The organism is Thioclava arctica, assembly GCF_040892615.1.
Lineage (GTDB): Bacteria > Pseudomonadota > Alphaproteobacteria > Rhodobacterales > Rhodobacteraceae > Thioclava > Thioclava arctica.
In genome coordinates this window covers 1-57,513 of record NZ_JBFRYC010000016.1, presented here as the reverse complement: position 1 = coordinate 57,513, position 57,513 = coordinate 1, and the positions used below count along the sequence as shown (strand labels likewise).

Annotated in this window: 51 protein-coding genes and 7 pseudogenes (1 of these 58 only partly in view); 38 read left to right on the top strand and 20 right to left on the bottom strand. The window is 58.0% G+C overall.

Annotated features, from left to right (window positions below; all coding sequences use genetic code 11):
• The 3 genes in view from AB4874_RS17900 to arcC are tightly spaced (at most 18 nt apart) and all read left to right on the top strand, a layout consistent with a single transcriptional unit that may run on beyond the window.
• A protein-coding gene (locus AB4874_RS17900; RefSeq protein WP_368393003.1) for an arginine deiminase crosses the window boundary here: on the top strand, positions 1–1,004 show its 3' portion. 229 nt of this gene lie to the left of the window's left edge; only the last 1,004 of its 1,233 coding nucleotides appear in the window; the start codon falls outside the window, past its left edge; it ends in the stop codon at positions 1,002–1,004.
• Between the two features lie 18 nt (positions 1,005–1,022).
• The gene (locus AB4874_RS17895; RefSeq protein WP_368393002.1) at positions 1,023–2,024 is read left to right on the top strand and encodes an ornithine carbamoyltransferase; all 1,002 of its coding nucleotides are present in this window, start codon (positions 1,023–1,025) and stop codon (positions 2,022–2,024) included.
• 1 nt (position 2,025) lies between these two features.
• Positions 2,026–2,955, top strand: coding sequence for a carbamate kinase (gene arcC / locus AB4874_RS17890; RefSeq protein WP_438273498.1), 930 nt, complete (start codon positions 2,026–2,028; stop codon positions 2,953–2,955).
• A gap of 156 nt (positions 2,956–3,111) precedes the next feature.
• Here arcC and AB4874_RS17885 read toward each other — a convergent pair whose 3' ends face one another.
• The 3 genes from AB4874_RS17885 to AB4874_RS17875 all read right to left on the bottom strand — a co-directional run bounded on the left by AB4874_RS17885 (position 3,112) and on the right by AB4874_RS17875 (position 4,356).
• A complete protein-coding gene (locus AB4874_RS17885; protein ID WP_368393001.1) occupies positions 3,112–3,426 on the bottom strand; it encodes an HPF/RaiA family ribosome-associated protein in 315 nt (104 codons plus the stop codon).
• Between the two features lie 238 nt (positions 3,427–3,664).
• The gene (locus AB4874_RS17880) at positions 3,665–3,931 is read right to left on the bottom strand and encodes a hypothetical protein (RefSeq protein ID WP_368393000.1); all 267 of its coding nucleotides are present in this window, start codon (positions 3,929–3,931) and stop codon (positions 3,665–3,667) included.
• A 125-nt stretch (positions 3,932–4,056) separates the two neighbouring features.
• A complete protein-coding gene (locus tag AB4874_RS17875) occupies positions 4,057–4,356 on the bottom strand; it encodes a hypothetical protein (RefSeq protein WP_368392999.1) in 300 nt (99 codons plus the stop codon).
• 734 nt (positions 4,357–5,090) lie between these two features.
• On the opposite strand from AB4874_RS17875, the gene AB4874_RS17870 reads away from it, so the two are divergent.
• The 11 genes and pseudogenes from AB4874_RS17870 to AB4874_RS17820 all read left to right on the top strand — a co-directional run bounded on the left by AB4874_RS17870 (position 5,091) and on the right by AB4874_RS17820 (position 14,682).
• Positions 5,091–6,053 (top strand): radical SAM protein, encoded by a 963-nt coding sequence (locus AB4874_RS17870; protein ID WP_368392998.1) that lies wholly within the window; start codon positions 5,091–5,093, stop codon positions 6,051–6,053.
• A 61-nt stretch (positions 6,054–6,114) separates the two neighbouring features.
• Positions 6,115–6,495: a PqqD family protein gene (locus AB4874_RS17865; protein WP_368392997.1), complete on the top strand. Its 381-nt coding sequence runs from the start codon at positions 6,115–6,117 to the stop codon at positions 6,493–6,495.
• The gene (locus tag AB4874_RS17860) at positions 6,455–7,552 is read left to right on the top strand and encodes a hypothetical protein (RefSeq protein ID WP_368392996.1); all 1,098 of its coding nucleotides are present in this window, start codon (positions 6,455–6,457) and stop codon (positions 7,550–7,552) included. The genes AB4874_RS17865 and AB4874_RS17860 overlap by 41 nt, the downstream gene beginning before the upstream one ends.
• A gap of 1 nt (position 7,553) precedes the next feature.
• Entirely contained in the window at positions 7,554–8,300 is a 747-nt protein-coding gene (locus AB4874_RS17855) for a glycosyltransferase family 2 protein (RefSeq protein ID WP_368392995.1), read from the top strand.
• Positions 8,297–8,977: a glycosyltransferase family 2 protein gene (locus AB4874_RS17850; RefSeq protein WP_368392994.1), complete on the top strand. Its 681-nt coding sequence runs from the start codon at positions 8,297–8,299 to the stop codon at positions 8,975–8,977. The genes AB4874_RS17855 and AB4874_RS17850 overlap by 4 nt, the downstream gene beginning before the upstream one ends.
• Positions 8,974–10,431 carry a nucleotidyltransferase family protein gene (locus tag AB4874_RS17845; protein WP_368392993.1) on the top strand — a complete coding sequence of 486 codons (1,458 nt, stop codon included), beginning with the start codon at positions 8,974–8,976 and terminating at the stop codon, positions 10,429–10,431. The genes AB4874_RS17850 and AB4874_RS17845 overlap by 4 nt, the downstream gene beginning before the upstream one ends.
• A 148-nt stretch (positions 10,432–10,579) precedes the next feature.
• Positions 10,580–10,747, top strand: a complete 168-nt coding sequence (locus AB4874_RS17840; protein WP_438273499.1) for an integrase core domain-containing protein — start codon at positions 10,580–10,582, stop codon at positions 10,745–10,747.
• A 318-nt stretch (positions 10,748–11,065) separates the two neighbouring features.
• Positions 11,066–11,272 (top strand): annotated as a pseudogene (locus AB4874_RS17835) (IS3 family transposase); the annotation flags it as partial.
• 229 nt (positions 11,273–11,501) lie between these two features.
• Positions 11,502–12,320, top strand: a complete 819-nt coding sequence (locus tag AB4874_RS17830; protein ID WP_368392992.1) for an FkbM family methyltransferase — start codon at positions 11,502–11,504, stop codon at positions 12,318–12,320.
• Between the two features lie 445 nt (positions 12,321–12,765).
• Positions 12,766–13,383, top strand: coding sequence for a hypothetical protein (locus AB4874_RS17825; RefSeq protein WP_368392991.1), 618 nt, complete (start codon positions 12,766–12,768; stop codon positions 13,381–13,383).
• 33 nt (positions 13,384–13,416) lie between these two features.
• Positions 13,417–14,682: a glycosyltransferase family 4 protein gene (locus AB4874_RS17820; protein ID WP_368392990.1), complete on the top strand. Its 1,266-nt coding sequence runs from the start codon at positions 13,417–13,419 to the stop codon at positions 14,680–14,682.
• 570 nt (positions 14,683–15,252) lie between these two features.
• Here the strand turns inward: AB4874_RS17820 and AB4874_RS17815 are convergent.
• The 3 genes from AB4874_RS17815 to AB4874_RS17805 all read right to left on the bottom strand — a co-directional run bounded on the left by AB4874_RS17815 (position 15,253) and on the right by AB4874_RS17805 (position 17,726).
• Positions 15,253–15,960, bottom strand: coding sequence for a VIT1/CCC1 transporter family protein (locus AB4874_RS17815; RefSeq protein WP_368392989.1), 708 nt, complete (start codon positions 15,958–15,960; stop codon positions 15,253–15,255).
• A 412-nt stretch (positions 15,961–16,372) separates the two neighbouring features.
• Complete coding sequence (locus AB4874_RS17810; protein ID WP_368392988.1) at positions 16,373–17,308, bottom strand: ferredoxin reductase family protein; 936 nt, start codon at positions 17,306–17,308, stop codon at positions 16,373–16,375.
• 4 nt (positions 17,309–17,312) lie between these two features.
• Positions 17,313–17,726 carry a ferric reductase-like transmembrane domain-containing protein gene (locus tag AB4874_RS17805; protein ID WP_368392987.1) on the bottom strand — a complete coding sequence of 138 codons (414 nt, stop codon included), beginning with the start codon at positions 17,724–17,726 and terminating at the stop codon, positions 17,313–17,315.
• Between the two features lie 225 nt (positions 17,727–17,951).
• Between AB4874_RS17805 and AB4874_RS17800 the strand changes: the two are divergent.
• Positions 17,952–18,263, top strand: a pseudogene (locus tag AB4874_RS17800) (IS110-like element ISMmg1 family transposase); the annotation flags it as partial.
• 190 nt (positions 18,264–18,453) lie between these two features.
• Positions 18,454–19,543: pseudogene (locus tag AB4874_RS17790) on the top strand (IS5 family transposase); the annotation flags it as partial.
• 317 nt (positions 19,544–19,860) lie between these two features.
• Here AB4874_RS17790 and AB4874_RS17785 read toward each other — a convergent pair.
• Positions 19,861–20,400: a YajG family lipoprotein gene (locus AB4874_RS17785; protein ID WP_368392986.1), complete on the bottom strand. Its 540-nt coding sequence runs from the start codon at positions 20,398–20,400 to the stop codon at positions 19,861–19,863.
• 349 nt (positions 20,401–20,749) lie between these two features.
• Complete coding sequence (locus tag AB4874_RS17780; protein ID WP_368392985.1) at positions 20,750–22,525, bottom strand: DUF6538 domain-containing protein; 1,776 nt, start codon at positions 22,523–22,525, stop codon at positions 20,750–20,752.
• A gap of 567 nt (positions 22,526–23,092) precedes the next feature.
• Between AB4874_RS17780 and AB4874_RS17775 the strand changes: the two genes are divergently transcribed.
• The 8 genes from AB4874_RS17775 (at position 23,093) to AB4874_RS17740 (ending at position 30,761) form a co-directional block, all read left to right on the top strand.
• Complete coding sequence (locus tag AB4874_RS17775) at positions 23,093–24,304, top strand: ABC transporter substrate-binding protein (RefSeq protein ID WP_368392984.1); 1,212 nt, start codon at positions 23,093–23,095, stop codon at positions 24,302–24,304.
• 90 nt (positions 24,305–24,394) lie between these two features.
• On the top strand, positions 24,395–25,249 hold the full coding sequence (locus AB4874_RS17770; protein ID WP_368392983.1) for a branched-chain amino acid ABC transporter permease: 855 nt from the start codon (positions 24,395–24,397) through the stop codon (positions 25,247–25,249).
• A gap of 3 nt (positions 25,250–25,252) precedes the next feature.
• Positions 25,253–26,224 carry a branched-chain amino acid ABC transporter permease gene (locus tag AB4874_RS17765; RefSeq protein ID WP_368392982.1) on the top strand — a complete coding sequence of 324 codons (972 nt, stop codon included), beginning with the start codon at positions 25,253–25,255 and terminating at the stop codon, positions 26,222–26,224.
• The gene (locus AB4874_RS17760; RefSeq protein ID WP_368392981.1) at positions 26,217–26,984 is read left to right on the top strand and encodes an ABC transporter ATP-binding protein; all 768 of its coding nucleotides are present in this window, start codon (positions 26,217–26,219) and stop codon (positions 26,982–26,984) included. Before AB4874_RS17765 ends, AB4874_RS17760 begins: the two co-directional genes overlap by 8 nt.
• Complete coding sequence (locus AB4874_RS17755; protein WP_368392980.1) at positions 26,981–27,685, top strand: ABC transporter ATP-binding protein; 705 nt, start codon at positions 26,981–26,983, stop codon at positions 27,683–27,685. Before AB4874_RS17760 ends, AB4874_RS17755 begins: the two co-directional genes overlap by 4 nt.
• Positions 27,686–27,712: 27 nt before the next feature.
• A complete protein-coding gene (locus tag AB4874_RS17750; RefSeq protein ID WP_368392979.1) occupies positions 27,713–28,528 on the top strand; it encodes a FadR/GntR family transcriptional regulator in 816 nt (271 codons plus the stop codon).
• Positions 28,529–28,616: 88 nt separating this feature from the next.
• On the top strand, positions 28,617–30,029 hold the full coding sequence (locus AB4874_RS17745; protein WP_368392978.1) for an amidase family protein: 1,413 nt from the start codon (positions 28,617–28,619) through the stop codon (positions 30,027–30,029).
• 408 nt (positions 30,030–30,437) lie between these two features.
• Positions 30,438–30,761: a hypothetical protein gene (locus AB4874_RS17740; RefSeq protein ID WP_368392977.1), complete on the top strand. Its 324-nt coding sequence runs from the start codon at positions 30,438–30,440 to the stop codon at positions 30,759–30,761.
• 36 nt (positions 30,762–30,797) lie between these two features.
• Here the strand turns inward: AB4874_RS17740 and AB4874_RS17735 are convergent, their stop codons facing one another.
• Positions 30,798–31,805, bottom strand: coding sequence for a nuclear transport factor 2 family protein (locus AB4874_RS17735; RefSeq protein ID WP_368392976.1), 1,008 nt, complete (start codon positions 31,803–31,805; stop codon positions 30,798–30,800).
• 234 nt (positions 31,806–32,039) lie between these two features.
• Here AB4874_RS17735 and AB4874_RS17730 point away from each other — a divergent pair, with 234 nt between their 5' ends.
• From AB4874_RS17730 to AB4874_RS17675, 12 genes are all read left to right on the top strand, one after another.
• Positions 32,040–33,095: an ABC transporter ATP-binding protein gene (locus tag AB4874_RS17730; RefSeq protein ID WP_368392975.1), complete on the top strand. Its 1,056-nt coding sequence runs from the start codon at positions 32,040–32,042 to the stop codon at positions 33,093–33,095.
• A gap of 49 nt (positions 33,096–33,144) precedes the next feature.
• A complete protein-coding gene (locus AB4874_RS17725; RefSeq protein WP_368392974.1) occupies positions 33,145–34,353 on the top strand; it encodes an ABC transporter substrate-binding protein in 1,209 nt (402 codons plus the stop codon).
• A gap of 66 nt (positions 34,354–34,419) precedes the next feature.
• On the top strand, positions 34,420–35,442 hold the full coding sequence (locus tag AB4874_RS17720; RefSeq protein WP_368392973.1) for a carbohydrate ABC transporter permease: 1,023 nt from the start codon (positions 34,420–34,422) through the stop codon (positions 35,440–35,442).
• Positions 35,442–36,599, top strand: coding sequence for a carbohydrate ABC transporter permease (locus AB4874_RS17715; protein ID WP_368392972.1), 1,158 nt, complete (start codon positions 35,442–35,444; stop codon positions 36,597–36,599). Before AB4874_RS17720 ends, AB4874_RS17715 begins: the two co-directional genes overlap by 1 nt.
• A 105-nt stretch (positions 36,600–36,704) precedes the next feature.
• The gene (gene hisD / locus AB4874_RS17710; protein ID WP_368392971.1) at positions 36,705–38,030 is read left to right on the top strand and encodes a histidinol dehydrogenase; all 1,326 of its coding nucleotides are present in this window, start codon (positions 36,705–36,707) and stop codon (positions 38,028–38,030) included.
• On the top strand, positions 38,027–39,079 hold the full coding sequence (locus AB4874_RS17705; RefSeq protein WP_368392970.1) for an ester cyclase: 1,053 nt from the start codon (positions 38,027–38,029) through the stop codon (positions 39,077–39,079). Before hisD ends, AB4874_RS17705 begins: the two co-directional genes overlap by 4 nt.
• The gene (locus AB4874_RS17700) at positions 39,079–39,843 is read left to right on the top strand and encodes an SDR family NAD(P)-dependent oxidoreductase (RefSeq protein WP_368392969.1); all 765 of its coding nucleotides are present in this window, start codon (positions 39,079–39,081) and stop codon (positions 39,841–39,843) included. The genes AB4874_RS17705 and AB4874_RS17700 overlap by 1 nt, the downstream gene beginning before the upstream one ends.
• Positions 39,843–40,865, top strand: a complete 1,023-nt coding sequence (locus AB4874_RS17695) for a LacI family DNA-binding transcriptional regulator (RefSeq protein WP_368392968.1) — start codon at positions 39,843–39,845, stop codon at positions 40,863–40,865. Before AB4874_RS17700 ends, AB4874_RS17695 begins: the two co-directional genes overlap by 1 nt.
• Complete coding sequence (locus tag AB4874_RS17690; RefSeq protein WP_368392967.1) at positions 40,862–41,836, top strand: nuclear transport factor 2 family protein; 975 nt, start codon at positions 40,862–40,864, stop codon at positions 41,834–41,836. The genes AB4874_RS17695 and AB4874_RS17690 overlap by 4 nt, the downstream gene beginning before the upstream one ends.
• Positions 41,833–42,798, top strand: coding sequence for a cupin domain-containing protein (locus AB4874_RS17685; RefSeq protein ID WP_368392966.1), 966 nt, complete (start codon positions 41,833–41,835; stop codon positions 42,796–42,798). The genes AB4874_RS17690 and AB4874_RS17685 overlap by 4 nt, the downstream gene beginning before the upstream one ends.
• A 31-nt stretch (positions 42,799–42,829) precedes the next feature.
• The gene (locus AB4874_RS17680) at positions 42,830–43,492 is read left to right on the top strand and encodes an alpha/beta fold hydrolase (RefSeq protein WP_368393015.1); all 663 of its coding nucleotides are present in this window, start codon (positions 42,830–42,832) and stop codon (positions 43,490–43,492) included.
• Positions 43,492–44,184 (top strand): RraA family protein, encoded by a 693-nt coding sequence (locus AB4874_RS17675; protein WP_368392965.1) that lies wholly within the window; start codon positions 43,492–43,494, stop codon positions 44,182–44,184. The genes AB4874_RS17680 and AB4874_RS17675 overlap by 1 nt, the downstream gene beginning before the upstream one ends.
• Before the next feature lie 94 nt (positions 44,185–44,278).
• On the opposite strand, the pseudogene AB4874_RS17670 reads toward AB4874_RS17675, so the two are convergent.
• The 8 genes and pseudogenes from AB4874_RS17670 to AB4874_RS17635 all read right to left on the bottom strand — a co-directional run.
• A pseudogene (locus tag AB4874_RS17670) lies at positions 44,279–44,464 on the bottom strand (integrase core domain-containing protein); the annotation flags it as partial.
• Positions 44,465–44,783: 319 nt separating this feature from the next.
• A complete protein-coding gene (locus tag AB4874_RS17665; RefSeq protein WP_368392964.1) occupies positions 44,784–46,262 on the bottom strand; it encodes a M81 family metallopeptidase in 1,479 nt (492 codons plus the stop codon).
• A gap of 16 nt (positions 46,263–46,278) precedes the next feature.
• Positions 46,279–47,241: an ABC transporter ATP-binding protein gene (locus AB4874_RS17660; RefSeq protein ID WP_368392963.1), complete on the bottom strand. Its 963-nt coding sequence runs from the start codon at positions 47,239–47,241 to the stop codon at positions 46,279–46,281.
• Complete coding sequence (locus AB4874_RS17655; protein WP_368392962.1) at positions 47,238–48,191, bottom strand: ABC transporter ATP-binding protein; 954 nt, start codon at positions 48,189–48,191, stop codon at positions 47,238–47,240. The genes AB4874_RS17660 and AB4874_RS17655 overlap by 4 nt, the downstream gene beginning before the upstream one ends.
• 2 nt (positions 48,192–48,193) lie before the next feature.
• Positions 48,194–49,072: an ABC transporter permease gene (locus AB4874_RS17650; RefSeq protein WP_368392961.1), complete on the bottom strand. Its 879-nt coding sequence runs from the start codon at positions 49,070–49,072 to the stop codon at positions 48,194–48,196.
• A complete protein-coding gene (locus AB4874_RS17645) occupies positions 49,072–50,001 on the bottom strand; it encodes an ABC transporter permease (RefSeq protein ID WP_368392960.1) in 930 nt (309 codons plus the stop codon). The genes AB4874_RS17650 and AB4874_RS17645 overlap by 1 nt, the downstream gene beginning before the upstream one ends.
• Before the next feature lie 77 nt (positions 50,002–50,078).
• Positions 50,079–51,674: an ABC transporter substrate-binding protein gene (locus AB4874_RS17640; protein WP_368392959.1), complete on the bottom strand. Its 1,596-nt coding sequence runs from the start codon at positions 51,672–51,674 to the stop codon at positions 50,079–50,081.
• Positions 51,675–51,691: 17 nt separating this feature from the next.
• Positions 51,692–52,648 (bottom strand): MurR/RpiR family transcriptional regulator, encoded by a 957-nt coding sequence (locus AB4874_RS17635; protein WP_368392958.1) that lies wholly within the window; start codon positions 52,646–52,648, stop codon positions 51,692–51,694.
• 154 nt (positions 52,649–52,802) lie between these two features.
• Between AB4874_RS17635 and AB4874_RS17630 the strand changes: the two genes are divergently transcribed.
• Positions 52,803–53,933 carry an NAD(P)/FAD-dependent oxidoreductase gene (locus AB4874_RS17630; RefSeq protein ID WP_368392957.1) on the top strand — a complete coding sequence of 377 codons (1,131 nt, stop codon included), beginning with the start codon at positions 52,803–52,805 and terminating at the stop codon, positions 53,931–53,933.
• A gap of 110 nt (positions 53,934–54,043) precedes the next feature.
• On the opposite strand, the pseudogene AB4874_RS17625 reads toward AB4874_RS17630, so the two are convergent.
• Both AB4874_RS17625 and AB4874_RS17620 read right to left on the bottom strand, forming a co-directional pair.
• Positions 54,044–54,277 (bottom strand): annotated as a pseudogene (locus tag AB4874_RS17625) (integrase core domain-containing protein); the annotation flags it as partial.
• Between the two features lie 381 nt (positions 54,278–54,658).
• A pseudogene (locus tag AB4874_RS17620) lies at positions 54,659–54,892 on the bottom strand (transposase); the annotation flags it as partial.
• A 58-nt stretch (positions 54,893–54,950) separates the two neighbouring features.
• On the opposite strand from AB4874_RS17620, the pseudogene AB4874_RS17615 reads away from it, so the two are divergent.
• Positions 54,951–55,946, top strand: a pseudogene (locus AB4874_RS17615) (IS5 family transposase); the annotation flags it as partial.
• 444 nt (positions 55,947–56,390) lie between these two features.
• Here the strand turns inward: AB4874_RS17615 and AB4874_RS17610 are convergent.
• Complete coding sequence (locus AB4874_RS17610; RefSeq protein WP_368393014.1) at positions 56,391–57,425, bottom strand: AAA family ATPase; 1,035 nt, start codon at positions 57,423–57,425, stop codon at positions 56,391–56,393.
• Positions 57,426–57,513 lie beyond the last annotated feature (88 nt).

Below are 57,513 nucleotides of genomic sequence, written 5' to 3'. Positions count from 1 at the left end.
AAACGCTGGAAAGTGCAGAGGGGCGTGCCTTTGTTCTCGATCATCGGGTGACGCCCGATCATGTCGGCGTGGGCATGCAGGAAGAATTGCGCGCGTGGATGGATGACCTTCCGGGCGCTCAATTGGCCGAGTATCTGCTCGGCGGATTGGCGGCAGATGACCTGCCCTTCGCGCCCAAGAACCTGTTTGGTAGCTATCTTGGGCATCGTGGGCTGATCTTGCCGCCTCTGCCCAACGCCCTGTTCACGCGTGACAATTCCGCCTGGATCTATGGCGGGGTGACAGTAAATCCGATGTATTGGGCGGCGCGACGGCCTGAGACGCTGCTGAATACCGCGATTTACAAATACCACCCGAAGTTTGCAGGCAAAGTCACGATCCATTGGGGCGACCCCACCAAAGAACACGGTCTGGCAACGCTGGAAGGGGGCGACGTGATGCCGGTGGGCAACCGCACCGTTCTGGTCGGGATGGGGGAGCGTTCGTCGCCCCAAGGGATCGGTCAGCTGGCCGAGGCGCTTTTTGCCAAGGGCGTCGTGGATCGCGTTTTGGCTTTCCGCATCCCGAAATCGCGCGCGGCGATGCACCTTGATACGATCTTCACCCTCTGTGGCGGCGATGTGGTGACGACCTTCAAGGAAGTCGCGGATGAGCTGGTCTGCTACGATATCCGACCCGGCGAGGGTGACGCTCCGCTGTCGTTCCGCCACGACCCGCGCCCGATCTTTGACATCGTGGCCGAGGTGCTGGGCTACAAGAAGCTGCAAATCGTGCCGACGGGTGGCAACACCGAAGAAGAACGTGCCCGCGAACAGTGGAATGATGGCAACAACGTGCTGGCGCTGCGCCCGGGCGTGGTGGTGGGCTATGACCGCAATGACGATACCAACGCGGCCCTCAAAGCCGTCGGGATCGAGGTTCTGGCGATTCCGGGCGCCGAGCTTGGTCGTGGCCGTGGTGGTGGACATTGCATGAGCTGCCCGACCATCCGTGATGCACTCTGATCTGAAAGGACCGCTCAAATGGCTTTCAATTTGAAAAACCGCAGCCTGTTGACGCTGCGCGATTATACCCCGCGCGAAATCGGCTTCCTGCTGAAGCTGGCCGCTGACCTCAAGACCGCCAAATATGCAGGAACCGAGGTGCCAAGATTGCAGGGCAAGGACATCGCCCTGATTTTCGAAAAAGATTCGACCCGCACCCGTGTCGGTTTTGAGGTGGCTGCCTATGATCAAGGTGCGCGCGTCACCTATCTGGGCCCGACGGGCAACCACATGGGCCACAAGGAATCCGTCAAGGATACCGCGCGCGTTCTGGGCCGGATTTATGACGCGATCGAGTATCGTGGTTTCGGCCAAGAGATCGTTGCTGATCTGGCGAAATATTCAGGCGTTCCGGTCTATAACGGGCTGACCAACGAGTTTCACCCAACCCAGATTTTGGCGGATTTCCTGACCATGCAAGAGCATATTGAAAAGCCACTGCATAAGGTGTCTTACGTGTTTATCGGCGATGCGGCCAACAATATGGGCGACAGCCTGCTGATTGGCGGTGCCAAGATGGGCATGGATGTGCGGCTGTGTGCGCCCAAGGAATGCTGGCCGACGCAGGCGATCCAGGACGAGGCACAGGCCTTGGCCAAGGAGACTGGCGCGCGGATCATGATCAGCGAAGACATCGACGCGGCGGTGAAGGGCGTTGATTTCGTCTATACCGACGTCTGGGTCTCGATGGGCGAGCCGAAAGAGAAATGGGCCGAGCGCATCAAGCTGTTGATGCCCTATCAGGTGAATGCGGAATTGATCGCGAAAACCGGCAACCCGCGGGTGCGCTTCATGCATTGCCTGCCGGCATTCCATAACGCCGAAACGACGGTGGGCGCCGAGATTGAGGCCGAGTTCGACATCTCAGCCATGGAAGTGACCGAGGAGGTGTTCGAAAGCCCCGCCTCGATCGTCTTCGATCAGGCCGAGAACCGCCTGCACACGATCAAGGCGGTGCTTGTCGCCACATTGGGGGCCTGAGATGCTGGGGGGGCCTGAGATGCTGGTGGTGGCGGCTTTGGGCGGCAACGCCCTGTTGAAACGCGGCGAGCCGCTGACGGCGCAGGCGCAGCGCACCAATGTGAAACGCGCGGCCGAGGCTTTGGCCGCCATCGTGCGGGCCGGGCATCGACTGGTCGTCACCCATGGCAACGGGCCGCAGGTCGGGCTTTTGGCCCTGCAAGGCGCGTCTTACAAACCCGATGAGGCCTATCCGCTCGATGTGCTGGGCGCTGAAACCGAAGGCATGATCGGTTACATGATCGAGCAGGAGCTGGAAAACGCCCTCAGCCATGATCAGCCTGTGGCGACGCTTTTGACGCAGGTTGTGGTTGATCGCCGCGATCCGGCTTTTGGCAAACCGACCAAATTTGTCGGCCCCGTATATGGACGCGACGAGGCCGAAGCGCGCGCCAAGGCCGCAGGTTGGGCGATTGCCGCCGATGGGGCCAAATGGCGCCGCGTTGTCGCTTCGCCCCAACCGGTCGACATTCCCGACCTGCGCGTAGTGAAACTGCTGCTTGATCAAGGGGTGATCGTGATTTGCGCAGGCGGTGGGGGCATCCCCGTCATACAGCGCGATGATGGCAGTCTTGTGGGCGTGGAGGCGGTGATCGACAAGGATGCCGCCAGCGCCTTACTGGCGCGGAAACTAGGGGCGGATGCGCTTTTGCTGCTAACCGATGTCGACGCCGTTTATCGCGATTTTGGCACCGAGACAGCGGCGCGTATCACCCACCTGACGCCGTCCGAGGCAGATGCGCTTGGAGCCCCTGCCGGGTCGATGGGACCGAAAGTCAATGCTGGGCGTGACTTCGCCCTGACCGGAGGCTTCACCGGTATTGGTCGCCTTGAAGATGCTTTGCACATTCTCGATGGCCAAGCGGGCACGCGGATAGAGGGCGAGAGGTGAAGGAATCAGGAAGCCTCCACGGCTAAATTCATGCCCTGCGCGTGAAAGGAGCCCATTTTAGCAATGATTTAGTGCGTTTGGTCGGCGGTAATCGGGCCCAGTGCATTCTGGGGCGAAACGAGCGCCTCCCCGACCCACATACCCCATCAGTGCGTTTCAGTGGCGTCCCAGCTTTCCGAATTCGCTGTCCAACAAGGTCCGGAGCTTTTTCGCCGCACCGTGCAGGGCAGCATTGGCATTGGCATCGCTATGGGTGACGGCCTGTGGTTTCATCCCCTCGGGGCGCGCTTCAACGGTGCAACGAATATCGTCGCCCCCGCCTTTTGCGCCGTTCACATCGGCCAAGTGCACCTCAATCCGGGACAGCCGATCGGTCAGGTGCCCTAGCGCCGCAGTGACAATCTTTTCGGCCTCATCAGCCAGATGTTGATCGCCATGAATATTGGAATCTGTGTTCATTTGAAATTGCATGTCATTCCTCCTGTCTGTGTCTTCTTACCATGAATATCCGTCGAGATAACTGATCCAGAGCAAGCCAACTGCGAAAGAAGTGCAAAACTTGTGCCTCGACTGCGAAGCAAGGACCCAATCGTGCCCCTACTTCAGCGCTCCAGTCAGAAAAATATCCCTACCGTCAACGAACGGCAGGAATGCGAAAGCCGCGGCGCGGCGACCGAGCAATCAATCAATGTCGGCAATGGGCGGTGGCCTACTGTTTGAACGGTATGACGTTCGATCCGCCGTTGGCGAACGCCACGGCGCCTTCGCCGCGGATGGTATTGAGCGCCTCGTCGAACGCTGCCCGATCATCGTCGAAGAGATCGTCCCAAACGATAGTTGTGCCGTCTTCGGTCACAACTTCCAGCGTCCATCTCTCCCCACCTTCGAGTTTGTAGATATCCACCTTGAATGGCACCCCATCCTCTACGATGCGCTGCGAGGCGCTGGAAATGACAAGGTTGGGTTCGCGTTCCATCTGACTACCTCGTTGGTCTCCGATAGATAATAGGAGCACTGTTCACGCAAGCCAATGTCCGCAAAGCGGGATGTGGTCGCAGCATCTGAAACAAGCACTGAAGGGCAGCAACGGGCCGAGATCCCTTAGGCCGGAAACCCGTAACCGTATTGCTGAAGCCGAGTCTTAGCCCGCTTTAGTTCATCCAGTGTGAAAAGCTCATGCCAAATCTGGTTTTCTAGGACCAACGCCTCTACGGTCAAGTCTAGCCGCCCCTTCTCATAAAGCGCGGTGTATCCATCACTAGGCTTGGTTGCATTGATCAAAGTTCGTGCAGTCTGGATGCCACCGTTGTCAGTAAGCATTCGAAGAAAAATTGAGGCGTTGTAGCTAGCTTCCCTTTTTGCGCGCTCGTAGATGCTGAACATTGCTTGATCAAAGGTCATTGCTACTAAGTCCTTGCAAACGTCATTTTTGGAAGCGTATTTCGAAACCAAGGTTAGCGTTTAGCGATGAGGTTGCAAGGTCGGCTTTGCGCAAGCTGCGCCGCAGCGCGCAACCACTCCTGCAACGGCAGCTCAGGGCCGTGAGCGCCTTCCTACACCAAGGGCGGTTAGCGGCCGTTCGCCGCTTTGCAGCGAGAATTTTGAGATGCCGCCAAAAGCGGACCTTCAAAGCCGAGCGGTCTGGTCGGTCTGCTTTCGGGATGGTTCTTCAGGCAACCGGACGTTTGCTGCAAAAGCAAAACGAACCCGACCACATCCCGAATGCGGTCATTCAAGACGGCTAGCCCGACGGAACACTTAAAACGTCCGTTGTGGGCTCGTAGTCGCGCGACTAAATGTTTTAGGATATGTAGCGCGACACCTCAACAACCCCTGCGTTACCTTCACGGCAAAGCGGCCAGCCTCAGCTTAAGAACGCCCGTCGGCCCACCACCCAAAGCGAAATTGTGCTGTACTTTCGTCGATACCACCAAGTTCAACAGCGCCGCTTGACAGGCAGTTTCACGATAGCTCTTGAGCAAAATCGCTGAAAATAAGATTGCACGTCTCGACTTTCTCTTGCACTCGCTTTGTGCGCGCGAAGCTGCTTTCATTTTTGCGCGCTGGGATGCATCAAGCGGACATGTCCAAATGCAATGGCTCATACCTCAGTGATCCAAAGGAAGCGCGATCAGATGCTAGAAGTTGATTTAAGACCTCGGACCTTTTCAAGGGTAGAAAATGGTAAGATCATTCCACCAATGAACCTGGAATTGATTGTCACCGACCACTGCAATATCAGCTGTCAGCAATGCAATCACGCGTCACCCGTGATGCGAAAGTGGAATGCCGATCTGCAACAAACCGAGCGCGTCCTGGGGGTGTTGTCAAATGTCTACCATTGCGACCGCTTACGGTTGCTGGGCGGCGAACCTTTATTGCACCCAAACCTGACGAACCTTATCCATATTGGCCGGGCATCGGGCATTGGAAACACAATCAATCTCATCACAAATGGTGTGTTGCTTGATCGGCTGCCAGATGAGGCTTGGCGTGCTTTAGATGTGCTGGAGATATCAGTCTACCAAAACTCGGGCCTCTCCAAAGACTTGATCAAAGCCGCGCGCCGTAAAGGGGACAAGCTCGGCACTGAAGTTCAAATTGCCCACTACCCAAAGTTTCGTCACACTTTTTCATTGCACAAAGCGCAGACACCCAAACTGGTCGATGATATTTGGACGGCTTGCAAAATGGCCAACGTCTGGGGCTGCCATAGCTTGCGTGGGGATCACATGTTCAGGTGCCCGCAGTCGATATATGTCCCACCGCTCACCGGTGGACATCTCACAGATGAAGGTTTCGCAGTCACCTCTGCACCGGACTTGCGCGACCGACTTATTGCATTTTTGAACGGCGCAGGCCCACTGAGGTCCTGCGCCAATTGTGTGGGGTCTTGTGGAAAGCAGTTCAATCAAACAGGCTTGCCACGCAAATCATGGAAAGATGACCTTCAAACACCGATGGAAGATATCGTGGACTACACGTTGCTCGCGCAATCGATGACTAACATGCAGGTCATCGACGATTGCCGTATGCCGGAAAGAAGGAAACGCGGTTTGGGTCCTGCAATTGCGCGCAAATTCAGGCAGTTGCTTTAGGCGGATGGACGCGATACGCAAAGTCGAAATCTTGCGTCTTGATGAAAAATAAGGGTAAAGAATGACGACCTGCTATCAACTTGCCGGACCAGATATTGTTCACGAAAGCTTTGGTGGCGATCTCGTCGTTTTGAATCTCAGGTCAGGCCAGTACTTTGGTCTCAACCCTTCGGCCGCGTTGCTTTGGAGTGCGATTGTCGACGGGCAATCTATCACTGATGATTTAGCCGCAGGCGCCGTTGCGTTTGCACAGCATCTGATTGAGCTCGGGCTTATTGTTCCCGCCACGACAGCTACGTCTAAACCGGCCGTGCCGCTTTCCTTGGTTTCAGCCCCGACAATCGAAGTTTATGATGACCTGTCAGATTTGATCGTGGCCGATCCGATCCACGATGTGGATGATGAAGCTGGCTGGCCAAAGATGCAGAAAACATCATCCTAAGACGATGAGTGTCTTCCGCGTCGAGAAGAACCTGATCATTAGGCCAGAAAACGTCGCAGCTAGTCTTGCGCGGGTGTTTGATCATTTTGAGGCAATGTTTGCAGACGCCCAGTACGAACGCAGCTTTGGTATTGCAGGTCAGCGTTTCAGGGTCCGGTCTTGCAGTGATGCCTACTTATCCCAAGCTGACCTTGCACTAGCGTCGACACCAAATACGGATCAGCCAGCCACGCGTATCGCTGTTGGCATCGCTGGAAAGGGCGGCTTTCCAACTCTCACTTGGGGCAGCCAATACTTTGTCGAACGCGGGGTTGAAGCGGCACTTGCCAAGACGCGTTACCGTTTACATCATTTTCCTGAAAAATCGTTCTGGCAGCTGTTCGACCGCCAGACGGGTTGCGGCATCCAGATCATGCCAACTGAGCACGGCTATCCTGATTGGGATCCAGGATCGCCGTTGCGCAACTTCTTGCAGTGGCAATTGGCAAAAGACGGCGGTGCTTTGATCCATGCAGGCAGCTTGGCTGTTGATGGCCGGGGCGTTCTTCTCGCTGGTGCAGGCGGATCAGGCAAATCTGGCACAGTCCTGTCCGGTATTTTGCAAGGATTACAAACAGTTGGCGATGACTATGTCTTTGTGAACCCGGTATCGCTGACGGCTTATCCGCTTTTTGATACGTTAAAACAGGATCACGTTGGGCTGAAACGCCTACAACTCAATAATCATCCTGCCATACCGAAACGGGTTAACTGGCAGAACAAGTATCAGTTCTATTTGCCCGATCTTGGCCACAAGGGGCCAGATCACATCCAACTTGGCGCGCTGCTTCTGCCGAAAATCACCGGCGCAGCAAAGACGACATTAACAATCACCACAGCCAAGGAAGCATTCCTTGCGCTGGCCCCATCCGGTGTGTCGCAAATCCCCGGCGATCGTCCGCTGTTATACTCTGTTGCTGCAGAGATATCGCGACGTCTACCATGCTACAGGCTTGATCTTGGGCCTGATCCTACCGAGATAACACGCGCCATTCGTCACTACATTGCGGAATTCTAATGTGAAAACCACTGTCATCGTTCCCGTTTACAATCGACCCGATGCTCTACGACTGGCGATTAGGTCATTGCTCGAACGTGCCGGTCAGGTTGATTTGGATATCCTGATTGTCGATGATGGGTCCACCGATCAGACCCCATCTGTGACTGACGATCTCGTGCAATCGACAACAAACGTACGGGTGGTGCCCCGCGAAAACGGCGGCGTTGCAGCAGCACGCAATACGGGGCTTTTAAATCTACTGCCGGAAACCCAAATTGTGACGTTTCTAGATTCTGATGACATCATCGCTGCCAATCGGTTTGGGCCCGACCTTGCGTTATTGCGGGATAATCCAGACATTGAAATCACCTATGGGGACATGGTTGGAACGGATCAGATCAACCCCGAAACGCTTTGCCCCGCCGAAAATGCGATTGCGCGCCGGATGACAAGCATCCACCTGTCATGCGCCCTGATGCGGCGCAATCTGGTAGATCGGATAGGGTTCTTTGACACAGACCTAAAACAGGCAGAAGACACTGACTATCTCTTGCGTATATTTGAATCAGGTACAAAATTTGCGCAAACGGATACGATTTGCCACTACTATCTGCGCCATCCCGGCAACATGACCAAGAAACTGGACGAAGCCAAAAAGAGCTTTGCACTTGCATTGATGAAAAGCATTCAACGTCGCAAATCGGACCCGTCACGTCAGTTGAACAAACCTAGCTTCAACATCGATTTTCCGGCGGAGTTATTATGACCTACAGCGTTGCGATTCCTGCCTATAATGCGGCAAAGACCATTGCAGAGGCGATAAAATCCGTTTTGGCACAGACCGTACCTCCGAGCGATATCGTGGTCGTCGATGACGGTTCAACCGATGACACTGCCGCGATTGCCCGCGCCCAATCAGATACTGTCAAGGTCATTACACAAGACAATGCTGGTTGCGGGCAAGCGACAAGTCGCGCGATTAAAAGAACGATGTGCGATATCGTTGCGACCCTTGATGCGGACGATCTTTGGATGGCCGACAAGATGGAAAAGCAACTCGAAATATTACGCCAAGCGAATAAACAGACTTTAGTTTTTGGAAGTCACAGACATTTCAAGCATGGATCAGATGACTACACCACCGGTCATGAATGTGACGGCAAGACCCGATCAGACCTGGTGTTATATCGCGCTGCGTTTGACCATGTAGGCGATATTTTCGACCCGCCGGGTGGGCGGGGCGACATGGTTGACTGGCTCGGGCGGGCGCGTGAACTGGGGTATCAGTTTCAAGTCTGTAACGCGGTGCTGGTCCTGCGGCGGATCATCCCAGGCAGTCTTTCCTATGGGCGAGACAACGCCAAAGATCAAGGATACCTCATGGTTGCGCATCGGGCTATGATGCGGCGCAAAGCGCGTGAGCAAGCGGAAAGTACATCATGACCAGCTCTCGTTGGTTTCCAAACCTTGCTTGGGCTTGGCCGCATGGCGGTCGCAATCAGCTGGTTATTGCTGCGATCTGCCCTGATGAGGCCCGCGCATTTGCCGCAATCGAAAGCTGGTTGCATGAGACCGACCTTGATGATGCGACCTTTCCCGAACATCGCCTACTTGCCGCTATCACAACCCGATTTGACGACAGGTTAAAAAAACACCCAGAGCATGCGCGCCTTAACGGGTTGCAAAGGCTAAACTGGACACGATCGCTCATGGCAATGAGCGCAGCCAAGCCGGCGTTGCTACAAATGGTTTCGGCGGGTTTGCAGTTGATTTTGCTAAAGGGCGCTTGCCGCGTGGCCTTGGATGTGTCCGAACAAAAATCGCGCACAGCTTATGATCTGGACTTGCTTCTTAGCCCTAGCGATTTTGTGAGCGCATTCGAAATTTTGGCTGCAAATGGCTGGAACAGTACACGGGGCGAAAGTGTGCTTGGATTGCGTGGGCGCATCTCAAGCGTGCGCGCGCGGAATTTCAAGCAGGGACGCTTTGGCGATATCGACCTGCATCAATACGCGTATCACATCGCCAACCAAAGCAGCGACAGCGACCGCGCCTTGTTTGACGACGTCCAACCGGCGCAGTTCTACGGTCTTCCAGTTTTTGTTCCCAGCCCAGAGGAACGATTGGCCATCGCCATTGGCCATGGCGGGTGGGATGGGCACAGCCATAGCGACTGGCTTGTCGACGCCGCGCGGATCGTGAATTTAGACGGCGTTGATTGGGATAAATTCTGCAAGATCACCAAATCGCGCAAACTGAGCGGACCCACCGCAATTGCTTTGTCATATCTGTCAACAGAAGTTGGCCTGAATATCCCGTCCGAAGTGCTACGCGACGTTTGTGGAAGGACCAATCTGGCGTCCCCGGCACAAATCAGTGCAATGTTTCTTGCCAAAGACATCGGGAAATTATCGTCAGCACAAAGGGTTATCCGGCGCGGGTTTGAGAACTTTCACAAGTTAAAACACTCTGGACGGGATAAAATGCAAGATACGCCACTGTTTCGCGCAGTGACAAAACCTGGATCACCTGCCGCAGTTTCGGACGGCGTGCTAGAGCATCAACTTGTACCGGATACACAAGCCAAAGCAGGGCTTTTGGCGTTCAATGTCACACTAAACGTCAAGACGCCGCTCAAACGGCGACGCATTGAATTCGAACTCAACAGCTCAACACGCAACTTATGCCACCTGCAAGCCTTTCACCTACGCAAGAGCGGCGATCATACAGAGGTGCGATTCAAAGGTCAGATCATGCTTACAAAGGAAGATTTCCCGATTGTTCTGTTAGCCTTACCGGGGAAATTGGTTGAAGCGCCGGACGGCAGCCCCGAACACCAGAAGTACGGCGTTGTTTCCTTTTCGGTGTTGGCGGTCGACTTCACCCATCAGCGCTAGGCCACAATCCGTCCGGTTTCAATGGGGGATGTAAGTAAGCCTGGGGACACAAATGATCAGAAAAATATGCAGCGCATCTAAGATGGAATGCCCCCGCTGAAGTGGTCCACCAATTGGGATATGATTACCCCGTTTTTAGGAGGACTACCTGCACGCTTGGGAGACCGGGGCTCAGGCCCGCGCGGGAGTCCGGAAATGGATGGAGTTCTACAATCACCGCCGCCCGCACAAAGCCCTTGGCGGACAACCACCGGCGGTGGTCTACTCGCTAATCGAAGCAACGCAACCCGATCAGCAGGAGCAGATCAGAGCTTAAAAAGCGCGAGATACTGTCCAAGGAATGGGGAGCACCTCACCCGCCGCGCTGGCCACGCTAGCGTGGGTCAAGGAAAGGTCGCAGCGTCGATCCTGCAGGAGGCGGAGTGCAGGCGTGACAAACTATTTTTGCATTTTTGGACAGCGAAATAGAAAGATTTCTTGACCTGTGGCGAAGAGAAGTGACGTCGTCAATTGCTGATCCCGCAGGATCAACGTGAAAAGTTGAGGCGAAACGGGTTCCAGTGGTCAGCTGATATCGAATGGCCGTGTCGGATGCCGCGAGAGGCGGTTTAGCGTCAAACGAAACTAAGACGGCGAGGCGACCGTAAAACGCTTCCACTACGACAATCACGACCAGTTGCGAACACATCTCGCCGACTTTATGGCAGCTTACAACTTCGCCCGCAGTCTCAAGACCCTAAGGGGGCTTACGCCTTACGAATACATCTGCAAGATCTGGACTTCAGAGCCAGATCGCTTCATCATTGATCTGATCCACCAGATGCTGGGACTAAACACCTAGAGTCAGGACCCATTGATCTTCTGCCACAACCGCACGGTTCGGCTTAAATGGATGTAGACATATAACTGGCTCTAAACTTACATTGCGATCGGACGAGCATGGGCCCAAAAACCGAAAGTGGCGGCACGAGTATTGGGATTGCCCCGTGTTAAAAACGAGGGGATTACAAAAGAAATTTAACCACCGTGAAAACAAGAAGCGAAAGGATAAGTGAATTCCTAATATCTTCATGAGACTGCTTGATGAAAAAAACAAAAGTAATTTTGTTCGCCGACATTTGAAAAGAAAGCTCAGTGAGATTAAAGCCTGGATTAAAGAAATTCTCTCGCTCGATAAGTTTTCTTCGAAATACATAATTAGGAACCGTTTAGGACTAAAGTTATTGCTTGACCAGACAAGTCTGGTTGATCAAGCGATGCTGGTCAACGGTACTTGGGAAGCCACACAAATTGAATTGATGGGCCGCGCCTATCGATGGGTAAATACGCAAGATAATCCGATATTTCTTGATGTTGGATCGTATTGGGGCCTTTACTCAATGCTGGCAGTGCGGTCACATGTAGAACATATTCATGCATTTGAAGCTGATCCAAAGAATCACTCTCAACTCAGAAGTCAACTTTTTTTGAATGACTTCGTGCATAAGATCAACGTGCATCATGTTGCCGTTTCCGATCAAACAGGAACGCTCACTTTCCGGCCCAGTGAAAAGATTCAAGACGGCAATCGCGGTAGCACTGGTGTTGTTGCGCCCGAAACCACAGACGCTATAACGTTGAACTGCGTCTCTTTGGATGATATTTTTGATCTCAGGGGCGCAACCATAATCGGAAAACTGGACGTCGAAGGGCATGAGCCCGCAGTATTGCGCGGCATGGCTCGGCTCGTATTGCAAAATAGAGTATTTTTGCAAGTTGAAGAGTTCCCTGAGCACCATGTTGCCACATCTACGGCAGCAGAATCAGTTGGTTTAAGATGTGTCCATGCGATCGCTGTAGATAGATACTATACAAACATCCCAGATGCTGAACTTGAGTGGCTCACGTAGTTGTTCAGTACCGTAGTCGCCTTGCATATTTAAATGTACTTTTACGGACAGCTGCAATTTCGCGCCGATGGTATTGTGTGCGGCGTGATCACGGATATAAGCGCTGCTAGATCACCCTCGGGTTGGCGAATTGTTGAGCGATAATATGTTATAGGAGCAGTGAAAAATAGTGCCTAAAGAAAACCCTACCATCGTAACGCTGAGCTCAATACCCCCACGATTTGATGGGCTCACAACCGCACTCAGATCACTTCTTTCCCAAAGCTTGCCATTTAGCGAGGTCCGACTCTATGTGCCGAAAGCATACAGGCGATTTCCAGAATGGAACGGAAAACTGCCAAATGTTCCCGACGGAGTAAGGATTGTCCGATGCGATTCGGACATCGGGCCAGCAACGAAAATTTTGCCTGCAGCACGAGAACTCCGTGGTCAAGATATAGACATCATGTTCTGTGATGATGACAAAGCGTATGATCGTAATTGGCATCAGAGGTTTAAGAGTGCAGCTCTAAAAAGGCCGAACACCTGTATCGTCGAGGTGGGCGAGACTTTCCCCGATATCGCGGATAGTGACAGGCCCGTTGATCGCCTTCCCCGCAGTAGGCGTGCACCCAAGGACTGGATCTATAGGTTAAAGCGGGTAGCGTCGCTAACCTTACACAAACCCCATACCTACCGAAATAGTGGATATGTCGATCAAATTTCAGGCTACGGCGGCGTTCTCGTCCGGCCAAACTGGTTTGACAACACTGCGTTCGACATACCAGACGTAATGTGGACGGTTGATGATCCATGGTTGTCGGGACATCTCGAATTAGCTGGCATTCCGATATGGTTGAATGGAAATGGGAAGCAGCCGAAATCGGCGAGCGTAGGTCGAATTCACGGATTGCTCAAATTTGAAGAGGCAGGGTATAACCGTGTCGCTGCTGATCTGAGGGTGATCTCCTACTTCCGGACTAAATACGGCATCTGGAAAAAAAGCGACGATATCGAGCCTGAATTTAGTAGAATGACCGGTTCGATGAGGGAACTGGCGAGGAAGTCAACCAAACAAGCGTAGCCATATGATATTTGTTAAGCGAGTATAGTGTCGATGAAGGTGGATTACGTGCACATATTTTATGATATTTCTGACATCGTGTACAGTTTGGCCTCGCAGCGTCATTCCGGAATAGGGCGCGTCGAGCGAGCTTGGCTCTCCCGTGTCGCGAATGGCAAAGTCAAAGCGCATTACGTCTTTGAAAGGCAGGGCCGGACGGTGATCCTTGGTCCCGCGGCTGGCGAAATTCTTGTGCAGTGGGAACGGTTGGGGCGGGCGAGCTCTATGCCCATCCTTAGCCGTGTTGCACTAAAAATCGGTCGGAATCGATTTGCCTTACGACGCGCGCTAATGAAGCAGGCCGTGGCTAGGCCTAGTAAGGATTGGGCGAAGGTCGGAAAGGTGCTGTCGAAAGTCGCAGGACCCGACAGTTGGTTTCTATCTGTCAGCCAACGCGGCGTGAGAGCTGGTCTGCATGCGGCGATCGAGCGGGCGGGTATCCGTAGCGCGCAGCTGATCCATGATACAATTCCGCTTGATTTCCCTGAGTATTGCTTACCCGGCGCCAAGAACCACATGGAAAAATTTGTAGCCTTTCTTGCCCGGGAATGTGACTTGGTCCTATGCAATTCACAGGTCACAGCGGATGATTTCGCGCGCCACGCCCACCGAATTAATGGGTGGCCTCCAAAAGGTGAGGTTATCGTCGCGCACCTTGGGGTCAATTTGACCGAGGCCGTTGAGGGCGGCCGCCTCCCTCCCGCAATTGCGCTAGGTAAGCCGTTCTTCTTGGTTCTTGGGACGATTGAAGGGAGGAAGCAGCATGAATTCCTACTCGATGTCTGGGAGGAAATGGCGCGTCGCCTTCCCCGAGAAGAAATTCCCCAATTGGTGATCGCCGGGAGATGGGGTTGGAAGATCGACAAATTTCGTCAAAGGCTTGCCGCATCCGCGCTGAACGGGTTTGTCATCCATGTCGTGGAGAAGCCGGATGATAGTTCTGTGGCCACAATGATGAGCAAAGCTAATGCTTTGCTTATACCAAGCATGGCTGAAGGCTATGGCCTGCCGGTCATTGAAGCTGTGCAATGGGGCATCCCTGTGATCGCCAATGATCTGCCAGTCTATCGGGAATTTGTAGGGGATTATCCTACCTACATCCCAATTTCAGACATCAATGGCTGGGTGACACACATTCTGTGTTCCAGTGGGGTGCGAACACGCCGAACTGTCCCTGCGGTTACAAGCTGGGAAGAGCATTTTTCAAAGGTGATTGGGCAGATGAACGCGATCGCCAAGGCTTCGCATTTGATGGCTTGAGCCTTGAGGCACCAATGAGGCATTGTTGCAGAACTCGTCGTCGGGACGAGCCTCCTCCTTCCCCCCGAGATCTTAGGCTAGGGCGAGATCAAACGCGTGGCCGAGGGCATTGAAGGTAAACGCTCGATTGCGGCGGTCAGGGTCCGCGCGTAGTCGGCCGGGGTCTCGTAACCTAGCCGACCCCATGACGGGGGCAAATGTATCATCATATCAAGTGCAGGAAGGGCGGTTTACAGACATTCTCCGCAGGTGCGCGATCATTGGTTATCACAGTGAAAAGCCGACATTCGCACCTCTGCCTGCGCGGTAGTTCTTGCCGCGCCCTGCACCAAGGGCAGCAATGCGCAGAAAGCGCCCTTTGCAAAGTCGTGGTCAGCGGGCTACCTTGATGGGGTAAACGGCCCAGAGCCGCCGTTCTCCGGAGCAGGTCGTGCCGCGCCGCAACTTCCCTGGACCGGCCATTCACGCGTGGCGCAGCATTATTGACGTGCCAAGGTTGGCAACGTGGGACAAAGTGAGATCTCGCCGGAAACGAGGCAACGGCCGCGCTCCCGGCAAATCCACCTATGCCTAAACGCTCACGCCAAAGATTTTTCCGACAACGGAAGTGATGGCCATAGCCGCCGCGCCCCAAAATAATACGCGGGCTGTTGCGCGCAGTTTTGGTGCTCCGCCGACTTGGGCACCTAAGGCACCTAGGCCTGCTAGGCATATCAAGGTCGTAATAACGACGGTAGGGATAATCCTATCGCTTGGCGCAAAAATGGCGGCGGCGAGCGGCAGTGCTGCTGCGACCGTAAACGTAAGTCCAGAGGCAAGCGCCGCCTGCAATGGATTTGCGCTATGCACTTCGGACAGTCCAAGCTCGTCACGCACATGAGCGCCGAGTGCATCTTTGACAGTTAACTCCCGTGCAACCAAGGCCGCGGTTTCGAGGGACAGTCCACGTGACTGATAGATCGATGCCAGTTCCGCTTCTTCCGCTTCTGGTGTGTCGATGAGGGCTTGTTTTTCGCGAGCGATGTCAGCGCGTTCGACATCGGACTGCGAACTGACCGAAACATACTCGCCAGCGGCCATCGACATAGCACCTGCAGCAAGCCCGGCAGCACCAGCCACCAAAATAGCCGTTGGGCTGGGGTCTGCAGCTGCAACGCCGACGATCAGCGATGAAACTGAAACGATGCCGTCATTGGCACCTAAAACAGCCGCACGCAGCCAACCTGCGCGATTGATGTAGTGCAATTCTTCATGCGCAGATTTGTAGGGTAAGCTCATCGTGATCTCCGTCAAGAATGGGCAAATGCACATTTCCATATCGGCTGCTTATATATTCGACACACTGTCTTAGCTATCTGCAAAATCGGCATATGAGCACTAGCCAAACACGGTAAACTTGGGCTCGGATCCGTCCTGCGGTAGTGCGGCGTTCAAACTTTCGCTTTGGACCTCTGCCTGCCCATTCTCAGTGCCGCGACAGTTGACCGTAGTCAGCCCGCTCTAGCGATTCATGCGCGGCGCTGCATAAATTTGGTCCTATGAGGCTGCAAAGCGGGACTTAGCCGTGGTCTTTGGGTTGATCATGACGTCCTTTCTCCAGACGGTGTGGAATGCTGAGGTCGCGGTTTCCAAGGGTCGATTAACATGCCGCTGCGACAGGGCCACGTCCCCTTGAAATAGGACTCCGTGTTCAGCGCATCTCGAACAGTTCTTGGTGAAACCGCTCGTCAGTCGGAAACCCCTGCGCGGCGAAATCTGTCCGCAGCGCGGCACCGAACTTGCTGGGACCGCAAAACCAAAGGCTCGCCTCGCGCCAATCCCCGATCTCGTCGCGGATGCGCTGCCCCGTCAACTGGCCATCGCGGGCGTCAATCAGCAGATGCAGCCGAACCTTGGCCGCGCGGGCATCTTCGGCAATTCGTTCCAGCGCCGCCTCGTCCACTTCCCGTGTCGTGTGGAATAGATCAATTTCTGGCCGTGCTTCGTCGGGGCTAACCGTTGCCATTTCCTTCAATCGCGCGAGGAAGGGGGTGATGCCGATACCGGCGCCGACCCAGATCTGGCGCGGCAGGCCATCATCAAAAGTGAAGCGGCCATAGGGGCCTTCCACCGTCACCTTCTGGCCGAGCTTGAGGCGGTCAATAAGACCGGTGGTGTGGTCGCCGAGTTCCTTCGAGACGAAGGTGACTAGCGGCTCTTCCGGAGACCAGGCCGAGGCGATGGTATAGGGATGCGCGCCTTCGACCACATTGGAAGTCACAAAGGCAAATTGACCGGCCTGATGTCCTTGCCAGCCCTTGCCGAGCCGGATCACTGTCTCGAGTGAGCGCACGCCGGGATAGTTGCGCATCTCGGCGATCTCGCCGGAAACACGGCGTCCGGCACCGATCCGTCCGAAGATCGAAACCAACGCGGCGTAGCTACCGGCCAGCATGAGGAGCGCCAGCGCGACGCCGAGCGGGGTCGCCCACATTGCATGGTCGATCAGGATGACGGAATGGAATACCAGGACCAAGTAGACGACTGGCACAAAGCGGTGGCTGTAACGGAAGACCTTGTAGGGAACCAACTTGATCAGCGCGACCAGCAACAAGATGACGATGCCGTAAAACGCCCATTCGCCCAACCCCTCAGCCGTGCCACGAAAGCCGGTAAGAAATTTCTGGATCGGGTCGGTGATCTCGGGTCGCTCCCCCCGCTCCCCGCTCCCCGCGCGCCAGCAGCCCCAGCCCGACGGCCCATTTCGGCGCTTCAGACCAAAGCCAGTGGAACACCGCCAGCACGAGCACTCCGATGCCGAGCCACTTGTGGAGCCGATACATCTTGTCGAGCCCATCCACCTTTGCCTCCAGCCAGCGCGGGCGCAACGAGAGGATCATCGCCACGCTCATCGCAGCGATGGCGAGCACCCCGCTAAACTGCATCATCGGGTTGCGCAGGGCAAAGACGGAGGTCGCGAAGAAGATTTCGGGGTTCAGCACCAGCCACAATGCAGCCGCCACACCCCAGAACCCCCAGAACAAGCGGATGTTGATCTTGGTCATTTGTCAGTCTCACTCAAATTTAGGCCCTATTACGTTAGGACTCTATGGGGCGTTCGCGCTATCTGCAAAAATAGATACGAATCCAATTCTTATTTCCGTCGCAAACGAGATGCGCGCCCTGCGCACATTCCACATTTGCAGAAAGTGACTGAGCTAATGGGATGAACTGCCTTCCCACCAAACCGCGGCTATTATTGCGGGGATAGGTGGAGAGAGGAGCATATGATGGACATCAAGGTTTTGGGAATTGATCTGGGCAAGACCGTTTGTAGTCTTGCGGGATTGGATGAAGCGGGCGCGGTGGTGTTTCGCAAGCGCGTCCAGCGGCACCGGCTTCTGGACTTTCTGGATGGGCTGCCGCCCTGCGTTGTAGCGGTGGAAGCCTGCGACGGCGCGCATCATGTCAGGCGTTTTTGCCTGCAGCATGGCCACGAACCCCGGCTGATTTCGCCGCTCTATGTCCGACCCTAAGTGAAGGTTCACAAGAACGACGACCGCGAGGCGGAGGCAATTGCCGAAGCCGCAACGCGCCCATCCGGCCTCAACGCTTCGTTCGAACAGCACTTGGCTCGAAAGCGGGCTCTGCCCGACCGTTGATTGCCAAACGCGCTCGCCTTTCTTCTAACGCTTTCTGTATTACTGAAAGCCCGCCAGAAGTCTGGCGGGCTTTTGTGATCCATGCGCGCGATCAGCGGCGCTGTGCGTCTGACTAGTGTCGGCGCCACGGGCTCTTATTGATGCGCTGGAGCGGATTGCACAGAAGCACGTCGGCCTCCAAATCCTGCCCGAGCATTACCCGCATGTTGGGAATGCCTTGCTGGGGGCTGTTGCCGAAGTGTTAGGCGAGGCCGCGACCCCCGAGATCCTCAACGCCTGGGGCGAAGCCTACTGGTTTCTTGCCGACACCCTCTGGCATGCCGGAAAAACCGGCAAGCGTGGGCGGCCCGAGACATTCTCTGATGCAGCGGTCCAGGTCTGCCTCACGCTGAAAGTGCTCTTCGGCCTTCTTCTTCGGCAAACGGTCGGGCTGGTCGAGAGCCTGATCCGGATGGCTGGGCTCGATTGGCCGGTTCCGGACTATTCGACGCTGTGCCGACGGCAAGCGCGGCACGTGGTGCAGATCCCCTATCGCCTTTCGGGGAAGCCGTTGAACCTGCTGATCCCCTCTCGGGCCATTGCTGCACATTGCCCTGCCGGACAGTGGACAGCACCGGCATCAAGTTCCGCGGCGATGGCGCCCTCTCGGGCGATTGCTTCGCAATCCCCTGCCGGGTAACAAATGGCTGGCTCGGAAGCATGGCCCTTCCCGCCGGAGGCAACGGCGCAAGGTCCACATCGCCATAGACACGGAGACCGGCGACATACGCGCGGTCGAGTTCACCTCGAGCCGCCAGGGGGACAGCCCTTTGCTGCCGGAGTTGCTGGCGCAAATTCCCGAGGAAGAAGAGATCGCCAACGTCACCGCGGACGACGCCTATGACACGCGACGATGCCATGCCGCGATCATCGAGCACGGCGCCGATGCCGTCATACTGATCCGCCGCAACGGGCGCGCCTGGAAAGAGGACTGCCCTGCAGCCTTGGCGCGAAACGAGATCCTGCGCGCGACGCGACGCCTTGGAAGAGCGCTCTGGAAACGATGGGCGGACTATCACGTCCGAAGTCGGGTCGAAGCTCAGATGAATCGCCTGAAGCTCTTCGGCGAGCGGATCATGTCCCGAGACCCCGACCGCCAGACCGCCGAAATCCAGATCCGCATCGCTATCATGAACCGCTTCTCGGCCCTCGGTAGGGACGAGATCGAGGCTATCACCTGAAAGGCCACGGGAAAGGGGGCCGTCAGCCCCAACGCTGATTTGCGCAACAACGCCCACCGCAACCTTCTGGGCCATACCCCGAAGCACATGCATGACGACCTGACCGAAGATTACCGCGACATGATCTATGCCGACACTGCGGCAGACACCCGATCACACGCTCGCGCCATTCAAAAATCACTTGCACCAACGGTGGCATCCATACAAGCACAAATGGCGAAAAGAAGTTGGGACCGCTCGAGTGACGAGCGGTCCCTTTCAACATTTGCTCCAAGGCGAAGCAGCTATTCCGGTCCGGAGCAAAGGAATGAAGAGGTTTACAGCAAAGATTTAAACCGCGTGTCTTTCACCAGCTTCTGAATCGCATCCGAGAGCGCGCGATTGAAAGCGGTGGCGGTGTTGTTGCACGCTGAGACAGCAGAAAAACTGGTGCTGAAGCCGGTTGTCGATTGGATTGTGTAACCAGAGCTTTTTCTCGAATAGACTTGCAAGCCGATGGTCCAGCTACCGTTAAACGAATCCGGTTTGAGCTCGGTCACCGTGATGTTGATCGGAGTCGCGTTAACCCGGAACATTCCGCCAGCAAGCAATTCGCCTTGAATGGCTTGTTTGATGGTGTTTGCGAGATCGTCGCCGCCACCAAGATCGAGCGGACCTGCCAAGCGGCACGTCGGTCGGGCTTCAATACCCTCCGCCAGACGAACATCCCCCACGGAGGCACGCGCACCGGCCGACGCTAGCTGTTGGATGGCGATCGTGTTTTGCGGAGTCGTTTGGTATTGCTGTGCCGTGTAGGTGTCGCATGCCGCCAAAGAGATCGCAGCGCATGTAATAAGCGCAAAAGCTTTAATTTTCATTCTGTCCTCGTTAATTCGAAAGTCAGGCACGCCGAGAGTTATCTGATTAGATTTGTCAAAGTAAGTGTCTGAATTGTTTGCGTGGTTTCCTGTGACTTTCGGGTCCCAGTAGGCTCTGCGTATCAATTGTAGGGCCAATAAATCTCAATGTCTGTTTGCTTTTCCATAACCTTATTGGTTTGCACTTGCGGCGAATGACGGCTTTCCGCCCATACTGATTTTCTCGGCCTGTTCACTCGACACAAGGAATGTCTCGAGTGAACTGCGTCCAATCCAGACGCATACTTCAGTCGGAGGAGGCTGGACGAAACCCGATCCGCTTTCATATCATTTTCTCATGCTCCGGACCTCAAACCCTCAGCTGCAGAGCTTCGATTGCCGGACGCATAAGGGCAGGCGGGGTGGGTTTGTGATAAACTTTTTCGTGAACATCGCGACCTTCGTGGCCAACGATATCCCGGATGATCTTGTCGTTGACCTCAGCCTGCTCAAGAGCATTTTGAACATAGTGACGGAAGCTTTGGAACGACAGTGCCGCGCTTTCGAGACCAAGCGTGTCATCAATGATCTGGCGCATCCGGCGACCAAGCTTACGACCGTGCTTGCCGGATTTAGGTTCGCGAAGGTCTGGAAACAGGTCGGGATGGCCGTCGCGTTGGATCTTGGCAACGTGATCAAGGAAGCCTAACGCGATCAGGCGGGAATGAATCGGTACGATGCGACGCGAGGAGAGTGTCTTGATCCGACGCTGTTCGGTTTCGACGATGGAGATGCACGCAATTCCATCGACCTCTATGATGTCGTCCGGGGTGAGGCCCGAAATCTCTTCACGTCGCGCCCCGGTTACGGCCGCGATCATCGGGCACCAGTAGAGCCCGTTGCGATATACCCGTTTCCCGGGACGAGTCTGATAATACTCGGATTCAGAGCCAGTCCAAACGGGGTCGCTGAAGAGCTGATCAAGCTGGGCAGGGGTAAAGGCGTCTTTCTTGTCGCTCTCTCGCACCGTTTCCTTGCGGCGCAACTTGCTGGGGTCGAGGCGTGGGTCGAGTGTAAAACCCTCATCTGCGGCCCAAGAGGCGACTTGGCTGAGATGATCGAGATGGCGGTTAATGGTGCCGGTTGAGAGCCCGATCTTGTCGGGCGGCAAAGTTGCCGCACGAGACATAACCTCTGCACGGCTGGCGTCGCGGTCTGAGGGGCTCTTTCCCCAGCTTTTCGGTATCTTCTGAAGCGCCGCGCGAAAGGCGGTTGCATCAGTCTGGCGGATTTCGCGAATGTCCGTGATGCCGCTCAGAAGGGTGAAGAGCTCGCCGAAACTGCGATACTGGCGCAGGGTTTTCTCCTCGATGCCTTCTTCGCGTTTCATCGCGACCAAGCGTTCGATAACAGCGGCAATGGTCGGGTCGAGGCGCGGGGGCGGGGGAGTGGAGAGAACGTGCGGCACCTCGCAAGTTGCACTTGCCGTCGGCGCAGAGGGCGTGTGCCCGAGAAGCGCGGATGGAGCCTGCGAAGACAGCGCATCCGCGAGCGTTTCCATCGGTTCCAACGCAGCCTCGTGACCCACCCAGGCCGCACGCTTGCCCGAGATCAGTAGGTTCATCAGTGTCACGAGTTCGAAGGCAGAGACGGTCTCCCGTCCGGTAAGGTCCTTAAAATCGCGTGCGACGATGCGGCGCCGGCTTTCGCTCGTCAGGTCGCGGCGAAACAATTCGATGTTTGAGAGCACCAGATCTGGCGTGCCTTCAGGTGCGTGGCTGTGCAGCCCGGCCTGCGCCAGATGCGCCCATGCCCTGCGCGCAGCGTCGTCATGGCGCGCGTCATCCTGCGGATCATCTGAATCAAAGCGCCGCAACATCTGGAGCTTTTCGATCTTTCCCCGCTCGCGGCGGATCACATCGGATAACCAGGCGCGCGCCTCCTCCGGAGTGATTTTTGTCCTGATGATGTCATCCATAATGTCGTCACTTTCCGCACTGATCCTGCGTGCAAGAATAATCGCAACACGTCGATCCGTCGTCCCCAGAGAGAGCTTCAGATCAACGATTTTTGTGGAAAACGTCCGGATTCGGCGGCGCCATTGATAGGCGGAACCGCGGCGGAAAAGGTGGAGCTGGCCGTGCATTGTCTCGCGTCGTCCTGTCTTCGGACGGGCCGCACAGAGAGAAGGGGATGGAACACCCCAATGCCACACCTACGAAGCCAAAACGGGCATTTCGTAGCAAAATCAACACCTTGAAGATGAAGATGGCTCCGGCGGTAGGGATCGGAGCCATCTTCGTCTCTATGTAACCCATTGATCTTGTTGAGATCAGGTTCCGCAGAGCCGCCGATGGTGTGACAGTCTGGTGTGACACCTGTCACACCAATTTTCATCTGAATCAAGGCTATTTTCAAACTCGCAAGGATCTTGCGGTTGCAAAGAGATTTCTTTGTTCCGCTTGTTTGAACCGGAGAGGGTGCCAATGGGGCTGATTGTCCGGCAACGTTAGGTGCTGGAGGGCCCTGATGCCGTGGAACATCCAAATGGACTTGGAGATTTATATCTTCATTTCCGGCTTCCTTTGTCCAGGTGTGCTTAAAAATTAGGCGATTTCATGCGATTGCCGCACTATCACGAATAGTTTGTTGAATCTATGCGTATAGTTATGATCAACTTTACAAACGACCAAAAACACAACGGGGAACCATCATGATTACTCGACGCAAGTTTCTGGCTACGTCTGCTCTGACCACCGGGGCGCTCGCTATGCCATTTCTCTCTGGGCAAGTGCTTGCTCAAGGAGCTCCGATCACGCTTGCCGTGCCGGTGCCAATCTCGGGGGCATTTGCCGCCAATGGCAAATACGCTGTGATTGGCGCAAAGCTCGCCGCCGATGAGGTGGCAGCGGCACATGGCGTTGAAATCTCGACGCTCGATCTCGATACAGAGGGTAAGCCTGCGACCGCTGTGCGCAGGGTGCAAGACGCGGCAAGCCAAGACGGCGCCAAGTTGTTTGCGGGCGGCATCCTGTCCTCGGTTTCTCTGGCCATGGGTAAAGAAGCCGGACGCGCTGGTGGGGTCTTGATGACAACCGCAGGTGCCGATGAGATTACTGGCAAGGATTGCAACCAATCGACTTTTCGTTGGTCCGTGCCGACCTACGGCGCCATCAACGAGACCGTGCGGCCGCTGATCGACATGCTTCCTGACGCTAAGAAGTGGTATACGATTACGCCGCAATACGTCTTTGGCGAGGGGCTTTTGAGCGCAGCCAAGGATGTGTTCAAGGAGAAGGGCATCGAGCATGTTGGTAACAGCTATCATTCGCTGAGCGAGCGTGAATTTTCAGGCTACCTGACAAACGCCTTATCCGCGCAACCCGACGTGTTGTTGCTGCTGAACTTCGGCTCGCAATCCTCGGCTACGCTGCGTCAAGCGATCTCGTTTGGCATGAAGCAACGCATGACCATCGTCGTTGCGTGGGCTTCGGGCCTCGAGCAGTTCGAAGAACTGGGTGCCGATACCTGCGAAGGCGTCTATTTCGGAGCGCAATACTGGCACGCTGCCGAAGCGCCTGCGAACCAGGCGCTGGTGAAAGCTGTGCAGGAAAAATTCGGCTACAATCCGAATTACTCGCTGGCAGGATCCTACATCATCTCGAAGTTGCTGCTGGAGGCCGCGCTCATGGCTGGCAGCACGGAAGGGCCTGCGGTCGCCAAAGAGCTTGAAGGTATGACTTATGACGGCCTGACAGGGCCAGAAACGGTGCGCGCTGCCGACCACCAAGTGATCAAGAACTATTACCTGCTCAAGGGAAAGGCCAAGGCCGACATGAAGGACAAGGATGATTACGCCGAGATCATCCACTCTGGGCAATCCTTCCTCGACCCGGAAGCGGCTGGCTGCAAGATGCCCAGCTAAGAGGGCTGATCTCGTTTGATCGATCCGCTGGGGCAGCCTGTCCCGGCGGTGTCCTGACCGCGCAATTTGGCAATTTGGGAGCGTGTCCCCGTGATCTATTTGTTCCAGATCCTCAACGGCATCGGACTTGGGATGCTGTATTTTCTGCTCGCAGCCGGGCTAAGCATCATCTTCGGACTGCTGCAATTCGTGAATTTCGCCCATGGCGCGTTTTATCTTCTGGGTGCCTATCTTACCTATGATCTGGTCGATCGCGGTGTGAGTTTTTGGATTGCGCTGCCAATTGCGACGCTAGTTGTCGCGTTAGTCGCTGGCGCTATCGAGGCGCTGCTGCTGCACCGCATTTATAAATTGCCCCACACGTTCCATATCCTCGTGACGGTCGGGATTGCGCTTGTGTTCCAAGAACTTGCGATCATTATATGGGGGCCAATAGGGGGCTCGGTGCCGACGCCAGATGGGTTGAACGGCGTGGTGATGCTGGGCAATTTCGTCTATCCGCAATACCGCCTCTTCACGATCGCGGTCACGGCGGTTCTGGCTGGTGGGCTGTGGTGGCTGCTTGAGGGCACGCGGTTGGGGGCGATCGTGCGGGCCGGATCGGAATCGGCCTCGAATATGGCGCTTCTGGGCTACAACACCATGCGCATCAATACCGCCGTCTTTGCGTTCGGTGCTGGGCTTGCTGGTCTTGCTGGAGCGCTGGCAGCACCGATCCGCGGGGTAGACCCCTTCATGGGGGCTGAGGCGCTGTCAGTGGCCTTCGTGGTCGTGGTGATCGGTGGTATGGGCAGCTATTCCGGCGCGCTCGTGGCTGGCCTGCTGATCGGCATCACCCAAAGCCTCATGTCGACCATCTGGCCGCAGGGTGCGCAGCTATTCATCTATATCGCTATGGCAGCGGTGATCGCGATCCGTCCGCGTGGCCTTCTGGGGAGGATCTAAGCGGTGCATGTTCTCGACACAGTTAAAGTCCAGATATTCTTGGCGCTCGCGACCGTGGTGATCTTGCCGCTGGTGCTCAGCTCGGGCATCCTCGCCACAGAAATCCTGATTTATGCGATGGTTGTTGCAGCCTGTAATCTCTTGCTGGGCTACACCGGGCTTCTCTCGTTTGGCCAAGGCATATTCTTTGGATTGGGCACCTATGTGGCGGGCGTTCTGACGACCCGCTGGCAGGTGCCGGTGCCGCTTGTGATGCTCTGCGCAGTGGTGTTGGGGGCCGTCGTCGCAACGGCGGTGGGGTGGTTCTCAATTCGCCGTCAGGGCGTTTATTTCGTGATGCTGACGTTGGCATTTTCGCAGATGTTCTATTTCCTCGCGTATACGTTTAGCGACATCACAGGCGGCGATAACGGGCTGCTTGGCGTGCCGCGTCCTCAGCTCATGGGCCATACGTTGGATGGTCCGTGGAGTTATTACACTTATGTTGCGCTGTTCTTTCTGGTGATCTTTTCGTTGCTTTTGGTCGTTACGCGCTCAACCTTTGGGCGGACCTTGCTTGCAATCCGCGAGAACGAGGGGCGCGCCGCTGCAATCGGCTTTCCCGTGCGGCTGTTCAAGATTGAGGCCTTTGCGATCTCGGGAGCGATCACTGCGCTAGGCGGGGCGTTACATGCTATGTTGATCGGCATCGCGCCGCTCGAGAGCATAAACTACCACACCAGCGAAATGATCCTCGTGATGACAATCATTGGCGGCTCTACCAGCCTCTTCGGCTCGGTGGTGGGTGCGGGTTTTTATCTTGTGCTTGCCGATACGCTTTCGGTTATCTGGCCACGTTGGTTGCTGTTGTTGGGCCTTGTTCTGGTCGCTGTAGCGCTGTTTTTCCAACGCGGTCTTTGGGGACTGGTCGAGCGGCTCTGGGACGGCACCATCGCGCGGTTTGCCACCTCGAAAAAGGAGGGTCCCGATGTCTGAGATTGCTTTGCAAACACGGGGCCTGGGTGTGCGTTACGGTTCGTTCGATGCGCTCAGTGAGGTTGACCTCGCCGTTAAACGTAATTCCGTCCATTCGGTGATCGGTCCCAACGGAGCGGGCAAGACAACGCTGTTTCATGCGCTGACGGGCACCGTTTCGGCCAACAGTGGCCGGATTGAGCTAGAGGGGCGTGATATTACCCGCGCCTCGGATGACGACCGAGTCCGATTGGGAATTGCGCGTTCGTTTCAGGTCACGAGCCTGTTTCCCGAGCTAAGCCTGCGCGAAAATCTGCGCCTCGCCGCCCAAGGGCGCACGCCGTGGCAAGCACTGATCCCGTGGCGCCGCGCTGAGGCGAGCACCGAGATCCTAGAAACGGCCGATGCGGTGATCGAGCGATTGTCTTTACAAAACGTAGCAACGCGACCCGCAGGTGAGTTGTCACACGGTCAGCAGCGCCGGCTTGAGGTTGGCATGGCGATCGCGGCCCGCCCGCGGGTAATCCTTCTTGACGAGCCGACCTCTGGAATGGGGATCGACGATATCGACGGTATGAAGACACTGATCCGCGATCTGGGTGGGGATCACACGGTGCTGTTCATCGAGCATAATATGGGCATCGTGATGAACATCTCGGACACGGTGACGGTGATGCGTTTGGGTCGCAAGCTCGTTGAGGGACCGCCTGCACAGGTGCGTGAAGATCCTGAGGTCAAGCGGGCCTATCTCGGCAATATGATCACGGGAGATATCGCATGACAGCGGCACTTCGGATCACTGATCTGCAAAGCTATTACGGCAAGAGCCACATCCTGCAAGGAGTGTCACTTGAACTGGGCGAGGGCGAAATCGTGACGCTGCTTGGGCGCAACGGCGCGGGGAAAAGCACGACGCTCAAATCCGCAGTCGGAGCCCTGACGCCGCGTTCGGGTCGGGTCGAGTTGTCCGGACGCGATGTGACGGGCCAACCTGCACATCGTATTGCCTCGGCGGGGCTGTCATTGGTGCCTGAGGATCGCGGTATCTTCCAGCTACTCACCGTCGAGGAGAACCTGCGCATTGCGGTGCGGCGTGGCTCGCCTTGGGCAATGTCCGACATCTACCGGATATTCCCGCGCCTTGAAGAGCGCAGGCGCAATGGAGGAGGAAAGCTCTCTGGCGGTGAGCAACAGATGCTCTCCATTGCACGCGCGCTTCTAGGGGGGCCGAAGGTGTTGATGCTGGACGAACCGGTCGAGGGGCTCGCGCCGATCATCGTCGAAGAGATCGTGGACCAGATCCGCCTGATACGCGATGCAGGCGTGCCGATCTTGCTGGTCGAGCAGAACCTTGCCGTGTGCCGGGCGCTGGCCGACCGTCATTACATCTTAGAAATGGGCCGCATCGTGCATGTCGCGGATGCGGCCGGATTTGCCCGTGATCCCGCAACGATTGATCGCTATCTAGGGGTGAGCGCCTAAGCGCGCCGAACCAATTAAGGATGAAGAGTGTCGGATCATACCAACAAAGACGGACCGCGCGAGATGGCGCGAATAGGCAAGGATACACCGTCGCGCCCGGCCGGGCGTCTGACCCGGATCAAGCTGTCCGACCAAATCACCGAGGAAATTCGCCGCCGGATCTCGCGCGAGGGGTTGCACCCGGGCGACCGCCTTCCCAACGAGCGCAGCCTCATGGAATATTACGGTTGCTCCAAAGGGACGATCCGCGAGGCGCTCAAAGCGCTCGAGGTCGAGGGGCTTTTGCGCATGGTTTCGGGGCCCAATGGTGGGCCCGAGGTTCAGGCCGCGTCGATCGATATTGTTACTCAGCAGCTGCGCCGCTACTTGCATTTTCAAAAGCTCGATTTCGCACAGGTTTACGAGTTGCGCCAAACGCTCGAAGTTGTTTTGGCGCGCAACGTGACAGGGCGGTTGACCGAAGAGCACCTGACCCGGCTTGCGCAGAATATCGCGCTTTGCGATGCGGCCAATCAAGCGCAGGATCGAGAGCGGGTTCGCACCGCAGAGACCGAGTTCCACGACATTTTGTGCGAGGCCTCAGACAACGTGATGCTGATTTTCATGTGCCGTTTCCTGAATTCAATGTTGCGCGATCTTGTGAGCTATCGTTCCGAAGCGATGGTCGAGCACGATCATTTCGGCGCGCACAACGTCGATGCTCATCGCGATTTGCTGGCGGCATTTCGCGCGCGCGATGCCGATGCAGCGGCAGCAATCATGAGCGAGCATATGGATTGCGCATCGCGTTTCATGCGCAAGCTCGATGCTTCTTTTCACATGGATAGGATCTTGACGCGTTAAGCGTCAAATTTAGCCAAGCCGCTCTTACGGCAAGAACGCGTTTCGACGTGTTCGACTGTTGAATATTGATAATACAGGAGTTCTTTGTATGACCGATCTAGCAGACACCCCGCTTTGGGCGCTTGGCGCGACGCAAATCGCAGCGCTTGTGCGCGCGCGCAAAATCAGCGCACGCGAAGTGGCGCAAGCGGGGCTCGACCGGCTTGAAGCAGTCAATCCGATGATCAACGCGGTCGTTGAATGTCGGCCCGACGAGACGCTCGCCGCCGCCGATGCGATTGATGATCGGATCGCGCGTGGCGTGGATCCGGGGCCATTGGCCGGGGTGCCGGTGACGATCAAGGTGATTGTCGACCAGCGTGGCTATGCGACGACAAACGGGCTTCGGTCACAGAAAAATCTGATTGCAACTGTTAGTAGCCCCGTTGTCGAGAACCTGCTGGGCGCGGGAGCAGTGAGCCTTGGCAGGACAAACACTCCGGCTTTCAGCTATCGCTGGTTTACCAATAACCAGCTACACGGTCACACCTACAATCCACGCCGCAAAGATATAACACCCGGCGGATCTTCAGGTGGGGCAGGGGCCGCAGTCGCGGCCGGGATTGGCGCGATCGCTCACGGAACTGACATTGCGGGCTCTGTGCGCTACCCGGCTTATGCCTGTGGCGTGCATGGGCTGCGACCCAGCTTCGGGCGCATTGCCGCGCATAATGAAAGTGGTGCCGAACGCGACATTGGTGGCCAGATCATGGCGGCCTCGGGCCCGCTAGCCCGCTCGGTCGCAGATCTGTGGTTGGGTTTCACCGCCATGGCGAAACCTGATCCGCGTGACATCTGGTCGGTGCCCGCGCCGTTGATCGGCCCGCCAGTTGATCGGCGCGCAGCACTTTGCCTGCGCCCGGACGGGATGGATACCGATCCGGCGCTTGAGGGTGTCTTGCTTGAAGCTGCCGAAAAGCTGCGCGCCGCCGGTTGGGTCGTCGATGAGGTGGAAACCCTGCCGCCGATTGCTGAGGCGGCGCAACTTCAGATCACTCTTTGGCTCGGACATGATTATTCAGGAAAATATGCCGCCGCACAGGCAGAGGGCGATCCGGGTGCGTTGCGCGCGCTTGAGGGACAAGGAGACTTCGTGCGTTCTCTCGCACCTGATGCCATCCCTCTGGCCCTGATCCGCCGTGCCGAAATCACGCGCGCCTGGAACGTGTTTTTACAGCAATATCCGATTGTTTTGCTGCCACCCAGTGCGGAGCTTCCTTTCCCCGATGATCTTGATCTGGGCACCGACGAGGATTATCGCCGTGTCTGGCGCGCGCAGATGTCTATGGTCGGGCTACCCGTCACCGGATTACCTGCCTTGGCGCTTGCTAGTGGAGAAACCCCGGATGGCGCTCCGCTTGGGATACAGATGGTGGCATCGCGGTTCCGAGAAGACGTGTTATTCGACGCCGCTCGCGAAATTGAAGCTCGCTCTGTCCCGGTCACGATCGCGCAAATCTGAGGTTTTAAGGGCGTTAATGATGCAACCGGGCCTCGCGTGAGAACTACTTGCGGATAGGGTTAGCCAGCGTTGCGGACCAACGCCTTTATTTCGTCTACCGAACTGTTCCACCAATCCAGCAACTCGGAGGAAGCCGTTAACGCTGTCTCAACGGCTGGTAATTGTGTCAATAAAGGGCGCTGTGTATCCATTCGGGGAGTGTCCATCACACACTGGGACTAAACACCTAGCCCGCGGACCTCATGAAAACGTGCTCTTTTCTTTGTCGCTCGGGCGGTGTATTTACTGGGATCAGTAACGCGCCGATTTGAGCATCAGCTTGCGGGCGCGAAATAAATACAGCTAAAGCGAAGAAAACCATCGCGTTTTCTTCCAACTATCCGCGCCGAGGCGCGAAAGGAGGTCGCGATGGGCATTGCCCTGCAAGATACGTGTCTACACCATGCCCCTGTGCCCGCAGCACAGATTAACGAGACACGGCGTGCGTTTCCGGGGGCGCGTTTCCTCTATGAACTGGATTTCGAGGCTGATGATCCGTTGCAGGGTGTTGCGATCTGCGCGACCGGTTTGCGCGGCGCCGGGTTGAAGCTCAATCTGCTGCGCTGCACGGCCGGCGGCGTGATTTCGCTGCGCGTTGAGGATCAGGGCGAGGGCGATCTGCACGCGCTCACGCATTGGCTGGCCGCGCAAGACACGGTCAAGCTGCGCCACTGGGTTACAGTGCTGACGTAACATTTCCGAGCTTGGCGGGCCGCCGGACGCGCCGGATTACTCCGGTGTCAGGCTCGCCATTCGACCCAGCACGTCGAGCCCTTGCATGTTCAGGAAATGTAGCATGTCGATGAAGATCCAGTTCTCTGCGAGCTTGTCGCCCTCTCGCCGATATATGTCCACCACTCGCATGTCGGCCGTGGTTTTCCCGTTCGCGGTGAGGCCCATGTAGCCGCCGGTGGGTGTAAGCGTCAGATTGGGCCAGCCGAAGAAACCGCCAAAATTCCCCTCCGCGAGACGGCAGAGGTGCCCGTTGAAATTGCGATCTGTGATCTGAGCTCGGAACGGCTTCTGGTGCTGCTCGATATAGCGTGGGATCGTATAGGTGGCACCGATCCCGTCAGGGCCCCACCAGATCATATCGTCGTGCCAACACGCCGCGAGCTCGTCCGCCGGACCCTTGTATTGCTGGTGATCATTGATGTCGCCGATCATGCGGTTGATGAGCGCAAGCGTCTTCTCTCCCATCGCCGGGTCTTGCCCGTCGAACAGAAGCCCGTCATGGGTTGCGGGACCTGGCTGCACCAGATGCGCACCGGTTTGAGGAGGCAGGGGGCGCAGGCCCGCTTGATGCATCAAGTGAATCAGGTCGAAGAACAGTGCCGTCTCGACGATCTGACCATCTTCGACCTTGTTGAACTCCGCATAGCGCAACATGGCGATCTTGCCGGTTGGGCGGATCCCAAGAAATGCCCGGTCGAAAAGCGCCATCAGATGTCCCATCGAAACGACCCAGGTCGACCGGAAGCCGTCGATCTGGTTCGGACCGGCCATGAAAACGTCCTGTCGGCGCTGCACACGTGTCATGGAGGTCAGGAAGGGCCCCCAGAACGCCTCTGCCACTGCGCCTGCGCCGGTTTGTTCGTGGAGAGGGTGCATCCCGCGCCAGAGCCAGTCGGGATGTGTTCTGCGACCCAGGGCCTCGGCAATCGTGGCAGGGGTTGCAGCGGCGATCTCTGCGTAATGGTCGAGAACGACCTGCTTGGCGGATTGGATGTCAGTCATCTGTTAGCCTCGGGCTTGAGTGAGAAAAGAAAACGACTCGGGCTTTGGTGCTCGAAACGGCTTCTCAGGTCTCGAAAGAGTGGGGTAGACGGTTGCTTTTTCGTATTTTATCAACCGCCTAACGGATATTTGCATACGTTTGCAAAAAAAATCTTGCCACGTGGTGCGAGGCGAGTCTACTGTTTTTGCAAACGTATGCAAAATACCGCACCAGCGGCTGACAGGGATGACACGATGGCCGAGATCGAACTGCGTAATGTGTGCAAGCGCTGGGGAACCTTCGTCGGTGTCCACAGTGTCGACCTGAAGATTGCAGATCGCGAATTCCTGGTTCTGCTCGGACCGTCGGGATGTGGCAAAACCACTACTATGCGGATGATCGCAGGGCTCGAGGATGTGAGCGAGGGCGAGATCAGAATTGGCGATCGTTTGGTGAACGACCTCGATCCCAAGGATCGCGACGTGGCGATGGTGTTCCAATCCTACGGCCTGTATCCCAACATGACCGTCTACGAGAACATCCGATTTCCCCTGAAAGTGCGGAAGGCGGTTCCCTCAACCCATGACGAACGCGTCAAGCGCGCCGCTGAAATGGTCGAGCTGTCGGATTTCATGCATCGCAAGCCCTCCGAACTTTCGGGAGGCCAACGTCAGCGCGTCGCCCTCGCGCGCGCTATCGTGCGCAAGCCGTCCGTTTTCTTGATGGATGAGCCGCTTTCGAACCTCGATGCCAAGCTGCGTGTCTCGACTCGGGCCCAGATCAAGAACCTCAGCCACGAGCTTCAGGCGACGACCATCTACGTCACCCACGACCAGATCGAAGCGATGACTCTCGCGGATCGCGTCGTGGTGATGAACCGCGGCAAGATCCAGCAGGTCGGTTCGCCCACCGAGATCTATGATCGCCCGTCCAATACGTTCGTTGCCGGCTTCATCGGTTCACCGGCAATGAACCTGGTGGAAGGTGAAATCCGTGGCGGCGTTTTCGAAGCGAAAAACGTGCGGATCGAAGGGCTTTCGATGCCGGATGGACCTGTGATTGTGGGCTTTCGGGCTGAAGACGCCGCCGTTGCTTCAAGTGCTGGTGAAATCTCGGCTCCCGTCTACACGATGGAGCTGCTGGGCGACTCAACGATGATCGCCGTGCGCGCGGGGGGGGGCATGGTCAGCGTGAAGGCTGCTAAGGACTACCGCGCCGAGATCGGCGACCCGGTCAGCCTCTCGGTGCCCGCCGCCATCTGCCACATCTTCGACAAGACCACAGGCGCGCGGATCGAGACCGGGCGCTGAGTAAACCAAGAATAAAAGCCGAAAATAAATCACACAGGGAGACAAGGCAATGTTCGGAAAGAAGCTGATCCTCGCGGGCGCCATGTCCGTTATGGCATCTGGAGCCTGGGCGGAGTGCTCGTTCAAGAATACCGTTCCGGTGAAGCTGCTGGCAGCGGGCTTCGAGGCCTGGAAAGACGTCGCCGGAGCAATGGGCGAATGTGGCAATTTCACCGCAGAGCTCGACCAAGAATTCAAGACGAAGCAACCCGCCGCCTTTGCCGCTAACCCGGCGCTATATCAGCTTGGCGGAGTTGCGAATTCGACGATTGTGCCGCTGATCAATGAAGGCACGATCCGGCCGCTAGACGATCTCGTTGCGAAATACGGCAAAGGCCTGAACGAGAACCAGCTGATCCGCATCAACGGCAAGATCATGGCCGTCGCATTTCAGGTCAACGCGCAGCATCTGATGTATCGCAAGGACGTCTTCGATCAGCTCGGTCTGTCTGCGCCCAAGACCTATGACGATGTGCTCGCGGCGGCCGAGAAGATCCGCGCAGCCGGGATCATGCAATATCCGATTGGCGGAACGTTTCAGACCGGCTGGAACCTGTCGATGGAGTTCGTCAACGATTACCTCGGCGAGGGTGGCACCTTTTTTGGTCCGGGCAACACGCCCGCGATCAACAATGCGACCGGCGTCAAGGTGCTCGAGTTGATGAAGGCCGAGACCAAGTATATGAACCCCGAATTCCTGACATCGGATAGCACTGTCGTCCAGCAGCAGTTCCAGCAGGGCAAGATTGCAATGGCCAATCTCTGGGGGTCGCGCGCCGGGGCGATGGACGATCCGAAGGAAAGCCAGGTCGTTGGCAAGGTGAAGATGGCTTCGGCTCCGATGGGCTCGGTCAGGCCGATGACGACCCTCTGGTGGGATGGCATCGTCGTTGCAAAGAACATCTCCGATGAGCAAGCGGATGCTGCTTTCCGCGTCGCGATGGCTGGCATGAGCCCGGAGATGGTCAAGGCGCATAATGACGACGCGATTTGGCTGATCAAAGGCTTCCAGCCCGGCCCGACCGCCGAAGGTGCGATCGCAAGCGCAAATGGAGGCGCCGCGCCGTTCCCTGCCAGCACCGAGATGGGACTTCTCCAGACGGCACTGGGGAATGGGCTTGCCGATTATCTCCTTGGCAAGAAGGACGCCAAGACCGCGCTGGCCGACATCGAGGCGGCCTATATCACCTCCGCCAAAGAAGCGGGCCTGATGCAATAAGTCCCGCGCCGCGCGACGCCCTGGATCGTCGCGCGGCTCTCACTCACCGGCGCAGCGGAGACCGTTATGAAACGCAAGACATTCCTGGCCTTCATCGCCCCGTCCGTGGTGATGATGCTGGTCTTCATCGCCGCGCCGCTTGCGACGGTGTTCTGGAACAGCTTCCACGTTACGCAGCCGATCTATGACAAGGTTCAGGTCGAGACTTGCACTCCGGGATTCCTCAAGCAGATTTGCACGACCGAAGACAAGCTGCAGCCGCGCATCGGAACTGACGGCAAGGTCGAGACCCAGACTGAATTCGTCGGCTGGAAGAGCTATGGCAACGTGCTTGAGTTGGGGCGCGTCGCCGAGGCTTTCGCGAAACGTAGCTGGTCGGACCTGATGGCGATCGATTTCTGGAAAGCGCTGCGTTTCACCCTGACCTTCACTCTCATCACCTTGCCCTTTGTGATCGGCTTGGGTCTGGCAATCGCCCTTGCCGTGAACAATGCCGCGCGCGAAATCCGGGGCCAGGTGATCTTTATCTCCTTGTTGCCCTTCATCATCACGCCGGTAATCGGAGCGCTTTCCATCCGGTGGCTTTTTGTTGGTGACGGCATTCTGACAGCCGCGCTGAACCACTTGCTGGGGCACCAAGTCTATATGTTCGCTCATGGCTGGACGATCGAGATCCTGATCCTCTTCTTCCGGGTCTGGCACGTTGCACCCTTCGCTTTTGTGGTGTTCTACGCTGGTTTGCAAACGGTCAATCAGGACACGCTTGAGAGCGCCGTCATCGATGGGGCGAGCCGGTTCGAGCGGCTGCGCTATGTAGTGATCCCGCATCTGATGCCACTGATAGTTTTCGTTGCCCTGATCCACCTGATGGATGCTTACCGGGTCTTCGAAGAGATCGTCGGTTTTGCGTCGCAAAGCCATGTGATCTCGCTGCAATGGCTGACCTACCAGTTCCTCGAACCCGATCAGTCCGGCAATCGCTCGATCAGCCGTGCCTCGGCCAGCGCGATGCTGACGATGGTCGGCATTGTGATCCTTCTCATTCCACTCCTGCGCAAGACCTGGCGCGATCATAAGGGGGCGCATTGATGTCCACGCCTAAAGCTTTGCAGCAGTCTTTCGGTCTGCGTGCCGGATCCGCCATCTTCCTGATTTTCTGGTCGTTGCTGGCAGCCTTTCCGATCTTCTGGGTTGCCGTGATGAGCTTCAAGTTGCCCATCGATGCCTTCTCGCAAAATCCCTTCGCGGTCATCTTCGGGCCCGCGACGCTGGCGGCGGGGCATGGGCTGTCGGTGCTTGATATCCTGCTCGGCCTCGTTGTGCTGATCTTCACCGCTTGGTTTGCGATGCGTCGCCTGCCGGTGCTGGTGAGGCGGTATTCGCCCGCGGGCTGGATTGCTTTGGGCTGGATCGCCGGGGCTAGCCTGTTCGGAGCGCTTTTTGTGGTCGTCTTCTTCACTCTTCTGCCGCCGGTCGCTCATGCACTGGACGCGATCGCGGGACCGCTCGGGCACAAGGTTGTCGGTCTGACGACAGAGCAATATCGCGCGGTTTGGGTTGATCGGCAGTTCTATCGCAACTTCGCCAATTCCATGCTTATTACCGGGGGTGTGGTCACCGTCTCGCTCACGGTGGGCACACTCGCTGGCTATGCGCTCGCGCGAGCGGGTGGCTCGTTCGCCTTCTGGATATTGATCATTGCGCTAGTGTTTCGGGCTTTGCCGCATTCGGTGCTGGTCGCCGGCTACCTTCCGGTTTTCATCAACTCCGCTGAATACCTGCGACCGATCCTGGGCGATCATGCGCCCACGCTTTACGGCCAGCCGTGGGCCGTGATCGCGGTCTTGGTGGCAATCAACCAGCCATTCACGATCTGGATGCTGCGCTCGTTCTTCCAGAACATCCCCGCTGATCTTGACGAGGCGGCGCGTGTCGATGGCTGCACCCATTTCCAGGCTTTTCGTTGGGTCATCATGCCCGTCATGTGGCCGGGTGTCATCACGACGGGCCTGTTCAGTTTCCTGCTCGCCTATAACGACTTTCTCGTGTGCTCGCTGCTGCTGGACGCGCAAAACCAGACCATGGTCCCCGCGATCATGAGCTTCTTCAATCGCGAGACGACGACGACTGATCAGGTGCAGGCTGTGGCGGCCGCGGTGTCGATCACGGCGCCGCTCTTGCTGCTGGTCATGGTGTTCCAGCGCCAGATCGTCAGCGGCCTGACCGCCGGCGCTGTGAAGGGGTAGGGCAAACGTTTTCGCAGGGGAGGGCCGGGAGGCTTTCGACTGCGGCGAAAAGACACCGCCGCGCCCGGCCTGATGGCCGCCGGCAACACCAAACGGAGGAATGACATGGCCGACTATCTGAAACGAGGAAAACCCGAGGCAGAGCGCACCGAAGATGACGCCAAGGTGCGCGGCATCGTGCAAACAGCGCTTGCCGATATCGACAAGCGTGGTGATGCCGCAGTGCGCGAGATGTCGGAGAAATTTGACCGCTACAGTCCCCCTGCGTTTCGGCTTAGCGCCTCAGACATCGAGGCGATTGTCTCGAAGGTTTCTACGCGCGAGATGGCTGATATCCGTTTTGCTCACGACCAGGTGGTGAAGTTTGCGCGTGCGCAACGGGCCTCGATGACCGATCTCGAAGTCGAGACTTTGCCTGGTGTAATCCTGGGTCACCGCAATATCCCGGTGCAATCGGTGGGGTGCTATGTGCCGGGCGGGAAATTCCCGATGGTGGCCTCGGCGCATATGTCGGTGGCTACGGCTTCCGTCGCGGGTGTGCCGCGGATCGCGGCTGCGACGCCGCCTTTCAAGGGAGAACCCAATCCGGGAGTGATCGCCGCGATGCACATGGGTGGGGCCCATGAGATCTACGTGCTTGGCGGGATCCAGGCGGTAGGAGCGATGGCGCTTGGCACCGAGACGATCGAACCGGTCCATATGCTCGTGGGTCCGGGCAATGCCTTTGTGGCCGAAGCGAAGCGCCAGCTTTTCGGACGCGTCGGGATCGATCTTTTCGCAGGGCCGACCGAAACAATGGTCATCGCCGACGAGACGGTAGATGCGGAGCTTTGCGCGACCGACCTTTTGGGACAGGCGGAGCATGGGTATAACTCGCCCGCCGTGCTCGTAACAAATTCGCGTAAGCTCGCCGTGGAAACCTTGGCCGAGATCGAGCGGTTGTTAACGGTGCTGCCGACAGCCGAGACCGCTGGCAAGAGCTGGGAGGACTATGGCGAGGTTATTCTCTGCGCAGATCACGCCGAAATGCTGAAGGTCGCCAACGACATCGCGTCCGAGCATGTGCAGGTGATGACGGATCGCGACGACTGGTATCTTGAGAACATGACCAGCTATGGCGCGCTGTTCCTTGGCCCACGCACCAATGTCGCCAATGGTGATAAGGTGATCGGCACAAACCATACACTGCCGACCAAGAAGGCCGGGCGCTACACTGGTGGCCTATGGGTGGGAAAATTCCTCAAAACCCATAGCTATCAGCGTGTCGTCACCGATGCGGCTGCAACGATGGTGGGCGAATACGGCTCGCGTTTGTGCATGCTTGAAGGTTTTGTCGGTCACGCCGAGCAGTGCAATATCCGCGTCCGCCGCTACGGCGGCATCAATGTGCCCTACGGCGCCGGTGCGCCCTACCGGGAGGCCGCGGAATGAGCCTTGACCAGCATAGTCAACACAAGGCGCTGATCGCACCCCTTCGTGCAGCGATGTATGACTTCGAGGCCGGGACTGTGCGCGCGGCTCTCGAGGCGGTCTTTGCGCCTGACGCGACGATCCACCTGTCGCATCCTTTCGGCACCTTCGTGGGGCCTGCGGATTTCTACGACGGGGCCTATGGACCGCTTCTTTCAGCATGGCCCGATCTCGAGCGGCGCGATTATATTGTGATGGCGGGGCAGACGCCGGAGGGCGCTGATTGGGTCGGCTGCGGCGGCTATTATACTGGCAGCTTCGAGCGCCCTTTGCTTGACATTCCTGCAACTGGTCATCAGGTTGCCATGCGCTTTCACGAGTTCTACCGCATCGAGAATGGCCGTGCCGTCGAATTTCAGGCGATATGGGATCTTCCCGAGGTCATGATGCAGGCCGGAGCTTGGCCGATGCAGCGTAGCCTGGGGCGCGAATGGCAGGTGCCCGCACCTGCGACGCAGGACGGTTTCGTGCCGGGGCCTCATGACGAGGCAACCGGACGCCGCACCTGCCAGCACATTATCGATATGCTAGAATGTATGACGCGCCACCCCGCGCAGGGCGGCCCGGAAATCATGGAAATGGAGCGGTTCTGGCATCCGCGCATGAACTGGTATGGTCCCTCGGGGATCGGCACCGGCCGTGGCATCAAGGGCTTTCGCAACTGGCACCAGATCCCGTTTCTCAACGGGATGCCGGACCGTGGGAAATATGTGGACGAGATCGACCATCATTTCTTCGGTGATCACAATTACGCTGCGGTGACCGGCTGGCCCAATATGATCCAGACGATCACCGCCAGCGGCTGGCTGGGCATTGCGCCCAATGACACGCGCATCAAGATGCGCAGCCTCGATTTCTGGCGGCTCGAAAACGGGCTGATCCGCGAGAACTGGGTGCTTGTCGATCTCTTGCACATGTATGACCAGATCGGCGTCGACGTGTTCTCGCGGCTGCGCGAATTCAACAAGGCTCGCACCGGTTTCGACCCCGAGACAGGGAGGGCGCTCTGATGGATCTGCCGTGCACACCCTCTTTCCGACTCGACGGGCGGCGGGCGCTCGTAACGGGCGCGAGTTCGGGGATCGGGCTCGGCTGCGCCGTGGCGCTCGCCGAGGCCGGGGCAGAGGTGACGCTCGCTGCGCGCTCGGTGGATCGGCTCGAAGAGCTTCGCGAGAATTTCACGGCACGGGGATGGGCAGCGCAGGCGTTGCCGCTCGACGTTGCAGACGTTGCAGCGACCCGTGCGTCCGTCACTCAAGCTGGACCCTATGACATTCTCGTCAATGCCGCAGGGCTTGCGCGCCATGCGCCGGCGCTCGAAACGACGGAGGATGACTTCGATGCGGTCACGGCGGTCAATCTGCGCGGGGCCTATTTCCTGACCCAAGCGGTCGCTCGTGGATTGATCGAGGCAGGCCGAGGTGGTTCGCTAATCAATATTTCGAGCCAGATGGGACATGTCGGCGGCATCGATCGAGCCCTTTATTGCGCGAGCAAACATGCGGTCGAGGGCTTCACCAAGGCGATGGCGCTGGAATGGGGAAAGGCCGGCATCCGGGTCAACACTGTGTGCCCGACCTTCATCCGCACGCCGCTGACCGAGCCGTCATTCTGCGATTCCGAGCGGCGAGCGTGGCTTCTCGAGAAAATCAAGTTGGGCCGTGCAGGTGAAGTGCAGGATGTGATGGGAGCGGTTCTTTACCTCGCGACCGATGCGTCAGCGTTGGTCACGGGCACGGCATTGATGGTGGACGGAGGTTGGACGGCGGACTGATGGCAAATGAAAAGATTACATCCCTTGAAGTGGCGCGTCTGGCGGGCGTCAGCCAGTCCGCGGTAAGCCGCGTCTTCACGCCGGGCGCGTCGGTTTCGAAAAAGACCGCCGAGAAGGTTCATGCGGCCGCCGCCAAGCTCAGCTATCGCCCGAATATTCTCGCGCGCTCCCTCATTACCGGACGCAGCCGGATCATCGGCCTCGTGGTCGCCTATCTCGAAAACTACTTCTATCCCGAAGCGGTTGAGCGCCTCTCCAATGCTTTGCAGGCCGAAGGATACCACGTGCTCGTCTTCATGGCCTCTCACACCGCGGGCAATGTCGATCATGTGCTGCAGGAAATCCTCGACTACCAGGTCGACGGGATCATCATGGCCTCTGTCGCGATGTCTTCGGAGCTCGGGGCGCGCTGCGAAGCCGCGGGCGTCCCCGTGGTGCTCTTCAACCGTTACCAAGAAGATCAGGGGGTATCTTCGGTCGCTTCCGACAATTTCGGGGGCGCGAGGGACGCTGCGCGATTCCTTGTCGCCGGCGGCCATCGAAGAATCGCTCATATTGCGGGCTGGGAGGGCGCCTCGACGCAACGAGACCGGGAGTCGGGGTTCCGAGCAGGGCTCGCGGAAGCCGGGCTCGACTTCTGCGGTCGCGAGATCGGCAACTTCAACATCGATAAGGCGCGCGAAGCGACGCGACAGCTCTTTGCGAGCAAGGAGCGTCCTGACGCCGTATTCGTCACCAATGATCACATGGCGTTCGGGGTCATGGACGTGCTGCGGTTCGAACTTGGGCTTTCGATCCCTAACGACGTTTCCGTGGTTGCCTACGATGACGTCCCGCCAGCGGCTTGGCCCGCCTACGACCTCACGACCGTGCGCCAGCGCGCAAGACGAATGGTCGCTGCAACCGTCGAGATCCTGCTCGACAGGATTGCAGAGCAGAAAACGCCGCCGCGACATGTGGCGATCGAGTCACCGCTCATCGTGCGCGGTTCGGCTCGCCTACCGGAAGGATGGAAATCATGAAGGGTTTCGACCCGAAGTTTCGGGACTTTCCCGACTATATCATCGGCATCACGCGTGAGATCTGGGAGGATCGCGGCATCGCGACGCTTCACGACTACTACGCGCCCGATATCATCGTCCGTTCGCCGGCATCTATCGTGGTCGGCAATGAGGGCGTGATCGCTGCGACCATGGCGACCCTGTCGGAATTTCCGGACCGCACTCTGCTGCCGGAGGATGTGATCTGGTCCGGCACCCCGGAGGAGGGGATGCTCTCGTCGCACCGGATCTTCTCGACTGCTACCCATGCGGGGGATGGGGTCTACGGGCCAGCGAGCGGCACGAAGCTCGGCTACCGCATCATCGCCGACTGCCACGCGATCGACAATCAGATCAACGACGAATGGCTGATCCGCGATCAAGGCGCGATCGTGCGCCAGATGGGATGGGAGCCCAAGTCCTACGCGCGCGACCTGATCGCGCGCGAGGATGGACCCGACGCATGCGTGCGTCCTTTCACACCGAGCGTCGACCGGCCCGGTCCCTACAAGGGTAAAGGCAACGATAACGAATGGGGTGCCCGCCACGGCGATCTGCTGACGCGTATCATGAACGCGGACATGCGCGCGATCGGTGCCGAATACGACCGCGGGTGCCACCTTGAATTGCCGGGGGGCGTCACCGAGCACGGGCCCGGGGCCGCCGACCGGTTCTGGATGGGCCTGCGCGCGAGTTTTCCCTCGGCCGAGTTTCGCATCGAGCACCAGATCGGCCTTGATGACCCGCTGATGCCGCCGCGCTCGGCGCTGCGCTGGTCGCTCTCGGGGCGCCATGATGGCTGGGGCGTCTTCGGCCGGCCCACCGGCGCCGAGGTCTATGTCATGGGCGCATGCCATGCCGAATTCGGACCGCGCGGGCTGCGCCGCGATTACGTGATCTACGACGAAACCTCGATCTGGAAACAGATCCTTCTTCAAACAGGTGACTTATGACCCCCACTGAGATGGAAACCCGCATCGTTCGCTATGGCGAACTGAAGCCCTGCTGCACGGCGTTTATCGATGCGCACACGCCGGGTTCGGATCAGAAGGAAAACTTCACCATCATCGGTGGAGGAGTGTCGGAATCTGCCGATCAGCATGTCCACATCACCGAGACGCCCGGTTACAACATTGGGGCAGCGGGCCAACCACCCAACTGCCGCAATAGCCTTCATTCGCACACGACTGCCGAGGTCTTCTTTGTGCTCAAGGGCCGGTGGCGCTTTTTCTGGGGGCGTTGGGGGACGGCAGGCGAAGTCGTGCTTGAGGAGGGCGACATTTTCAACATCCCGACGGGCATTTTCCGCGGCTTCGAGAATATCGGCACTGATTACGGGATGATCATGGCTATCCTCGGCGGCGACGATGCGGGCGGTGGCGTGACCTGGGCGCCGCAGGTGATTGAGGACGCGCGCGACCATGGCCTCGTCCTGGGCGAAAACGGTCGGCTCTACGATAGCAAGAAGGGTGAGCATCCGCAGGAAGGTGTCGCCCCGATGCCGTTGCTGACGGACGAAGAACTCAAGGCATTTCCGGAAACGCCCGTTCGCGATGTCGTGCGCGACTATGTCGCGCGTTACTGGGACCTGATGGCGCTCGCCGCAGACGAACCTGCAAAGGTGATCGGCGCCGAGGGGCTCCTGCGAGACCGGCCGGGGTTCGACGTTGAATTTCTCACCCGCGGCTCGCTTTCCGAAACGCCCTACACGTTGGAGGCGCACGAGGTCCTTCTGGTGATGCGCGGACATTGGCGTCTGGCGTGGGAGGGCGGTGAGACGGTTCTCGCTCCAGGTGACACCTGCGCGGTTCCGCCTAGACTTGCGCACAGCCTCGCGCCGTCGATGAGCGGTGAAGCCAGCCTCTACCGTGTCATGAATACTGCCGACCCGGCGGGGAGCACCTGGCGTGGCTGAGAGGACGCCGTTGGTCATGCTGCCGGGGATGATGTGCGATGCACGTCTCTTCGCGCCACAGATCGCGGCTTTTTCGGGAGGCAGGGCATTGCACCTGCCTCCTTTGACCGGGGCCGCCAAGGTCGAGGATCTGGCCGCGCAGGTGCTTGCCGACGCTCCGCCTCGCTTCGCGTTGGCAGGCCTTTCCATGGGGGGTATCGTGGCGATGGAAATTCTCCGTCACGCCCCCGACAGGGTGGAGCGTCTGGCATTGCTCAACACCAACCCGCTTGCCGAAGCCGATGCGGTCAAGGAGCGTCGCGGGCCTCAGCTCTCGGCAGTGAAAGCCGGAGGGCTGGAAGCGCTGATGCGCGACGTGATCGCACCGACTTACTTTCCGGTCGGCGATCCGCGTCCGGATATTCTGGGTCTCTGTGTCGAGATGGCGCTCACACTCGGCCCCGATGTCTTCGTGAGCCAGTCCCACGCGTTGATGAATAGGCCGGATCAACAGGGAACGCTTTGCGAATTCGCGGGCCCTGCGCTGGTTCTCATGGGAGAGGCTGATCAACTTTGCCCGCGCGATCGGCACGACCTTATGCATCGCCTGATGCCGCAATCGCGCTTGGAAATCATTCGGGGGGCGGGGCATCTCACCACCCTCGCGGCACCCGAGCATGTGACGGCGGCGCTTGCCCGCTGGTTGGAGGAATAATGACTGATCTCTTTGCGCTTTTGCGCAGTGTCGACACGCCCACCGTCTGCAATGCGATCGAAACCGTGCAGGGACGGCGCGGCTTTTCCGGTTTCACCCGCGGGACGATGATTTGCACCGCGCCGGATGATCCGCCGCTCGTCGGCTACGCGCGGACTGCGCAGATCGCCGCAATCGATCCGCCAACCGAGCAACCCGAGACCATCCGCGCGCGCCGGATGGCATATTACCAATACATGGCCGAAGCCCCCGCGCCCTCCGTAGCTGTGATCGAGGATCTGGATTATCCCGATTGCATCGGCGCGTATTGGGGCGAGATCAACACCACCGTCCATAAAGGTTTCGGGATGGCCGGCGCTCTCACGAACGGTGTCGCGCGTGATCTCGGTGACCTTCCAGAAGGCTTCCCGGTTGTTGCAGGATCGATCGGACCCAGCCACGGCTTCGTCCATGTCCGCGCGCTTGACGTGCCGGTCTCTGTCTTCGGCCTAACGGTCACTCCCGGGGCGCTGATTCATGCCGATAGGCATGGTGCGGTGGTCATCCCCAAGGAGGTCGTGACCGGGCTTGCCGCCGGGATCGCCAAACTGCAGAAAACCGAACGCATCGTTCTTGATGCAGCGCGGGCTCCCGACTTTGATTTCAACCGTTTCGAGCAAGCTTGGGAAGCCTTCGAACGGGCGCGCACCTGACCACAGATCGAATGGCCCAGCGTTATGATTAGTCTGTAAGGTGCGGTTACCCGTGGGACATCCTATTTACAGATTATAGCTTTTCTCTGAAGGCTTAGTAGGGCGTCTTTCCGTTGTGGGCGCCATGCGGTCGATGGAAGTTGTAAAAGGGCTCCCATTCGTCCAATTTCGCTTCGAGATCGCCATCGCCTTTGTAGCTGAGGAGTTGGTAAAACTCCTGGCCGTCAGAGCGGTGCGATCGTTCGACCTTACCGTTGAGCTGGGGCGTGCCGCGCTTGATTGTAGATATGCCATTACTGCTCAATGTCCGCTCTGTTGGTCGAGTATTGCTACACCGATTACACCACTCAATCCATACTCCGGACGGCGGCATGCGACCTTCTGTGTTGCTGGCATCCGATCTTTCAAGCCGGAATGGGCAGCATCGCTCCTGTGGACCTTGCCACGGCGACCGATACGCTAGGTCATGACCTGTTGGGGCGCGATTCTGCCCGCATTCCGTGTGAAAAGTCGGCGGGAAAGAGGGGCGGCCGATCTACCTTGTCGGTGGTTTCATTTATAGTCGTATATGACAGAGCCGTTGTCCAGGCCATGCATTTTCAGAGCGTATCGAACGGATAAATCGGTCGACGTACGCATTTGTACGAAAGCCGTTCATAGTGTGTCGTGCAAATGGCCCCGCTGTCGCAAACGATGACCTGACCTGCGATCGGTTCGAATGCCGCACGAAAATGCTGCATCGACTTCAGAGCGACGACACGCTTATGCGCTGGATCAATGCCAAATGTGCGAAACTGATTCAGATCCAGCATTTGATGGGCATGGGTCACGATAAGCAGTTCAATGCCGCCGACATGCAGGATCGCCGTCGGGCCGAAGTCGCGCACAAGACCGTTCAGCATCGGGCCATCCCCGACCACGCGCCCATCGCCTTTCCACACCAGTTGGCCTGTCAGCGACAACGGCCCTCCACCGAATTCTGGCGCTGTTTTGCCCCCCACGGCAAGGCTGACCTCATCGCCCACATTGTGGCGGTGAAGTATCGCGGTGGCAGGACCATCGACCATCGGGCCGAAACACGCACCTGTTACACCGGCGTCCAGAAGCGCGGCCAACAGCGCAGTTGAGTCGCCGTAGGCTCCCGCCCCCGGGTTGTCGGCGTAGTCCGCGATGATCAGCGGGCCGTCGGCCATCGACCAGTGAGCCGCCATACGGGCCGCGTCCTTCGGCGTCATGTAATCATTCTGAACCTCAGCCCGCTTCGCCCAGATGTCATCGATGATCGTTTGGGCAAACGCGGTCTGCCCGGACTGATCCCCCTGACCGACAACCAGTACGGTCGGCCCTACCTCGGCGATATCGGCACTTGCGAAACCGCCGTTTATGCTTACGGCAAAAACGTCAGGGTCCGCCTCACGAGCCCGCGCGGCCGCATGACGTGCGATCATCGGGCCGGTATCGGTGCGCCCGCCGTTCACTTCTTCCAGCATGGGACAGGCAACACGAATTGTCTGCGGCCGGATCTCGCCCGTCATGGTGCGGTGCAGGATGTCGGCGACACGGCGCCCGGTCTCACGCATGTCAATGTGGGGATAGGTGTTGAACGACACTACGATATCGGCCAGATCGCACATCGCGCGTGTGACATTGGCGTGCGGGTCGAGGGTGACGGCGATGGGCACATCCCGTCCCACGACCTTGCGCAGCCTTGATAGGATCTCACCTTCGCCGTCTTCGCAGTAATCGGTCACCATGGCCCCGTGAAGAGCCAATAGAATGCCATCATGCTTGGCAGCCCGCGCCGCCGCGACCAATGGGTTAACCAACTCATCGAAAGCGGCCCGCGTGACACGCCCGCCTGGTCCGGCCGCCGCACTCAGAACATGGGTCAGCGCCCAACCATCCGCGCGGGCCACATCGAGAAAGCCGGCCAGTTCGGTGTTGTGGTCGCCGCGCACGGAAACTGCCTCAGCCCCCGTCAGGAGATAGTGACGCCTGAACGCGGCAAGATCCGTGGGCACTATGCTGAATGTGTTGGTTTCATGCACGATTTCTGCACTCAAGACGGAATAGGCCACGTCGTGATTGTCCTCTCTATGATAAGGATGGATGATGGCATGCGACCGGATGCCCTCCACCTACGGCTGTCAGAGACGGAATCTGGCTGCGGCAGATGTCGCTGGCGACCGGGCATCGGGCGGCGAAGGCACACCCATCGGGCAGGTCGAAGGGGCTTGGCACCTCACCTTGCAGAGGTTCGATCGTGCGGCGCAGCTTCGGATCAGGGGAAAAGGTGCTGTCCATCAGCGTACGGGTGTAGGGATGGCGCGCCGGGGCGTTGGTGCGCGGCAACGCTTCGACCACACGTCCCAGATACATCACCAATATCTCGTCACAGAAGTATTTCACCAATGACAGGTCGTGACTGATGAAGATGTAGGTAAGGCCAAGGTCATCGCGCAGCTTTTCTAACAGGCCGATGATTTGCGCCTGAACTGACACATCCAGTGACGCAGTCGGTTCGTCCAGCACCAGAAGTGATGGGCGCAGAGCCAAGGCGCGGGCAATTCCGACCCGCTGTTTCTGCCCGCCCGATAGCTGATGCGGAAAACTTTGAGCCAACCCGGCACTCATCCCGACCATCTCCATCAATCCGGCAACTTCGTCTAATGTGGGCTTGTCCGATTTGCGGCCCTGCACGCTAAGCGGCTCCATGATAGCTCGCGCGACGGTGTAGCGCGGATCGATCGAGGAATAAGGATCCTGAAATACCATTTGCATCTTCGATCGCAGCTTGCGCATCGCAACAGGCGAGGCTTCTAGCAAATTGCTGCCCTCGAACCGGACCAATCCGTCGCTGGGCTCGATCAGGCGTAGGGCCAACCGGGCCAGAGTAGACTTGCCGCAGCCGCTTTCGCCGACCACGCCGATCACCCGGCCCTTGGCAAGGTCGAAGGACACGTCGTTGACCGCGTGCATGACGCGGGGTCTACGAAACGGTCCGCGATGACCAACGAAGCGCTTGGACAGGTTACGTACTTTCAATAACGACGTCATGAGGTAGTCTCCACGGGAAAATGACAGGCGACGGCCGTCTGTCCAGCAGCGACCAGCGGTGGAATCGTGGACCCGCATACCGCTTCGGCGCGGGCACAACGTGGATGGAACGGGCAGCCCGAAGGATAGTTCAGAACGCTGGGCACGGTTCCCTCGATCCCCCGCAGCCTGGCGCCTTCGGTAAGACTCCGCGGGATGCAGTCGATCAGGGCCCTAGTGTAGGGATGCTGCGGATGACCGAAGATCGCGGCCACCGGCCCCTGTTCGACGACCCGGCCGGCATACATCACCACCACCTTGTCGCAGGCTTGCGCCACCACGCTCATGTCATGGGTAATCAGCACCAGCGCCAAGTTCTGTTCGCGGACCAGGCCGTTGAGGATCTGGATGATCTGCGCCTGCACAGTCACGTCCAGCGCCGTGGTCGGTTCATCCGCGAGGATCACTGAAGGGTTGGCCGCCAGCGCCATCGCGATGACGATCCGCTGCTTCATGCCGCCCGACATCTGATGCGGGTAGCGCTCGCAGATCAGCGCGGGGTCCGGAATGCGCAGGCGACCAAGGATGTCGATCGTGCGTTTGCGGGCATCGGCCTTGCTCAGACTCATGTGCAGGCGGCCAACGACGTCGATTTGGCCGCCAATCCGTTTCAACGGGTCGAGCGAGGTCATCGGGTTCTGCGTGATCAGGCTGATCCGCCCGCCGCGCAGCTTTCGATAGTCCTGGTCGGACAGCTTGGTCAGATCCTGCTCATCGAAGCTGATCGAACCGGAGGTTATCCGTCCCCCGATCAGCGGCAAAAGACCCATCACGCTCATCGCCGTCAGCGACTTCCCGGACCCGCTTTCGCCAACGATGCCCAGCGTTTCCCCGTTCCGGACATCGAAAGTGACACCAGACAGGGGCTTTTCCAAACCGAAGGAGACAGCAAGGTTCTTGACTTGGAGCATTGTCACTCTCCCCTGATCCGGTCGCGGATATCTAGGGCCCGGATCAATTCGTCGCCAAACAGGTTCACGGCGACGACCGTCACTGCGACGAGCACTCCGGGAAACAGGATCACCCACGGGGCAAGGAACAATTGTGCAGTCCCGCTAGACATCATCGCGCCCCAGCTGGGTGTCGGCGGTTGCGCACCAAGCCCAAAAAAGCCCAGCGTCGCCTCCAGAACGATACCATCGCCAATCGCCAGCATGCCGGCCACAATCACCGGCGTCACCGCGTTCGGGATCAGGTGGCGCAGCAGGATATGGCTGGGCCGTGCGCCAAGATTGACCGTAGCCTCGATAAAGGTCTCGCGCTTCAGCCGAACGATCTGGGCACGAGTCAAACGGGTGAATTGGGCCAGATAGGCTATTGCGATGGCAAACATCGTGCTGGTGAGGCCGGGGCCGATAATTGCAACGAAGATCAGCGCAATTAGGATATCGGGGAAGGACCAAGTCAAATCGACAGCTGTCATTACGGTGCGCTCGAACCAGCCACCGAAAAGACCAGCCGAAGCCCCAAGTGTCATGCCTGCCGCAACCGAAATCGCGATCGCCGTCGCACTAACGGACAGTGACGTACGCGCTCCATAAAGCACTCGGCTGAACAGATCCCGTCCAAACTGGTCAGTCCCCATCACATGCGGCCATGCTGGAGCCATGTTACGGTTCATGAGGTCCTGAGCCGCAAAGTCGTAGGGTGAGAAATAGGGCGCAAAGACCGCAACGAGTACCAACAAAACTAGAAACCCGCCCGCGATCATCCCGACCGGAGAGGCCAGAGCCCGGCCAAAGCTGGATTTTGCGAGCACTTGTGGCAGGCGTAACGCGGTTGAATGATCCATCATGATGCTTCCTCACGGATACGTGGGTCCATCGCGGCCTGGGCCACATCGCCAATCAATGTGCCCAGCATCACCGCCAGCGCCAACATCAGCAGGCATCCCTGCACTACTGGGTAGTCCCGCTGACCCAGGGATCTGATCAGTAACGACCCAAGCCCCGGACGACCGAAAACAAACTCTGCAGTAACAGCACCGCCCAGAATCCATCCGACCCTCAAAGCAAGAATCGTGACTACCGGCAAAAGTGCGTGGGCAAAGAGGTGCCGCAGCAGGATGTTGGGCCCTGACACCCCCTTGGCATGCAGAAGTGTGACGAAATCCATTCTCTGCGCATCCATCAGGGCCACCCGCGTGACCCGGGCGACCAATGCCACCCCGCCAAAACCGATGGTCAGAACGGGCAGCACCAGCGACCGCCACCCATCAGCGCCTGAAACCGGAAACCACCGCAACTTGACAGCGAAGAGAAGGATCATCATCAGCGCCAGAAAGAACCCCGGCACAGTTGATCCGAGCAGGATGAAACCGCGGACGATTCGCTCCAGCCAGACGTTTTCCAGCGCCACCGAGATTAGGCCCAAGGCCATCCCGACAATCGACGAAAACGCAAAAGCCAGCGCCCCCAACGACAGGCTGTAGGGAAGGTTGTCGGCAATCAGGCTCGCGACGGGACGGCGCATGACAATCGCATTGCCAAAGTCACCGCGCGCTACGTGGCTGACCCACAGAAAATATTGTGTGATCAGCGGCTTGTCGAAGCCATATTTCATGACCATTTTGACGCGGTCAGCGTGCGTAGATCCGACTGGCATCAGGTTGTCAATCGGATCTCCCGGCAGCATGTGGACGATGGCGAAAATTATCACTGAGATCGATAGTGATACCGGGATCAGCATTAACAAACGGCGCAACGTGTATCCGAAAAGCATGGGCGTGCCTCTTCGTCAAAAGGGGAGAGAAGAAGCAGGCCCGTGTTCTGGGCCTGCTTCTGTAGGTGCTCTCGCGATTACTTTACAACATCCATGTCTACGACACTCTGCGATCGGAAGCGCGGCCCACGGATCGCGGCGGAAACCGTAATCTTGTTCGAATTGTATGCGATATTGATGGTCGGCTGGTAGATCGGCGCGAACACATACTGCGAAAGGATGTATTCGTGGAACGCTTTGAAGTTGTCCGACCGTTCCTTCGAGGTCTTGCTTTCAGCCATCGCGACCTTGTCAAGCGCTTGACCCTTGGGGTCATTCCACATCGACACGTTTGGATAGCCGAGGCTGTCGCCGTTGAAGAACCAGTCCAGAATGTCGGCATTGTTCCAGTCATAGCCGCGCACAGCCAACTGTTGGGTGCCCTTCTTGTATTCGTCACGGATGGTCGAGCTGTCGAATACCGTGATCTTGGCATCCATCCCGATCGCTTTCAACTGCGCCTGAATGACCTGTGTCAGATTGGTGAACTCGGTGCCGTTCTGGGTGTACAGCTTGACCGTCATCGGCTTGCCGTTCTTTTCACGGATTCCGTTGGGGCCCATTTTCCAACCGGCCTCGTCCAGCAGGTGAGCCGCTTTAGCTGGATCGTAGCTGTCGTCAAGCTTGGGATCTACTTTGGACGCGGGCAACGACGAGATCAGGAAATTATGCGCCGCCATTCCAACGCCGTTGTAGACGCTCTTCACGATCGCATCCTGATTGATCGCCAGAACGGTCGCTTCGCGCACGCGGATATCGTCAAACGGGGCCGACGTCACATTGATCGGCATGTAGTCGATCCCAGTGCCGGGCATCTGGATGACCTTGATTTTTGGCTCCGCTGCAAGAAGCGACAGGAAGTCGGTTGGAACGCCCATCAGCATATCCACGCTGCCGGTTTTCAGATCCAGAAACGCTGTGGATTGATTTGGGATTTCGCGGAACGTCACCTTGGCCAGATGCGCGGGACCTTGGTTAACCGACAGATCCGACGCCCAAGCATAGTCATCGTTACGGACAAGGACCGTATCCAGACCAACGTCGAATTTTTTGAGCTTGAACGGGCCCGTGCCAACAGCACCCTTGACGCCGTAGTCGGCGCCAAGCTTGGTATAGGCCGTCGGGCTTGGCACGCCCATGAAAACGCTGGAAAGATTAAAGAGCAAGTTTGGGTCGGGATGCTTCATGTGGAAGACCACCGTCAGGTTATCGACCACTTCGACCCTGTCGATGGCAGCGGTCAGGTAACTGTTTGAAGTGCCCGCAAAATCCGGAATCCATTCTGCGACAGCTTTGGCGTTAAACGGGGTGCCATCCTGAAACTGGACACCAGGATGCAGCTTGAAGGTCCAGGTCATACCGTCAGGGCTTTCGGTCCAGGACGTTGCAAGGTGCGGATGAAAGGACTGGTCTGCATCCTGCTCAACCAGCCGGTCATAGATCAGCGAGGCTGCTGAGTTGAGGTTGCTAGCTGTGACCGGGTTATAGGTGGTTGCGCCCAGTTCCCCGGGAGGCAGGGCAATCGTCACCTCCTGTGCCTGCACAGCGCCTGCGAGCAGAAAACCGGCCGTGAAAATGGTCAGCCCTGACAGGAGCAAAGCTTTGAGAGTGTATCGCATCGTTAATTTCCCCATTGCAGTTTTCCGCCGGATTAATCCGGTGACTTATCCCCTGAGAAGGTATTCTTTGCCCGGCGCGCAGAGGTCGCGCGGGCAGTCGATCCGTTCGATGGCATCAAAGCGGCTGCACTGCCGCCGACATGACCGGTAAAGCGGCCGTAAAGCTGGGCGATCCGATCTAGCCGCCGTTCGACATCGGCACCTTTTTCGATGAACACGCCATTGACCAGCAGATTGGCCAGACTTGCCATTTGCGAGGTCGATTCCCAAAACAGGTTGAACTCGGTCGGAACGACAAAGATCTCATCCGCGACTTCGTGGCCCCAGTCGCAGAAAGCGTCGGTGATCAGGGTCACCGGGATCTTCGCTGCGCGCGCTTCTTGCGCCAGCAACAGAGCCATCCGAGAATAGCGCCGCGCCTCGAAGATCACTAAGCAGGCGTCCTCGGTGGGCGTGGTAAGAAGTTCGGCGAAATTGCCTCCGGCCAGATCCAACAGGTGTACGCGGTCACGCAGGTATTGCAGCTGGTTCACGAAGATCTGCGCCATGCCGCGCTCGGTCTGAAATCCGGCAGCGAACACCGCGGGCCGGGTCGCCAACCGTTTTACCACCGTGTCAAATTCGGGCGTACGAGTATGCTCGTAGACCGCGACCAGCGCCGACATTTCCAGTTCCAGCGCGCGGGAGAGCTGATCTTCGCCTGCGCGGGTGCGCTCGCGAAGGTCGTGTAGACGGTCACTCACCAGCCAGGGCCGGTCGCCGATATCCTGTTTGAGGTGGTCCTTGAGGTCCTTGAAGCTGCGGTAGCCGATGGTCCGGCAGAACCGTCCGACCGTCGCTTCGCTGACCTGTACTTTAGCGGCCAGACTCGCGGCGGTCTCGAACGGAACCGCGCCGATTTGGCCCAGCATGTAGGTCGCGATGGCCCGGTCGGCCTTGGACGCCGCCGTCAGGCAACGCGATAGACGTTCACGAACCGAGTCTTCCACCTGATTATCCTCCCGTTTAACGGTCAGATCACTAGGAAAGAAAACTTGCAAAGAGTCAAGTTAGTATTTTTTCTTGCATTTTGGGGGAAACAAGCTCTTTGTGCCCGGACCTATCCGGCACCGACGCGGACCATAAGTCGAAAGCAAGAGAAACATGACATATGACTTTGTAATCATTGGCGCAGGCATATCCGGGGCTGCCGCTGCCTTCGAACTGTCCGGCCTTGGGTCGGTCGCCCTGGTCGAGGCAGAGTCGGCGCCGGGGTACCATGCGACCGGCCGATCCGCAGCCTTGTTTACTCCGCTATACGGTGCTCCCACGGTACGCCAGATCAGCGCCGCCAGCTACGCCTTTCTGAGCGCTCCGCCCGACGGGTTCTGCCATACGCCCCTGCTGACGCCACGTGGTCAGCTGACGGTTGCTGGGCCGTTGCAAGAGGCCGGATTGGCCGATTTGCTCGCTCTCTCCTGCGCGACGAATCCGGTGACCGAGTTGACCGCGTCAGAAACACTGGAATTGTTACCGTTTCTCCGCCCGGAACGCGTTGTCGCTGGTGCGATTGAGGCCGGGGTGACGGATATCGACGTCGCCAGCCTTCTGGCCAGCTATCTTCGCGCCTTCAAGGCACGGGGCGGCACCCTGATGACCGGACAACCTGTGACAGGGCTGACGCGTGGAAGGGCCGGCTGGATCATCACGACAAGCAAATCGGTGATCTCCGGGCGGACCGTGATCAACGCAGCAGGTGCATGGGCCGGGCAGATCGGGGCCTTGGCGGGCGCCGTCGACATTGGCCTGATCCCGATGCGCCGGACAGCCATCGTCGTCGAGCCGCCCGCAGGACTTAATGTCGCCGCTCTGCCCGCGGCGGATTTTATCGGCACCAATGCCTATCTCAAACCGGAAGCAGGCAAGCTGATGGCTTCCCCCGGGGATCGTACGCCGTCCGAACCACAGGACGCCCGCCCGGAAGAATTGGACATCGCAATTCTGGCCGATTGGCTGGAAACCGAAACCCTGATCAAAGTACGCCGGATCAACCACAGCTGGGCTGGCCTGCGGTCCTTTGTAAGCGATGATGTGCCGGTGGTGGGATTTGACCCGGTCGCGCCTGATTTCTTTTGGCTGGCTGGACAGGGTGGTTTCGGGATCATGATGGCCCCCGCGCTTGGCCGCGCCGTGGTGTCGTTGATCGCAAAAAGTGACCTGCCCGACGACATATCCGCACGCGGCATCGCCAAAGATGACTTGTCGCCCAACCGGTTGGTCGCGCCTCGATCTTAGTGTCCGTTTCAAAGTGGATTGAACGATTTCAGTCTGTTGCAAAGATTCGGATGAGGCGTCGGATATGGACGATCAGCACCCAAGTCTCAGCGCTCTCGATGGGTTTCCTGTCAGACGTCAGCGTCTGTGGGTCCAAATAGGGCGATTTGATAAGAGAGTGTTTCTTGCTCATCGTAGTCGGCCGGGGTCTCGTAACCTAAAGCCGAATGCCGGCGTTCGGTGTTGTAGTCGGTGGCCCACGCCGAGATCACGATGCGGGCATGGGCCAGGTTGCGGAACATGGTCTCGTTGAGCATCCGCCCGTTGAAACTCTCCACGAAACCGTTCTGCATTGGCTTTCCCGGCTCACTTCCGCGTGGAAATCTACACCTGTGCATCGTCGAGTCGATGTCGATCGCGGCCGCATAGGGATTGACCATCTTCAGGTCCGGCCCCTTCTCGGCGATCCTGGGGGATCGCCTATCAGGCAACGGGCCACCGGTTTTACGTTTCGTCATGGCATGTCCTCCGTTCAAGGCGAAGGGCGTGAGCTATGCAAGATCGTCATCTTCCTAACCGGGATCGCCGCGATGGCGGCGTCACCACTCTCAAGTGCGCATCAGCCCATGTGCCACGTTTTTTAACGGGGTCCAGCCCACCAATAAGCCATCGGCAACTGCCCTTCCGCGTCAGTGTAGCACAGGCTGTTTATAGCGCGCACAGGCGGGCAGCGGCCCGGAACAGTTTTTTAGGATATCGCGCTCCTCCGTCACCCGCGTCAGTTCCCGCTTCAGACGCCGGATCTCAGCATCCTTCTCCGTCTCGCCGGACGACGCCTTCGCGAACTTGCGCTTCCATGCATAGAGAGAGTGCGCGCTCACCCCGAGCCGCTGCGAAACCTCCGAAACCGGGTAGCCACGTTGGGTGATCTGCGCGACCGCGTCTCGCTTGAACTCGTCGCTGAAATTGCCTTTGCCCATCTCGGCCTCCTTGCCTCAAAATTAGGGAAGAAGGCGTCTACGAATCTAGGGGCTATTCAATGCGAAGAAGGATCCGCTGCTGGAAATCAACGCTGTGGTGCCTTGGGAAGATTTCCGGCCTTTGCTGGAGCAGGTGTGGCGCAAGCCGAATGAGGCACGAAAATCCCGCGCCGGGCGCAAACCCTTAGATGCAGTGCTGATGTTCAAGACGCTGGTTCTCAGCGCGCTCTACAACCTGTCGGATGACCAGATCGAGTATCAGGTCCGCGACCGGCTGTCGTTCATGAGGTTCCTTGGACTTGGCCTTGCGGACCGAGTTCCGGACGCCAAAACGGTCTGGCTGTATCGCGATGCATTGGCGCAGGCGGGCAAGGTGGAGGAGCTGTTTCACCGTTTCGACGGTCATCTGGCGCGGCAAGGCTATATCGCCCGGGGCGGTCAGATACTGGATGCATCAATTGTGCCGGTGCCCCGAAACCACAACACGCGCGCCGAAAATGCGGCGATCAAGAAGGGCGAAGTGCCCGAGGATTGGGAAAACAAGCCTGCGAAGCGCAGCCAGAAGGATGAGGACGCGCGCTGGACCAAGAAGCACGGCAAGAGCCATTACGGCTACAAGAACCACGTCAACGTGGACCGCATGCACAAGCTGGTGCGCCGCTATCACGCTACCGACGCCGCTGTGCATGACAGTCAGGCGGTGGACCACCTGCTGATGCGGGGCAACACCGGGGCCGGCGTATGGGCGGATGCTGCTTACAGATCTGAAGAAATGGAGACCAAGCTGCGCGACCAGAAGCTGAAAAATCACATCCACAGGAAGGGAAAGCGGGGCAAACCACTGACTGAACAGGCCAAGAGCAGCAACAAAACCAAATCCACCGTGCGGGTTCGGGTCGAACACGCCTTCGGCGCACAGACAAACGACATGGGCGGCACTCTGGTGCGCACTATCGGGCTGGTGCGAGCCAAGGCCAAGATCGGGATGAAGTACATCGCCTACAACATGCGTCGCCTCTGCCAGTTGCGCCGCATCAACCCAAATCCGGCGTGAAAAACGGTCGACCAGAGGTGCAGATCATGCGGTGCGTCACGAAAAACGGATCGAAACGGGCAGCGCATCATCAGACCGGACGCAACGACCCGTCAGTTGACGGGTTCCAACACGCTTCAGGCCGCACAAGCTGCTTCATGGTTGCGAAAACGGTCAAAAATCGAGGTGCCCTAATGATTATGGTTTGATCTCGATGGGCTTAGTGATCAGGATGTAAAGAAGTCTTTGTATAAATGGGGCGCATGGTGGAAAGAATTTTATACATGACTCAGCGTCGGGGGAAGGTCCGGTTGATTTGCAAATAAGGGATTTGCGCTGCTTTCCCCATGCCTGCGTTGTGGGGAAAGCAGCGCATCTGCCGACACGCGCGTGAGCGCGTGCATAAGAACCTAGGCTTGACCCAAAAACGGCCCCGCTATCTGTTACGGTTCGTCTGCCCCAATCTCACCCGGGGGCTGGCGTGATTGGGGCGGTTGCGCCGTCTGTTTCTGCAATCTCATGCGGTTGATCTGACGCTGCGCAACCTTGTGCCCATCGCCCGCGCGCCAAATTTGCCCCCGCCAATTCGCGCTTTTCGACCAGGTCCCGCGCCATGGAATCTAGCCGCGCGCGCTGCGCCTCCAGCAGCTTCGTTGCGCGCGTTTCGGCTTTGGCGAGGCGCTTGTGAACGTTCTGGTAAACACGGGGGTTGCGCAGGGAGAGGTGGTCGGGCTCGTCGAGCCAGATGCGTCCGTGATGACCCAGCCCAAGGCGGGTTTCGATGTCGAGGGCTTGGCGCGTGGCGCGCGCGAGATCGGACTGGTCATCGCCACCCGCGCCGCCAGAGGCCGCGCCTAGCACCAGTGCTTCAGCAGCCCGGCCAGCGAGCAGGAAGGCGATATTGTCCTCGAAATCGGCTGTCGTGAACAGCGGGCGACTGCGCGTGATTTGCGCCTCACCGCCGCCATCGCGGCGCAGCAGAAGGCGCGCAATGGTGCCAAGGCCGAGCGTCTCAAACACGATGGCATGGCCGCATTCATGGACAGCGACGCGCCAGTCGGCCTCGGGGGTCTCGGCGGGAATACCAAGATGGGTGGTGAGATCGCGGGGCTGCCAGACCCGCCGTTCGGCGCGCGCGATGGACCGTGAGGCGCGGATCGCCGCGTCAAGATCGGCCGCACTCAGACCCACCGCCTGCTGCGCAAGCGGGCGTAGTTGTTCCTCAGGCAGAGGGCAATGGGCGCGCAAAATCCCGCAGAGCGCCTCGGCATCGGGCAGCGGCACTTCTAGATGCAGATCAAAGCGCCCGGGGCGCAGGATCGCGGGGTCGATGGCGTCGCGATCATTGGTGGCCGCGATCAGCAGCACGCCCTCGCAGCGCGCGATCTTGTCGATCTCTTCGAGCAGCGCATTGATCACGTTGCGGTGGTAATTGGCATTGGTGCTATCACGGTTAAAGCGCGAGCCTGAGCCTCCCCCTTTGAAGTGGTCCGCCCTTATAGTTAGGAAAGCGGAGGACCAAGAATGGCGATTAAGAGACCCAAGCCCGAAGAGATTGTCGTGAAGTTACGGCAGGTTGAGGTGCTGA

Coding starts and splice junctions, on each gene's coding strand:
- AB4874_RS17745 (WP_368392978.1), top strand. CDS start 28,617: ATGACCGATCTAGCAGACACCCCGCTTTGGGCGCTTGGCGCGACGCAA.
- AB4874_RS17870 (WP_368392998.1), top strand. CDS start 5,091: ATGCTAGAAGTTGATTTAAGACCTCGGACCTTTTCAAGGGTAGAAAAT.
- AB4874_RS17630 (WP_368392957.1), top strand. CDS start 52,803: ATGACATATGACTTTGTAATCATTGGCGCAGGCATATCCGGGGCTGCC.
- AB4874_RS17680 (WP_368393015.1), top strand. CDS start 42,830: ATGTGCGATGCACGTCTCTTCGCGCCACAGATCGCGGCTTTTTCGGGA.
- AB4874_RS17720 (WP_368392973.1), top strand. CDS start 34,420: ATGAAACGCAAGACATTCCTGGCCTTCATCGCCCCGTCCGTGGTGATG.
- AB4874_RS17755 (WP_368392980.1), top strand. CDS start 26,981: ATGACAGCGGCACTTCGGATCACTGATCTGCAAAGCTATTACGGCAAG.
- AB4874_RS17640 (WP_368392959.1), bottom strand. CDS start 51,674: ATGGGGAAATTAACGATGCGATACACTCTCAAAGCTTTGCTCCTGTCA.
- AB4874_RS17860 (WP_368392996.1), top strand. CDS start 6,455: ATGAAGCTGGCTGGCCAAAGATGCAGAAAACATCATCCTAAGACGATG.
- AB4874_RS17725 (WP_368392974.1), top strand. CDS start 33,145: ATGTTCGGAAAGAAGCTGATCCTCGCGGGCGCCATGTCCGTTATGGCA.
- AB4874_RS17645 (WP_368392960.1), bottom strand. CDS start 50,001: ATGCTTTTCGGATACACGTTGCGCCGTTTGTTAATGCTGATCCCGGTA.
- AB4874_RS17815 (WP_368392989.1), bottom strand. CDS start 15,960: ATGAGCTTACCCTACAAATCTGCGCATGAAGAATTGCACTACATCAAT.
- AB4874_RS17690 (WP_368392967.1), top strand. CDS start 40,862: ATGAAGGGTTTCGACCCGAAGTTTCGGGACTTTCCCGACTATATCATC.
- AB4874_RS17660 (WP_368392963.1), bottom strand. CDS start 47,241: ATGACGTCGTTATTGAAAGTACGTAACCTGTCCAAGCGCTTCGTTGGT.
- AB4874_RS17655 (WP_368392962.1), bottom strand. CDS start 48,191: ATGCTCCAAGTCAAGAACCTTGCTGTCTCCTTCGGTTTGGAAAAGCCC.
- AB4874_RS17760 (WP_368392981.1), top strand. CDS start 26,217: ATGTCTGAGATTGCTTTGCAAACACGGGGCCTGGGTGTGCGTTACGGT.
- AB4874_RS17775 (WP_368392984.1), top strand. CDS start 23,093: ATGATTACTCGACGCAAGTTTCTGGCTACGTCTGCTCTGACCACCGGG.
- AB4874_RS17700 (WP_368392969.1), top strand. CDS start 39,079: ATGGATCTGCCGTGCACACCCTCTTTCCGACTCGACGGGCGGCGGGCG.
- AB4874_RS17675 (WP_368392965.1), top strand. CDS start 43,492: ATGACTGATCTCTTTGCGCTTTTGCGCAGTGTCGACACGCCCACCGTC.
- AB4874_RS17685 (WP_368392966.1), top strand. CDS start 41,833: ATGACCCCCACTGAGATGGAAACCCGCATCGTTCGCTATGGCGAACTG.
- hisD (WP_368392971.1), top strand. CDS start 36,705: ATGGCCGACTATCTGAAACGAGGAAAACCCGAGGCAGAGCGCACCGAA.
- AB4874_RS17845 (WP_368392993.1), top strand. CDS start 8,974: ATGACCAGCTCTCGTTGGTTTCCAAACCTTGCTTGGGCTTGGCCGCAT.
- AB4874_RS17650 (WP_368392961.1), bottom strand. CDS start 49,072: ATGGATCATTCAACCGCGTTACGCCTGCCACAAGTGCTCGCAAAATCC.
- AB4874_RS17785 (WP_368392986.1), bottom strand. CDS start 20,400: ATGAAAATTAAAGCTTTTGCGCTTATTACATGCGCTGCGATCTCTTTG.
- AB4874_RS17805 (WP_368392987.1), bottom strand. CDS start 17,726: ATGACCAAGATCAACATCCGCTTGTTCTGGGGGTTCTGGGGTGTGGCG.
- arcC (WP_438273498.1), top strand. CDS start 2,026: ATGCTGGGGGGGCCTGAGATGCTGGTGGTGGCGGCTTTGGGCGGCAAC.
- AB4874_RS17825 (WP_368392991.1), top strand. CDS start 12,766: ATGTTCTGTGATGATGACAAAGCGTATGATCGTAATTGGCATCAGAGG.
- AB4874_RS17820 (WP_368392990.1), top strand. CDS start 13,417: ATGAAGGTGGATTACGTGCACATATTTTATGATATTTCTGACATCGTG.
- AB4874_RS17850 (WP_368392994.1), top strand. CDS start 8,297: ATGACCTACAGCGTTGCGATTCCTGCCTATAATGCGGCAAAGACCATT.
- AB4874_RS17695 (WP_368392968.1), top strand. CDS start 39,843: ATGGCAAATGAAAAGATTACATCCCTTGAAGTGGCGCGTCTGGCGGGC.
- AB4874_RS17730 (WP_368392975.1), top strand. CDS start 32,040: ATGGCCGAGATCGAACTGCGTAATGTGTGCAAGCGCTGGGGAACCTTC.
- AB4874_RS17740 (WP_368392977.1), top strand. CDS start 30,438: ATGGGCATTGCCCTGCAAGATACGTGTCTACACCATGCCCCTGTGCCC.
- AB4874_RS17780 (WP_368392985.1), bottom strand. CDS start 22,525: ATGCACGGCCAGCTCCACCTTTTCCGCCGCGGTTCCGCCTATCAATGG.
- AB4874_RS17735 (WP_368392976.1), bottom strand. CDS start 31,805: ATGACTGACATCCAATCCGCCAAGCAGGTCGTTCTCGACCATTACGCA.
- AB4874_RS17895 (WP_368393002.1), top strand. CDS start 1,023: ATGGCTTTCAATTTGAAAAACCGCAGCCTGTTGACGCTGCGCGATTAT.
- AB4874_RS17880 (WP_368393000.1), bottom strand. CDS start 3,931: ATGGAACGCGAACCCAACCTTGTCATTTCCAGCGCCTCGCAGCGCATC.
- AB4874_RS17830 (WP_368392992.1), top strand. CDS start 11,502: ATGAGACTGCTTGATGAAAAAAACAAAAGTAATTTTGTTCGCCGACAT.
- AB4874_RS17715 (WP_368392972.1), top strand. CDS start 35,442: ATGTCCACGCCTAAAGCTTTGCAGCAGTCTTTCGGTCTGCGTGCCGGA.
- AB4874_RS17875 (WP_368392999.1), bottom strand. CDS start 4,356: ATGACCTTTGATCAAGCAATGTTCAGCATCTACGAGCGCGCAAAAAGG.
- AB4874_RS17705 (WP_368392970.1), top strand. CDS start 38,027: ATGAGCCTTGACCAGCATAGTCAACACAAGGCGCTGATCGCACCCCTT.
- AB4874_RS17885 (WP_368393001.1), bottom strand. CDS start 3,426: ATGCAATTTCAAATGAACACAGATTCCAATATTCATGGCGATCAACAT.
- AB4874_RS17865 (WP_368392997.1), top strand. CDS start 6,115: ATGACGACCTGCTATCAACTTGCCGGACCAGATATTGTTCACGAAAGC.